This window comes from Candidatus Delongbacteria bacterium, from assembly GCA_041675285.1.
GTDB lineage: Bacteria > CAIWAD01 > CAIWAD01 > CAIWAD01 > CAIWAD01 > CAIWAD01.
Genome location: JBAYTZ010000008.1, coordinates 57,672 through 115,342, shown reverse-complemented (window position 1 = coordinate 115,342; position 57,671 = coordinate 57,672). Strand labels below are relative to the sequence as shown.

Annotated in this window: 43 protein-coding genes (2 of these 43 cut by a window edge); 8 read left to right on the top strand and 35 right to left on the bottom strand. The window is 69.2% G+C overall.

What is annotated here, in order from left to right; genetic code table 11:
* On the top strand, positions 1 to 1,150 hold the final stretch of the coding sequence (locus WC326_09870) for a T9SS type A sorting domain-containing protein (GenBank protein ID MFA7331365.1). The gene continues 5,129 nt to the left of window position 1, outside the view; the window shows 1,150 of its 6,279 coding nt (coding positions 5,130-6,279); the start codon falls outside the window, past its left edge; the stop codon is at positions 1,148 to 1,150.
* A gap of 113 nt (positions 1,151 to 1,263) precedes the next feature.
* Here WC326_09870 and WC326_09865 read toward each other — a convergent pair whose 3' ends face one another.
* The 12 genes from WC326_09865 to WC326_09810 all read right to left on the bottom strand — a co-directional run bounded on the left by WC326_09865 (position 1,264) and on the right by WC326_09810 (position 16,732).
* Entirely contained in the window at positions 1,264 to 1,677 is a 414-nt protein-coding gene (locus WC326_09865) for a GxxExxY protein (GenBank protein ID MFA7331364.1), read from the bottom strand.
* Positions 1,674 to 3,224, bottom strand: a complete 1,551-nt coding sequence (locus WC326_09860; protein ID MFA7331363.1) for a YifB family Mg chelatase-like AAA ATPase — start codon at positions 3,222 to 3,224, stop codon at positions 1,674 to 1,676. Before WC326_09860 ends, WC326_09865 begins: the two co-directional genes overlap by 4 nt.
* Before the next feature lie 199 nt (positions 3,225 to 3,423).
* The gene (locus WC326_09855) at positions 3,424 to 4,455 is read right to left on the bottom strand and encodes a potassium channel protein (protein MFA7331362.1); all 1,032 of its coding nucleotides are present in this window, start codon (positions 4,453 to 4,455) and stop codon (positions 3,424 to 3,426) included.
* 62 nt (positions 4,456 to 4,517) lie between these two features.
* On the bottom strand, positions 4,518 to 6,062 hold the full coding sequence (locus WC326_09850; protein ID MFA7331361.1) for an acyl-CoA carboxylase subunit beta: 1,545 nt from the start codon (positions 6,060 to 6,062) through the stop codon (positions 4,518 to 4,520).
* A 392-nt stretch (positions 6,063 to 6,454) separates the two neighbouring features.
* The gene (locus tag WC326_09845; protein ID MFA7331360.1) at positions 6,455 to 7,420 is read right to left on the bottom strand and encodes a hypothetical protein; all 966 of its coding nucleotides are present in this window, start codon (positions 7,418 to 7,420) and stop codon (positions 6,455 to 6,457) included.
* Positions 7,417 to 8,469: a DHH family phosphoesterase gene (locus WC326_09840; GenBank protein ID MFA7331359.1), complete on the bottom strand. Its 1,053-nt coding sequence runs from the start codon at positions 8,467 to 8,469 to the stop codon at positions 7,417 to 7,419. Before WC326_09840 ends, WC326_09845 begins: the two co-directional genes overlap by 4 nt.
* Positions 8,470 to 8,577: 108 nt before the next feature.
* On the bottom strand, positions 8,578 to 9,588 hold the full coding sequence (locus WC326_09835) for a hypothetical protein (GenBank protein ID MFA7331358.1): 1,011 nt from the start codon (positions 9,586 to 9,588) through the stop codon (positions 8,578 to 8,580).
* Between the two features lie 126 nt (positions 9,589 to 9,714).
* Positions 9,715 to 11,346: an N-acetylmuramoyl-L-alanine amidase gene (locus WC326_09830; GenBank protein MFA7331357.1), complete on the bottom strand. Its 1,632-nt coding sequence runs from the start codon at positions 11,344 to 11,346 to the stop codon at positions 9,715 to 9,717.
* A gap of 62 nt (positions 11,347 to 11,408) precedes the next feature.
* On the bottom strand, positions 11,409 to 12,335 hold the full coding sequence (locus tag WC326_09825) for a type III pantothenate kinase (protein MFA7331356.1): 927 nt from the start codon (positions 12,333 to 12,335) through the stop codon (positions 11,409 to 11,411).
* Positions 12,317 to 13,150 (bottom strand): biotin--[acetyl-CoA-carboxylase] ligase, encoded by an 834-nt coding sequence (locus WC326_09820; GenBank protein MFA7331355.1) that lies wholly within the window; start codon positions 13,148 to 13,150, stop codon positions 12,317 to 12,319. Before WC326_09820 ends, WC326_09825 begins: the two co-directional genes overlap by 19 nt.
* A complete protein-coding gene (locus WC326_09815; protein MFA7331354.1) occupies positions 13,147 to 15,843 on the bottom strand; it encodes a SpoIIE family protein phosphatase in 2,697 nt (898 codons plus the stop codon). The genes WC326_09820 and WC326_09815 overlap by 4 nt, the downstream gene beginning before the upstream one ends.
* A gap of 37 nt (positions 15,844 to 15,880) precedes the next feature.
* Positions 15,881 to 16,732 (bottom strand): phosphatidate cytidylyltransferase, encoded by an 852-nt coding sequence (locus tag WC326_09810; GenBank protein MFA7331353.1) that lies wholly within the window; start codon positions 16,730 to 16,732, stop codon positions 15,881 to 15,883.
* 129 nt (positions 16,733 to 16,861) lie between these two features.
* Between WC326_09810 and WC326_09805 the strand changes: the two genes are divergently transcribed.
* Positions 16,862 to 18,694, top strand: a complete 1,833-nt coding sequence (locus WC326_09805) for a peptidylprolyl isomerase (GenBank protein MFA7331352.1) — start codon at positions 16,862 to 16,864, stop codon at positions 18,692 to 18,694.
* A gap of 119 nt (positions 18,695 to 18,813) precedes the next feature.
* Here WC326_09805 and WC326_09800 read toward each other — a convergent pair whose 3' ends face one another.
* Genes WC326_09800 through WC326_09770 form a run of 7 tightly spaced genes read right to left on the bottom strand, consistent with a single transcriptional unit; the run spans position 18,814 to position 24,907 of the window.
* The gene (locus tag WC326_09800; GenBank protein MFA7331351.1) at positions 18,814 to 20,034 is read right to left on the bottom strand and encodes a M23 family metallopeptidase; all 1,221 of its coding nucleotides are present in this window, start codon (positions 20,032 to 20,034) and stop codon (positions 18,814 to 18,816) included.
* A complete protein-coding gene (locus WC326_09795; GenBank protein ID MFA7331350.1) occupies positions 20,031 to 21,197 on the bottom strand; it encodes a glycosyltransferase family 4 protein in 1,167 nt (388 codons plus the stop codon). The genes WC326_09800 and WC326_09795 overlap by 4 nt, the downstream gene beginning before the upstream one ends.
* Positions 21,194 to 22,525 (bottom strand): glycosyltransferase, encoded by a 1,332-nt coding sequence (locus WC326_09790; GenBank protein ID MFA7331349.1) that lies wholly within the window; start codon positions 22,523 to 22,525, stop codon positions 21,194 to 21,196. The genes WC326_09795 and WC326_09790 overlap by 4 nt, the downstream gene beginning before the upstream one ends.
* A 1-nt stretch (position 22,526) precedes the next feature.
* The gene (locus tag WC326_09785) at positions 22,527 to 22,946 is read right to left on the bottom strand and encodes a secondary thiamine-phosphate synthase enzyme YjbQ (GenBank protein MFA7331348.1); all 420 of its coding nucleotides are present in this window, start codon (positions 22,944 to 22,946) and stop codon (positions 22,527 to 22,529) included.
* Between the two features lie 10 nt (positions 22,947 to 22,956).
* Positions 22,957 to 23,652: a phosphoribosylanthranilate isomerase gene (locus WC326_09780; GenBank protein ID MFA7331347.1), complete on the bottom strand. Its 696-nt coding sequence runs from the start codon at positions 23,650 to 23,652 to the stop codon at positions 22,957 to 22,959.
* The gene (locus WC326_09775; protein ID MFA7331346.1) at positions 23,652 to 24,449 is read right to left on the bottom strand and encodes a M55 family metallopeptidase; all 798 of its coding nucleotides are present in this window, start codon (positions 24,447 to 24,449) and stop codon (positions 23,652 to 23,654) included. Before WC326_09775 ends, WC326_09780 begins: the two co-directional genes overlap by 1 nt.
* The gene (locus tag WC326_09770; GenBank protein MFA7331345.1) at positions 24,446 to 24,907 is read right to left on the bottom strand and encodes a SufE family protein; all 462 of its coding nucleotides are present in this window, start codon (positions 24,905 to 24,907) and stop codon (positions 24,446 to 24,448) included. The genes WC326_09775 and WC326_09770 overlap by 4 nt, the downstream gene beginning before the upstream one ends.
* 183 nt (positions 24,908 to 25,090) lie before the next feature.
* Between WC326_09770 and WC326_09765 the strand changes: the two genes are divergently transcribed.
* Genes WC326_09765 through WC326_09755 form a run of 3 tightly spaced genes read left to right on the top strand, consistent with a single transcriptional unit; the run spans position 25,091 to position 26,581 of the window.
* A complete protein-coding gene (locus WC326_09765) occupies positions 25,091 to 25,609 on the top strand; it encodes a hypothetical protein (protein MFA7331344.1) in 519 nt (172 codons plus the stop codon).
* Positions 25,606 to 26,172, top strand: coding sequence for a hypothetical protein (locus WC326_09760; protein ID MFA7331343.1), 567 nt, complete (start codon positions 25,606 to 25,608; stop codon positions 26,170 to 26,172). Before WC326_09765 ends, WC326_09760 begins: the two co-directional genes overlap by 4 nt.
* Positions 26,173 to 26,194: 22 nt before the next feature.
* Positions 26,195 to 26,581, top strand: coding sequence for a co-chaperone GroES family protein (locus WC326_09755; protein MFA7331342.1), 387 nt, complete (start codon positions 26,195 to 26,197; stop codon positions 26,579 to 26,581).
* A 217-nt stretch (positions 26,582 to 26,798) separates the two neighbouring features.
* On the opposite strand, the gene WC326_09750 is transcribed toward WC326_09755, so the two are convergent.
* The 6 genes from WC326_09750 to WC326_09725 all read right to left on the bottom strand — a co-directional run bounded on the left by WC326_09750 (position 26,799) and on the right by WC326_09725 (position 34,250).
* On the bottom strand, positions 26,799 to 27,800 hold the full coding sequence (locus tag WC326_09750; GenBank protein ID MFA7331341.1) for an isoaspartyl peptidase/L-asparaginase: 1,002 nt from the start codon (positions 27,798 to 27,800) through the stop codon (positions 26,799 to 26,801).
* Complete coding sequence (locus WC326_09745) at positions 27,797 to 28,888, bottom strand: tRNA pseudouridine(13) synthase TruD (GenBank protein ID MFA7331340.1); 1,092 nt, start codon at positions 28,886 to 28,888, stop codon at positions 27,797 to 27,799. The genes WC326_09750 and WC326_09745 overlap by 4 nt, the downstream gene beginning before the upstream one ends.
* The gene (locus WC326_09740) at positions 28,885 to 30,189 is read right to left on the bottom strand and encodes an ABC transporter permease (GenBank protein ID MFA7331339.1); all 1,305 of its coding nucleotides are present in this window, start codon (positions 30,187 to 30,189) and stop codon (positions 28,885 to 28,887) included. The genes WC326_09745 and WC326_09740 overlap by 4 nt, the downstream gene beginning before the upstream one ends.
* Before the next feature lies 1 nt (position 30,190).
* Entirely contained in the window at positions 30,191 to 31,039 is an 849-nt protein-coding gene (locus tag WC326_09735; GenBank protein ID MFA7331338.1) for an ABC transporter ATP-binding protein, read from the bottom strand.
* Positions 31,040 to 31,216: 177 nt separating this feature from the next.
* Entirely contained in the window at positions 31,217 to 32,596 is a 1,380-nt protein-coding gene (locus WC326_09730; GenBank protein ID MFA7331337.1) for an MmgE/PrpD family protein, read from the bottom strand.
* A gap of 217 nt (positions 32,597 to 32,813) precedes the next feature.
* Positions 32,814 to 34,250: an alpha/beta hydrolase-fold protein gene (locus WC326_09725; GenBank protein ID MFA7331336.1), complete on the bottom strand. Its 1,437-nt coding sequence runs from the start codon at positions 34,248 to 34,250 to the stop codon at positions 32,814 to 32,816.
* A gap of 126 nt (positions 34,251 to 34,376) precedes the next feature.
* Between WC326_09725 and WC326_09720 the strand changes: the two genes are divergently transcribed.
* Positions 34,377 to 36,680: a methyl-accepting chemotaxis protein gene (locus WC326_09720; GenBank protein MFA7331335.1), complete on the top strand. Its 2,304-nt coding sequence runs from the start codon at positions 34,377 to 34,379 to the stop codon at positions 36,678 to 36,680.
* Positions 36,681 to 36,698: 18 nt separating this feature from the next.
* Here the strand turns inward: WC326_09720 and WC326_09715 are convergent, their stop codons facing one another.
* Together WC326_09715 and WC326_09710 are read right to left on the bottom strand one after the other, a co-directional pair.
* Positions 36,699 to 37,913 (bottom strand): hypothetical protein, encoded by a 1,215-nt coding sequence (locus WC326_09715; protein MFA7331334.1) that lies wholly within the window; start codon positions 37,911 to 37,913, stop codon positions 36,699 to 36,701.
* A gap of 63 nt (positions 37,914 to 37,976) precedes the next feature.
* Complete coding sequence (locus WC326_09710) at positions 37,977 to 38,375, bottom strand: c-type cytochrome (protein MFA7331333.1); 399 nt, start codon at positions 38,373 to 38,375, stop codon at positions 37,977 to 37,979.
* A gap of 117 nt (positions 38,376 to 38,492) precedes the next feature.
* On the opposite strand from WC326_09710, the gene WC326_09705 reads away from it, so the two are divergent.
* On the top strand, positions 38,493 to 39,008 hold the full coding sequence (locus WC326_09705; GenBank protein ID MFA7331332.1) for a DinB family protein: 516 nt from the start codon (positions 38,493 to 38,495) through the stop codon (positions 39,006 to 39,008).
* On the opposite strand, the gene WC326_09700 is transcribed toward WC326_09705, so the two are convergent.
* From WC326_09700 to WC326_09675, 6 genes are all read right to left on the bottom strand, one after another.
* The gene (locus tag WC326_09700) at positions 39,001 to 41,523 is read right to left on the bottom strand and encodes a SpoIIE family protein phosphatase (GenBank protein ID MFA7331331.1); all 2,523 of its coding nucleotides are present in this window, start codon (positions 41,521 to 41,523) and stop codon (positions 39,001 to 39,003) included. The genes WC326_09705 and WC326_09700 overlap by 8 nt on opposite strands.
* A 244-nt stretch (positions 41,524 to 41,767) precedes the next feature.
* Positions 41,768 to 42,955 carry a putative metal-binding motif-containing protein gene (locus WC326_09695; GenBank protein ID MFA7331330.1) on the bottom strand — a complete coding sequence of 396 codons (1,188 nt, stop codon included), beginning with the start codon at positions 42,953 to 42,955 and terminating at the stop codon, positions 41,768 to 41,770.
* Positions 42,955 to 43,419: a hypothetical protein gene (locus tag WC326_09690; GenBank protein ID MFA7331329.1), complete on the bottom strand. Its 465-nt coding sequence runs from the start codon at positions 43,417 to 43,419 to the stop codon at positions 42,955 to 42,957. The genes WC326_09695 and WC326_09690 overlap by 1 nt, the downstream gene beginning before the upstream one ends.
* A 269-nt stretch (positions 43,420 to 43,688) precedes the next feature.
* A complete protein-coding gene (locus WC326_09685; protein MFA7331328.1) occupies positions 43,689 to 45,782 on the bottom strand; it encodes a hypothetical protein in 2,094 nt (697 codons plus the stop codon).
* Between the two features lie 117 nt (positions 45,783 to 45,899).
* A complete protein-coding gene (locus WC326_09680) occupies positions 45,900 to 48,686 on the bottom strand; it encodes a S8 family serine peptidase (protein MFA7331327.1) in 2,787 nt (928 codons plus the stop codon).
* 306 nt (positions 48,687 to 48,992) lie between these two features.
* Positions 48,993 to 50,591, bottom strand: a complete 1,599-nt coding sequence (locus WC326_09675) for a lamin tail domain-containing protein (protein MFA7331326.1) — start codon at positions 50,589 to 50,591, stop codon at positions 48,993 to 48,995.
* 672 nt (positions 50,592 to 51,263) lie between these two features.
* Between WC326_09675 and WC326_09670 the strand changes: the two genes are divergently transcribed.
* Positions 51,264 to 54,170 carry a carboxypeptidase-like regulatory domain-containing protein gene (locus WC326_09670; protein MFA7331325.1) on the top strand — a complete coding sequence of 969 codons (2,907 nt, stop codon included), beginning with the start codon at positions 51,264 to 51,266 and terminating at the stop codon, positions 54,168 to 54,170.
* 678 nt (positions 54,171 to 54,848) lie between these two features.
* Here the strand turns inward: WC326_09670 and WC326_09665 are convergent.
* Together WC326_09665 and WC326_09660 are read right to left on the bottom strand one after the other, a co-directional pair.
* Positions 54,849 to 56,279 carry a sigma-54 dependent transcriptional regulator gene (locus tag WC326_09665; protein MFA7331324.1) on the bottom strand — a complete coding sequence of 477 codons (1,431 nt, stop codon included), beginning with the start codon at positions 56,277 to 56,279 and terminating at the stop codon, positions 54,849 to 54,851.
* Positions 56,276 to 57,671, bottom strand: partial view of an ATP-binding protein gene (locus WC326_09660; protein MFA7331323.1) — the 3' portion only. 272 nt of this gene lie beyond the right edge of the window; the window shows 1,396 of its 1,668 coding nt (coding positions 273-1,668); the start codon falls outside the window, past its right edge; the stop codon is at positions 56,276 to 56,278. Before WC326_09660 ends, WC326_09665 begins: the two co-directional genes overlap by 4 nt.

The following is a 57,671-nucleotide window of genomic DNA, read 5'->3' as shown; positions in this document are numbered from 1 at the left end:
GACCTATTCCCTGGCGCTGACCTGCTCGGGCGACCCCTGCTCGGGCCACCTGCCGGTGGAGTGCGTCGGCACGCCGGAAGTGGAGCCCAACGACGGCTGGAACGCCACGCCGCCCAACAGCAACTACGGCCAGATCGCTCTGGGCCAGACCATCTGCGGCGCCGTCTGGGCCAATGCCGGCCAGCGCGACATGGACTGGTACCGCTTCCATCTGGACGTGGCCGACACGGTCACCTTCACGGCCCAGGTGGACGCCTTCGACGCGGCCCTGTTCATCACCGACTTCGATCCGGCCGGCTCCGTGCTGCTGGAGGTGAACGAGGCGCCGGCCTGCGCGCCCGAGACCATCACACTCCCCAACCTGCCCGCGGGTGACTACTTCCTGGCCATCGGCCACAGCACCTTCGAGGGCGTCTCCGAACCGCAGAACTACTCGCTGGTTTTCGGAACCCCCAGCCAGCCCGAGGATCCTTGCGACAACTACGTCGACGTGGGCAACTTCCACGACATCGTCCAGATGGCCCGGCCGGCCCCCATGATGGTCCATCATGACGGCACCGGCTGCCCGGGCGGCATCAGCAGCCCGGGTCGCGACGAAGTGACCCGCCTGGTGCTCAGCCAGACCACGGACCTGCAGGTCACCCTGCACGGGGACGGGGACGCCGACGAGGTGATCCTGCTGCTGGGCAACTGCGCGCAACCTCATTCCAGCTGCGGCGCGGCCGTCAACGTCAACGGCGCCGGACCCCAGGGCGAGACCCTGACCATGGCCAACGTGCCGGCCGGCGACTATTTCCTCGTGGCCGACTTCGCCGGTCCCGGCGAGACCCATCCTTACAGCATGTCGATCATCGACATGGAGTCCGGCCTGGGCGAGGGTCGGGAGTTCACCTTCGCGGTGGAGCCCAACTTCCCCAATCCCTTCAACCCCTCCACCACGATCAGCTGGACGCAGCCTTCGCTGGCGGCGGCCACGCTCACCGTGCACGACATGCGCGGCGCCCTGGTGGAAGAGTTGGAGCTGGGCGTGCGCGGCGCGGGTCGCCATCAGGTGACCTGGGACGCCACGCGCTTCGGCTCGGGCGTCTACTTCTGCACGCTCACGGCGGGTGGGCAGTCCCACACCCTGAAGGCCGTGCTGATCAAGTAGCCGATCTGGCAAGACTGATCCTGAAACGGGGCCCTGCGGGGCCCCGTTTTCGTGCCGGTCTCACGCAGCGGGCGCGGAGAGCGCAGAGGGTCTCCGCGTCCGCTGCGTGAGCTTCAACTCTCAGGCAGGCCGTTCACCATCCGCACCAGGCCGTCCATCAGCTGCGGCGCGTTGAAATTGATCAGATAGCCCAGCCGCAGCCCCGACAGCCGCAGATATGTGAGCAGTTGCTTGAAATGCACTTTCTGCAAGATTTCCACGCTCTTCAACTCCACCAGCACGCAGTCCTCCACCAGCAGATCGGCGAAGTAACCCGGCTCCAATTCGATGCCCCGGTAGCGCACGGGCATGGGCTGCTCGCGCAGCACGCGCAGCCCGCGCCACTCCAGTTCGACGGCCAGGGCCCGGTTGTAGACCTGCTCCAGCAGTCCGGGACCCAGCGTGCGATGGACGGCCAACGCGGCGCCCAGCACCTCGCCGCCCACCTGGTTCTCGCGCCGGCCCGTCGCCGGCCCGGGCCGGTTCACGCCTCGGCCCCCGCCGCGGCGCGGCTCCAGTCGCGACCCGTGCGCAGCAGCAGAGCCTCGGCCAGCTCCCCCGTGCCGATGCCCCCCTGGCCCGACAGGTCCGCGATGGTACGCGCCACCTTGAGCAGCCGGTCCACGCTGCGCCCGCTCAAGGATTCCCGCTGGATGGCCAGCCCCAGCAGGCGCGCCTCGGCCTCCCCCAGCGGGCACCAGGCCCGGATCTCCGCCCCCTCCAGCTCCGAGTTGGAGCTGCCCGGGTGCCGGCCCGCGTAGCGCCGCTGCTGGCGCGCCCGCGCCTCGGCCACCCGGGCGGCCACGTGGGCGCTGTCCTCGGCCGGCGCGCTGCGCAGCAGGTCCTCCGGCGGCAGCGCGGGCACCGCCACCTGCAGGTCGATGCGGTCCAGGACCGGCCCCGAGATGCGCGAGGCGTAGCGCAGGCGTTCGATCTCCGGGCAGCGACAACGCCGGCGCGGATCCCCCAGCATGCCGCAGGGGCAGGGATTCATGGCGGCCACCAGCGTGAAGCGCGCCGGCAGTTCCAGCCGCAGCGCGGCCCGGGAGATCAGCACGCGCCCGTCTTCCAGGGGCTGCCGCAGCTGCTCCAGCGTCTGGCGGCGGAACTGGGGCAGTTCGTCCAGGAAGAGCACGCCGCGGTGCGCCAGGCTGACCTCGCCCACGTGGGGCGCCCGGCCGGAGCCCACCAGCCCGGCGTCGGAGATGGTGGCGTGGGGCGCGCGGAAGGGCCGCTGGCGGAGCAGGCCCTGGCGCGGCGGCAGCAGGCCGGCCACGGAGTGGATGCGGCTGGCCTCCAGGCGCTCGGCGGGCGAGAGCGGCGGCAGGATCCCGGGCAGGCAGCGGGCCAGCAGGGTCTTGCCCGAGCCCGGCGAGCCCACCAGGAGCAAGTTGTGCCCGCCCGCGGCGGCGATCTCCAGCGCCCGGCGCGCCTGCTGCTGGCCGCGCACGTGCGCCAGATCCGGCCCGGGCGGTCCCGCCTCCGCGTCCAGCTCCGCGTGCTGGCCCTGTCCCCACTCCGCCGTGTCGCGCACCAGCCAGGTCAGGGCTTCGCGCAACGTGGAGGCCGCCGCCAAGGGCAGGCTGCAGCCCGCCCGCGCCTCGGCCAGGTTGTCCGCCGGCACCAGCACGCGCTCCACCTGCTCCTCCCGGGCGCAGACCAGCGAGAGCACGCCGCGCACGGGTTCGATCCGCCCGTCCAGGGCCAGTTCGCCCAGCACCAGGGTGCGCCCCAGGCTCTCGGCGGGACGCAGGCCCAGGGCGGCCAGGAGGCCCAGCGCGATGGGCAGATCGAAGGCCGAGCCGCTTTTGCGCAGGTCGCCGGGCACCAGGTTGATCACGATGCGCTGGGAAAGGGAGATGGGCAGGCCCGAGAGCCGCGCGGCGCTGAAGATGCGCGGCACGGCCTCCTGGATCGCCTTGTCGGGCAGACCGGTGAGGACCACCTTGGGCAGGCCGGGCGCCGCGTGGCACTCCACGCGCACGCTCTGCGCCTCCACGCCCGACAACGCCGCGGTCCAGATCTGGGTGTACATGCCGCCCCCGCCTTATGAAGGCCGGGTCAACCCCGACGGGCGGACCGACGTTCCGGCGGCGGGACGGGAACAGCAGGGGACGGCGCGGGACGTCCAGTTGCAGGGTCCGGGCGCCCGCGGCCGACGTGGAATGGCGGGAACAGGTTGGCAATTGGACAGGATCGCTGGAGCGGCGCTCGCCGCTGCGCTGTCCTGCCGGCTAGAATCCCGCGGCTTGCAGGCGCTCCAGCATCGCGCGGCTGCCCAGCAGGATCAGCGTTTCGCCCGCCTGGAAACGCTGCTCCACCGTCGGCAGCGGCAGCAGGCCCCCCTCCCGGGACAGCCCCAGCACCAGCGCCCCGCCGCTCACTTCGCGCAGCCGGGCCTCCAGCAGGGTGCGCCCTTCCAGCAGGGAACCGGGCTTGATCAGCAGCCGGCTCAGGCTGAAGCCCAATTCGTCCTGGCTCATGAAGATGTCGAGGAAGTCCACGATCTCCGGCTGCACCAGCACGGCGGCCATCCGCCGCCCCCCGATCACGTAGGGGCTGACCACGTGGTCGGCGCCGGCCCGCTTCAGGCGCGCCTCGGAGGAGGGTTCCAGACCCCGAGCCACGATGCGCACGGTGGGGTTGAGTTCCCGGGCGGTGAGCACGACGAACAAGTTGTCGCTGTCCTTGGGCAGGGCCGTCAGCAGGCCGTGGGCCTGGCGGATGCCCACGCGCTCCAGCACCTGGCCGTCGGTGGCATCGCCGCAGAGGGCCACCAGCCCCTCCTCCAGCGCTTGTTCCACCAGCCGCTCGTCCTGCTCCAGCACGCACAATTCCAACCCGGCCCGTGTGCACTCCCGGGCGATTTCGCGCCCGATCTTGCCCCAGCCGCAGAGGATCACGTGCCCCTTCATCCGGTTCAATCGGCGCTCCATGCGCTGCCCCCTCAGGATGCGGCGGACTTCCCCGGACACCAGCGTGGCCGTCACGCTGGAGACCACGTAGCCGATGGACACGGTGCCCACCAGGATCAGCAATAAGGTGAACAGGCGCCCCAGTCCATCCAGGGGCCGCACCTCGCCGAAGCCCACCGTGGTGATGGTGATGGCCGTCATGTAGAAGCATTCCAGGAGGGGCCAGCCTTCCAGGAAGTGGTAGCCCAGCGTGCCGCCCAACAGCGTGAAGGCGAACACGGCCAAGGCCGGACGCAGGCCCGCGCTGCGCTCCAGCAGCCGGGTCCACCAGTCCAAGCGGTGCGGTGCCACGGGCCGGCCCGGGCGGGTCAGATGATGCAGCGGTTCCGCCGACGGACGGGGCGGGCTCTCGCTCAAAGCGGGATGTTGCCGTGCTTGCGCGGCGGGTTGCGGTCGGCCTTGTTGCGCAGCAGCTCCAGCGCCCGGTGGACCCGGAGCCGGGTCTGCTCGGGCAGGATCACGGCGTCCACGTAGCCGTGCTCGGCGGCGATCCAGGGGCTGGCGAAGCGCTCCTGGTAATCCTGGCTGAGCCGCTCCTGGGTGGCCGCCGCGTCGGTTGCCGCCTGGATCTCGCGGTTGAAGATGATTTCCACGGCCCCCTTGGCGCCCATCACGGCGATCTCCGCCGAGGGCCAGGCGAAATTGGCGTCGCCGCGGATATGCTTGGAACTCATCACGTCGTAGGCGCCGCCGTAGGCCTTGCGCGTGATCACCGTGATCTTGGGCACCGTGGCCTCGCAGTAGGCGTAGAGCAGCTTGGCCCCGTGGGTGATGATCCCGTGCCACTCCTGGTCAGTCCCCGGCAGGAAGCCCGGCACATCCACGAAGGTCAGCAGCGGCAGGTTGAAGGCGTCGCAGAAGCGCACGAAGCGCGCGGCCTTGCGGCTGGCGTCGATGTCCAGCACGCCCGCCAGCACGGCCGGCTGGTTGGCCACCACGCCCAGCGCGCGCCCGCCCACCCGGGCCAGGCCCACCACGATGTTGGGCGCAAAGTCGGCGTGGATCTCCAGGAAGGAGCCCGCGTCCACCACCGGCAGGATCACCTCGCGGATGTCGTAGGGTTTGCTGGGATCGGTGGGAACCACCGTCCGCAGGCTGTCATCGGCGCGCTCGACGGGATCCTGGACCGGCAGGTCGCGCGGCGAGTCCAGCTGGTTCTGCGGCAGATAGGAGAGCAGGTCGCGGATCCGCTGCAGGGCCCGGCCCTCGTTGGCCTCGGCGAAGTGCGCCACGCCGCTGCGCCCGGAGTGGGTGCGCGCGCCGCCCAGGTCCTCGCTGCTGACCTCCTCGTGGGTCACGGTCTTCACCACCTTGGGCCCGGTGACGAACATGTAGCTGGACTTCTCGACCATGATGGTGAAGTCGGTGATCGCCGGGCTGTAGACGGCCCCGCCGGCGCAGGGGCCGAGGATGGCGCTGATCTGCGGCACCACGCCCGAGGCCAGGGTGTTGCGCAGGAAGATGTCCGCGTAGGCGCCCAGACTGGCCACGCCTTCCTGGACGCGCGCGCCGCCCGAGTCGTTGAGCCCGACGATGGGGATGCCCGCCTTGAGGGCCTGGTCCATGATCTTGCAGATCTTGGCGCCGTGGGCCTGGGACAGGCTGCCGCCGTGGGTGGTGAAGTCCTGGCTGAACACGGCCACGGGCCGCCCCAGGATGCGGCCGAAACCGGTGACCACGCCGTCGCCCAGCGGCCGGTTCTGGTCCAGGCCGAAGGCCGTGGACTGGTGGCGGACCAGCATGTCCGTCTCGTCGAAGGAGCCCGGATCCAGCAGCAGGTCCAGCCGTTCGCGGGCCGTCAGTTTGCCCGCCTCGTGCTGGCGCGCCACACGGGCCGCGCCGCCCAGCTCCTGGGCCTGGTCCTGCAGCTTGAGCAGTTCCTCGCGCCGGTCGGCCATGCGTCATCCTCCGCTGGTTTGGGGGGCTCTTTTTCCACCACACTGGACACGAAGATCACGAAGGCGATCGAAGGGCACGAAGACAATCTTTGGTTGAAGGAGGTCACGGGACGTAACGCTTGGACTCCATCCAATCTACGCTTCGTGCTCTACTCCGCCCTTCGTGTTCTTCGTGTCGAGCTGTTCCTCGTGTCGAAGCGGAACTCGGATATCACTGCTGGACACGAAGGGCACGAAGTCGATCGAAGGACACGAAGACGAATCCCGGTTGAAGGAGGTCACGGGAAGCCTTGCTTGGACTCAAACCAAGCAACGCTTCGTGTTCTTCTCTGCTCTTCGTGCTCTTCGTGTCGAGCTTGTGCTTCGTGTCGAGCTTTCTTCTTCGAGGCCGCTCAGGGCAGGCGGACACTCAGGGTCACCAGGTGCGAGGCCCCCAGCTCGGGATGCGGGCGCCAGGCGTAGTCCAGCGCCCAACGGCCCACGAACAGGCCCGCGCCGGCGGCGGGATCACCCTCGGCCACGCCGCCGCGCAGGGCCAGACGCTCCAGCAGCACCCACTCCAGCCCGCCGTGCAGCCAGGCCCGGCGCCAGGCGCCGTCGCGGTCGGGCACCGCGCCCTCCAACTCGCCGCGCAGGTCCAGCTCGGCGGCCAGGCGGCTGCGCAGCCGGGGCAGCGCCTGCTCCCAGGCGGCTCCCAGGGCCCACTCCGGCGCGATCCAGTCCTGTTGGCCGTCGTCCCAGAACACCAGGCTGCCCGTGGCGTCGCGCAGGGCCAGCCCCAGGCTGAGCGGCTCGCGCACCTGCCAGCGCAGGCCGGCGTCCAGGCCCACCCCGGAGCCTGTGCGCTCCACCAGATTGCGGTGCAGCACCTTCACGGTCAGACCGCCCGTCAGGCCGGGGCGCAGCTCGCGGGCCGTGGCCAGCCCCAGCACCCAGTCCGCCGCGTCCGCGCGGCTGGAGACCAGCGGCCGGCCGCCCTCCTCGAAACTGCCGCCCCCTTCCAGCAGCGTGCTGATGGGGATGTCCGGCACGGCCTGGCGCAGGACGAAGGCCGAGAGAGGCAGGCCCGCGGGTCCGCCCAGGTGGCCCGTCCACGAGAGAAAGTCAAGTTCCAGATCGCCGCCGAAGGCTTCCTGATGCTGAAAGGACAGCAGTTGGCCGGGCTCGTCCTCCAGCTGGGCCGGGTTCCACCAGGCCCGGGTGCCCGGATCCGCCAGGAGCAGGCCGGTCAACCCGCGGGCCACGGGCGCCGCGCCCAGTTCCACCCGCAGAAAGTCGCCGCCGTGACGCTCGCCGGCCTGGGCGCCGGCACAGAGCAGCAGACCTGCCACAAGCAGGGCCGCCATGTGGGTCTTCATCGTCCCTCCGCTTCCTGAGTCAGGAAAATGCCGTCCTGGGCGGATTCGCCCACGGCACGCAAAAAGGCGGGCACGATGGCCCGGCGGAAGAGCAATCGGGCTTGATCCAGTCCTCCTGCTGCGGCGGGCACCTGTCCGCCCGCCATGTGCCGGTGTCCGCCGGCGCTGCCACAGTCCTTGACCAGTTCCCGGGCCAGCCGGCCCACGTGGGGTTCGTGCAGGTTGTTGCGGATGGAAAAGACCACCCGGTCCGCGCGCCAGCCCCAAACCAGCACCCAATGGATTTCCTCCAGCCGGCGGAAACTGTCCGCCAGCTCGGCCACGAAATCCGGGTGGCGGGTGGGACCCAGGTCCACCACAACGGCGTGGCCGAAGCGCTGGGCGCGCTCGACGGCCTCCTTCATCATGATGAAGTAGTCCAGCGGCAGGCGGCTGTTGACGATCCGGTGCAGCAGGTCCCAGTCGATCTTGGGGTGCAGCTTGAGGTAGGCGGCCCGGTCGGCCTTGCTGGCCCCGCGCCCCATGTCGCTGGTCTCGGTGCGGATGGCGTAGTAGAGGGCCGTGGCCAGCGGCACGTCCACCTTGACGTTGCGCGCCTGGAGGTATTCGTAGGCCAGGGTGGCCGTGGCGCCGTAGTTCTCGCGCAGGTCCAGGAAGACTGGCGCGTGGGGCCAGGCCTCCCCCAGGATGTGGTGGTCCACGATGCCGTAGCGCGCATTCAGGGGCAGCTGGGCCGAGTTGTTGCCGCTGCCCGGCTGGGTGTCCACGAACAGGAAGAAGTCGAATTCGGCCAGGGTCAGCTCGTGCAGCGGCCGGATGCCCAGGGAGAGGATCTGCTGCAGCGTGCGGTTCTCGCTGCGCCCCAACTCGCCTCCCGAACCCACCACCGCCTCGCGGTCCATGTGTTCGAAGATCAGCTTGAAGGCCATAGCACTGGCCACGCAGTCGGGATCCGGATTGTCGTGGGTGAGAATCAGCACCCGACGCGCGGACCCGAGGGCGGCTTTGAGATCCTGCAATTTGCGGGAGCACTCGCGGACGGGGGTCATGTCCCTCCTGGAACTGGCCGGACGGGGTGATTCCGACGAAGCGGGGGCCAAAGTAGCACAGGTGGCGGGCTCCGCAAGCTCCCGCAAAGCTCCGCGGCCGGGGCGATCTTAGTTGCGCAGTACGCGCTCCAGCCGGACCAGCACCCAGCGCGACTCGCCGCCCTCCCCGGCGCGCGGCTCCAGTTCCACGCGCCAGACCAACCGGCCGGAGAGATCCTCGAAGCGGGTGAGCGAGGCGCGCCGCGGGGCGCTCAGTTGCACGCGCCGGGCCAGCAGCTCAGGCAGGCCGGCCTTCAGGCTCGCCTCGAGTTCGGGGCTCCAGCTGCCGTCGGGCAGCGCCAGCAGGCGGGTCAGGTCCACGCGCCGGGCCGCCTGCCGCCAGCGTCCGCGCCGCGCGGCGTCCAGGAATTCGGCCAGGGCCCGGTAAGGACTCTCCACGGGCCGCGCCGGGCCCAGCTCCCAGTCCTCCGGCCCGCTGAGCAGGGGGCGCTCCACTTCCAGATGCCAGCTGCCCACGCCTTCGCGGAAGGGCCGGGCCTCGCGCTCCTCGGCTAGCCGCAGGGCGGCGGGTTGCTCGCGCCAGTCCAGGCGATCGGCGGCCGCGCGGGCCAGACAGCGCCCGCCGCCCTGCAGGTCGCGCCGGACCAGTTGGCGCCAGGGTCGCGCCTCCGCCCGGCCGCGCTCCAGCAGCAGCAGGCGCGCCGCCTCCGGCGGACCGGCAGCCCCCAGCTGGGCTAGCAGGCGCAGGGAATCCGCCCGGGCCACCAGCCGGGACCGGCCGCGCTGGGCGCCGGCGCCCAGCCAGACCAGCAGGGCCTGGCTCTCCGGGCCGGGGGCGGGGGTCCAGTCCACCGTACGCCGCACCTGCAGCAGCCAGCCGCCGGCGCAGGGCAGCGGTTCGCCCTCGCGGCCTTCGATCAGCTCCAGCCGCGCCCGGTCCACGAAGGGCTCGCCGGTCAGCGCTTCCCCGGCCACCACCAGATCGGCCCCCAGGAAAGGATCCAGCCCGGCCAGGGCGGGGTCCTGGTCCAGCGGCAGGGGCTGCCGGGCACAACCAGCCAGTCCCAGCAGGACCGCGCTCAGCGCGCTCAGCAGCCATTGGAATCGTTTGCCTGTCATCCGAATCCTCGTGAGTTCGCGGGCCCGCCCGCTTGATGGGCCGGCTCTGGGCACCCTCTCAACAAGAAGCGTGCCAGCCCGGCGCTGCGCCGGTCGGAATGTGGTCAGCGGGCGCTTGATCTGCGGTCAGCGAGCGCCCGACCAGACGCTGCGCGGCGCGGGCGGCGTGCCCCCCGCCCGGAACCAGGCCTCCAGGCCGCGGCGGATGGCCTTGACCTGACGGTGGCGGAAGGCCGGGTCCAGCAGGCGGCTCTCCTCGTCGGGGTGGGCCAGGCTGCCCACTTCCAGCAGCAGGGCCGGACAGCCCTGGTGGCGACAGACGCCCAGGCTGCGCCAGTGCAGGCCCTTGTCGCGCAGCGGCAGACGCCGGCGCAGTTCCCCGTGCAGCAGGGCGGCGGCGTCGGCGGACCAGGGACTCCAGGAGAAGACCATGTAGCCGTCGGCCTTCCAGGGACTCTCGCCCTCCCCCACGCTGTTGTAGTGCAGCGAGAGCAGGAAGTCGGCGCGCAGCTCGCGCGTGCGGGCCACGCGGGCCCCCAGGCTGAGCGTGCTGTCGGAGTCGCGGGTCAGCTCCACGTGGGCGCCGGCCTTTTCCAGCTCGCGCCGCAGTTCCCGGGCCAGGAGCAGGGTCAGGTCCTTCTCCTGCGTGCCGCTGGCCCCGATGCAGCCGCTCTCGCGGCCGCCGTGGCCGGGGTCCAGCACGATACGCGCGCCCTTCAACCCGGCGGTGCGACGGTGGAAAACCAGCCGCAGGACCCCCGGCTCCCAGAAGAGCGAGTGGCCCTGGAAAGCGCCGGGGACCAGGCTGGCCCGCAGCAGCAGCTCGTCGCCGGGCAGCACCTCCCAATCCAGTTGGCGCAATGCGCCCGCCGGATCCAGTTCCACCCAGTCCAGCCGGCCACGGGTGCCGGAGAGGATCAGGCGCCAGTCCTCGCCCGCCGGTCCGCTCTCTTCGCGCCAGAGGGGCGGACCCCCCCCGCTGAGCGCCAGCCGCAGTTCCAGGTCGCCGTCGGGCAGCCGTCCGCCCGTCACGGCCGGACCCAGCAGGCGCGGCTCGGGCTGCGCGGGCGCCAGACCCAGCCGCCGGACGCGTTCCTCAGGCACCCAGGCCGCCAGGTTGGGGCGCAGGGGCAGCCGAAGCCAGCCGGCCTCGCGCCGGTCGGCCACCCACTCCGTGCCGGCCTGGGGAAAAATCCAGTAGCTGCCGCCAGGCGTCGTGGAGAGCGGGCTGCCGTCCAGTCGCACGCGGATGGGGGCCAGCCAGCCCGGGGAATCAGGTGTTTCGCCCTTTGGCGCGAGGGAATCCGCCCGGGCCGGCACGGCCGGCGGCGGCGGGCCAGCCGGGGGTGGCGCGGCGACGGGTGCGGCCAGCTCCAGACTCCAGTTCCAGGGGCCGCCCGGACCCTCCAGCGTGAACTCCAGCCGGCGCCCGGCCGGCCAGGGCACGCGGTCGGCGAAGCGGCGGTCGGCCGTCATGCGCAGCTCGCGACCCTGGCAGCGGATGCGCGTGGCCCGGCCCAGGTGGCCGTTGACGAAGACGTCACGACTCTCCGCCAGAACGGGCAGGGGCGCGTCGCCCTCGGGCCGCGGATGGGTCAGCAGGCCGCCGTCGGGCAGGGGCAGCGGCGCGGCTTCCGTCGTGGCCGGCCGGCCCGCGGCCAGCCCCAGCACCAGGACCAGCAGCCAGCGGCGCCACCAGAACGTCAGCCGGAACGCGGTGCCGCGGCGAAGCGCGACGGAGGCAGCAGGCAGGGTCATCGTTGGTTCCAATGCTTGCATAACGCGCAGGTGGGGCGCCAAGTCCGGTGCGGACGCGGCGCTCACTCCTCCACGCCGGCCTCCGGCGCGGGCAGCCGGTTGGCGCGGATCTCCTGGGGTTCCAGCTCCGGCCCGCCCGTGGAGCGGGCGTGGCAGAGGGCCAGGCCGCAGAGCACGAGGTAGGGCAGGTGCTCCTCAATCACGGGTGTGTGACGGGCCATGATCCGCCCGAAACCGCCCGTGGAGAACACGGACACGGGGCCCGGCACGCCGGACTCGGCCAGCTCGTGCCGGATGCGCTCCACCAGTCCCTCCACCTGGGCCACGGCGCCGTGCAGCAGGCCGCTCTGCATGGCCTGCTCCGTGGTCACGCCGATGACGCGGGGCGGAAAGGCCAGGGCCACCTTGGGCAGCAGGGCCGCGCTTTGGTGCAGGTTGCGCAGGGCCGTCTGGGGTCCGGGCAGGATCAGCCCGCCCAGGAAAGCGCCGTCGCTGTGGATCACGTCGAAGGTCGTGGCCGTGCCGAAGTCCACTACGATGGCCGCCCGGCGCACCAGGTGCCAGACGGCGGCCGCGTTGCAGAGCCGGTCGGCGCCAACGGTGGAGGGATCGGGCAGCCGAACTTCCGGCGTGCCCGGCGCGCCGGGCCGCATCACGAAGGGCTCCAGTTGCAGGTGGTACTCGGCCAGCTTGATCCAGACGAAGTTCAGGTCCGGCACCACGCTGGCGATGGCCACGCCGTCGAGCTCGCGCGCCTCCAGCCCCGCCGACTGGAAGAGCATGCTGAGCATGACCCAGCTCTCGTCGATGGTCCGGGCGTGGGCCGAGGCCAGGCGCCAGTGGGCACTCAGCCGGCCGTCCAGGAAGACGCCCAGCACGATGTGCGTGTTGCCGATGTCCACGGTCAGCAGGCGGCGCGCCCCGTGCGAGGTGGCGCGCGTCCCGGGCGCAGTGCGCACGCCGGGCGCGTTCAAGCTTCCAACCGGCACCACAGGCCCTCCCGAGTCAGCTGTTCCACGTTGAGACCGCCGCCGGCGAGCTGCTCGCGGCCGCCCTCCCACTCCAGCAGCAGCCGGCCGTCCACCAGCGGCGTGGTGCGCAGGCGGCGCGCGGAGTCCTCCAGCCGCAGCCAGACGGGCCGGGACTGGAACAGATCGTGGGTCGACAGTTCGGCGGGCAGGCGCTCCGTCAGTCCTGGCAGGCCGCGCCGTCCCAACTCCAGCAGCAGGTCCGCCAGCAGATCCTCGCGGGTCGTCGCCAGTCCCGCCTGCAGAAGGGAGCGCGCGGGTTGGCGCAGATCGGCGGGGAAGTCCCGCTGCCCCGTGTTCAGCCCGATCCCCAGCACCACCTGGGCCCGGCCGGCCTGGATGCGCGACTGCAACAGCAGGCCCGCCAGTTTGCCCGCGCCCTGCCCGTCCTCCAGCCACAGGTCGTTGGGCCACTTCCAGAACACCCGGGCGGACTGGCCGGCCTCCGCCAGCCGCTCGTCCAGCACGCGACAGAGGGCCGCCGCCGCCCAGTGGCCCAGCAGGCCCAGCGCGTGCCGCGCCAGGTCCAGGTCCAGCCGCAGGGAGACCAGCAGACCTTCCCCCGGCGCGCAGTGCCAGACGCGCTCCTGGCGGCCGCGCCCCGCGGTCTGGGTCTCGGCGCAGAGCACGCGCCAGGGCCGGTCGCGCTCCGAGCCGTCCCCCAGGGCCTCCAGCAGACGCCGGTTGGTGGAATCCGTCTCCTTAAGCCCCTCCAGACTCCAGCCGGGCTGTCCGCTGGCCAGGGCCAGCCGTTCGCGCACGAGCTCCAGCTTCATGCCGTCGGCCCCGCCGGGCCGAACCCGTCGACGGAGTCGGGCGCCGGGGCATCCTCCTCGCCCGGCTGACGCACGCGCAGCACCAGCAGAGTCTGGTCGTCGGCCCGGGGCGCGCCGTGCTCGAAGCGGCCCACCTCCTCCAGCAGATGCTCGAGGGTCTCGCGCGCGCAGCCGTGGCGGCCGGCCAGCAGGGTCTGCTCCAGGCGGCTCTGGCCGAACTCCTCCTCGTGGATGCTCAGGGCCTCGGTCAGTCCGTCGGTGTAGAAGACCAGCCAGTCCCCGGGCTTCAAGTCCAGATCCTCGGTCTGGTAGTCGGCCCCGCTGAACATGCCCAGGGCCAGGCCGCCGGAATCCAGGTGCCGGATCTTGCCTCCGCGCAGCAGCAACGGCGGGTTGTGCCCGGCGTTGGAGTAGCGAAAGCGCAGCCGGTCCTGATCGGGCTGGAACAGGCCCTGGACGAAGGTGACGTACATGTCGTCCGCCGTGTTCTCGGCCAGCTGCTCGTTGAGCCGGGCGTTGAGGCCGCCGGGCTCCAGTCCCTGGTCCAGCAGGCTGCGCCACGAGGCCTGCAGGTTGCTCATTACCAGGGCCGCGGCCACGCCCTTGCCCGAGACGTCCCCCAGGGCCAGGGCCAGCTCGCCGTGGCAGGTCTGGCGGAAGTCGTAGTAGTCGCCGCCCACTTCCTGGGCCATCCGGCACGTGCTGGCGATGTCCAGCCGCGCGTGCTTGGGCGGCGCGCTGGGCAAGAGGCCCTGCTGGATGGTGCGCGCGATGCTCAGCTCGCGATCCAGGCGCTCTTTGGCCGCCAGGTGCTGGATGTTCTCGCGGATGCGCAGGCTCATCTCGTTGAACGAAGTGGCCAGCCGGCCCAGCTCGTCGTCCGTGTGCTCGGGCAGCCGCACGCCCAAGTCGCCCCGGGAGAGGGCGTCGGTGCCCTCCTTGAGTTCGCCGATGGAGCGCGTGATCCGCCAGTTGAGCATCCAGGCGATCCAGATGCCGGTCAGGAGCAGGGGCAGCAGGGTGAGGAACTGCAGCAGCAGCAGGATCAGGTAGGGGAAGACCACCGTCCGGTCGTCGCTGAACACGGCGGGCAGGATGCGGCCGGGCAGGGACTCCACCAGCACCAGCAGTTCCTCGTCCGGCGTGTTGAGCGGGAAGCCCGCGTGGGTGAGCCGGGCCATCCCGACCTGGAAGAGCCGGTCCGCCCAGGAGTGGTCCTCGCCGGGATAGTCCGGGGTCTGGTCCAGCACGCTGGCCGCGCCGCCGGAGCCCAGTCCGATCTGGCTGAGGCCGAAGCGCACCAGGTTGTCGTCCCCCTGCACGGACACCAGCCGCAGGCCCGTGCCCAGGGTCTGGCCAATCTGCTCCAGGGTCTCCTGATCCAGCGGGAAGAAGCCGGCGGAGAGCAGGTTGTTCTGCTCGATCAGCGCCACCTGCCAGAGGTGGTCGCCCGCCCGGATCAGGCCCGTGGTGCGGCCCGTGCGCCAGTCCGGCGGCAGGCGCAGGTCCTCCAGCGGGAAGTCGCTGGGCATGCGCCAGGTGGCCACCAGCCGGCGCCAGTGCTCGGTGTTGCTGCTGTCGCCGAGCATGATGCTCCCGCCCGGGGTGTCCATCGACCAGTAGAGGCAGAAGAAGCCGCGACCGATGTGCGACTCCTCGCCCATGCTGCGCAGCTGCTGCTCGAAGCGGCGCTGGGCTTCGCGGTCCAGCGGATCCTCGAAGGCCTGGGCGAACCAGGCCGTCACCAACCGCCCGCTCTCCAACCGCTCGTCGAACTGGGCGCGCACCAGCCGGGCCCGGTAGCTGCCCATCACCACCACGGCCAGGGTGCCGAAGAGCAGGGTGAGCAGCACCAGCGGCAGCACGCTGGAGAACAGCGCGTTCATGGCCAGCTTGGTGCGGATGCGCGATTGGCGGATCAGACGCCCCACCAGCACCATGAAGGAGGCGGGCAGCTGCAGCGAGAACCAGGCCAGGCTGAGGGTGTGCAGGGGACCCAGCGCGTCCAGCAGGCGGCCGCTGCCCAGCGCGCCGCCGCCCAGCCGGATGTTCACGCCGTCCGAGTCCTGGTGCTGGAGGAAGTGCGCGAACTGCTGGCTCCAGGCCCAGAGCAGCAGCACCAGCAGGGCCAGCGTGTACCAGCGCAGGGCGGGCCGCAGGTTGTCCCGGCGCAGCCAGCGCAGCACGGGCCGGAACAACAGGGGCATCACCAGCAGAGGCACGTCCGCCAGCAGGCCCAGCAGTCCCAGCAGCAGCGCCGCGTACATGCCCAGCCGCTCGCGGCGGTGGCGCTGCCACGGGCGGTGCTCCCACAGCTCCTCCACCAGCCGGGACAGGGCCAGGCCCGCCACCCCGAAACTGAGCAGGGCCACCAGCCCCTCCCAGAGCAGCGCGGGCCGCATCAGATTGAGGGTCAGCCCCACGCGCAGGGCCAAGAGGAGGGGCAGGGCCAGCAGGGCGCCGCGTCCCGTGTCCAACTCCGGTCCGCGCAGCAGGCGCCAGGCCGCCATGCCCAGCCCCAGCTGGGCCGGCAGGAAGATCAGGTTCTGCAGTCCGGGGCTGGGCAGCCCCGGGCCGAGCAGCAGAGCGCCGACCAGCCAGGCCAGGGAGAGGCCCAGCAGCCAGGGCAGGGGCAGGGCCAGGCCCCGCTCCAGCCGGCGCCAGACCCGGCGGATCAGCTCCAGCAGGAACATCAGGACACCCGTCCATCCGGAGTGGGCCGCGCCGCGCTCACCGCAGCCATCCCAACCAGGCCACCAGGTAGAGCGCGGGCGCGGCGAAAATCCAGGTGTCGAAGCGGTCCAGGACCCCGCCGTGCCCGGGCAGCATGCGCGCGCTGTCCTTGACGCCGGCGTCGCGCTTGAGCCGCGACTCCAGCAGGTCGCCCGCCGGCCCCAGCAGGCCCACCAGCGCGCCGATGAGCAGGCCCTGGCCCAGCCGGCCCTGGGGACAAAGCAGGCCGCTGCCCGCGCCTACGGCCAACGAACCCGCCAGCCCGCAGAGGAAGCCCTCCACGGTCTTCTTGGGCGAGGCGCGCTCGAAGAGCTTGTGGCGGCCGAAGAGCCGGCCGCCGAAATAGGCAAATGTGTCGGTGGCCCAGGTGCAGAGCAGCAACCCGAGCATCACGGCGGAACGCGTCCCGGGCGAGAGTTGGCGGTCCAGGGCCACCAGCGGGACGAAGGGCAACGTGCTGAGCAGGCCGATCAGCACGGAGGCGCCGATGCTCGCCAGCACCTCCTCCCGGCGGGAGAACATCTCGCGCAGGAGGAGGATCAGCAGCCAGATGAAGGTCAGGCCACCCCAGAAGTGGAGGAAATCCACGCCGCCCCGGGTCAGATGCCGATCCACCGAGTGCGGCAGGCCGGCCGTCAGGGGGGCCAGCACCACATAGGCCAGCACCAGCCACCAGCTGTGCCCCACACCCTTGGCCTGGTAGAGGGAATTGAGTTCCCGGAAGGCCAGCAGGCAGATCACCAGCACGGCGCAGGAGAGCACGGGGCCGCCCAGCCAGAAGACGGCCAGCAACACGGGGATCCCCGCCAGCGCGGTGAGGACGCGGGTCTGCAGTTCGGAGAGTGCCATGGGCACAAGGTAATGGACAAATACTTGCGCCGCCCCGGCCCGGCAAGCGGCCTGAATCCGTTTCCCGCCTTGAATTCGGCCCGGGAAAGCCATAAGATGAGTGCTCACACTTTCGGGAGAACTGGCTTTATGATGCGGACACTCCGCGACAATACGCATGTCGTCTTGTGGATTCTGATCCTCGCCTTCGTGGGCACCATCGTGTTCAGTTGGGGCATGGGCGGTTTCGACACGCTCAGCGGCGAAGACAAGGATCTGATCGCCACCATCAACGACACCAACGTGGAGCTGCAGGAATACGAGCGGTTGGTGAACAACCGTCTGCAGGGCCAGGGGGACCAGGCCAGCACCCAGATGGTGCTCCAGGCCCGTCGGCAAAGCTGGAACGACCTGGTCAGCCTGACCTTGGAGCGCCAGTTGGCCACTACCCTGGGCTACGGCTTCTCGGACCGCGAAATCTCGGACCGCATCCTCTACATGCCGCCGGCCTTCGTCACCCAGGACACCACCTTCCTCAGCAACGGCGTGTTCGACACCACCAAGTGGCACGACATGCTGCGCAGCGAGAACCTCAAGGGTTGGCTGATGCAGATGGAGGACCAGATCCGCCAGTCCCTGCCCATCGAAAAGCTGCGCAGCCGGTTGATGGCCTGCGCACTGGTGAGCGACGCCGCCCTGATCAACGAGCACGTCTCGGGCAACCAGACCGCCCAGGGCCGGTACGTGATCCTGCCCTACGGCACCTTCCCGGTGGACTCCACCCAGATCAGCGAAGCCGAGCTGGAAGCCTGGTACAAGGACCACCTGAAGGACTACGAGGCCGAGGAGCGGCGCGAGATCGAATACGTGCAGCTGCCCGTGGTGCCCAGCGCCGAGGACAGCGCCGACGCCGTGGACCAGATGGATTACGTGCGCAAGCAGCTTGAGAAGGGCGACGCCTTCGAGGATCTGGCCCGCATCTACAGCATGGACGAGTCCAACGCCGACCGGGGCGGGGATTTGGGCTGGTTCGGACGCGGCCGGATGGTGCCCGAGTTCGAGGCCGCCGCTTTCGGTGCGCCCGTGGGCGCCGTGGTGGGTCCAGTGAAGACGGCCTTCGGCCTCCACCTGCTAAAGGTGAACGGCCGTGAGACGCGCGACAACGGCGCGGGCGTCAAGGAAGAGCAGGTGCAGGTCCAGCATATCCTGATCAAGGTGGAGCCCAGCTCTATGACCCACGGCGACCTGCGCGCCAAGGCCGAGGCCCTCTACGAGGACATGCAGAGCGGCAAGCACGACTTCGAGGTGCTGTGCGCCGAGCGCCAGCTGAAGATCCAGACGGGGCGTCCCTTCACCCAGAAGGGTATGGTCCCCGGTGTGGGCCGCAGCCAGCGGGCGGCGGACCTGGTCTTCCAGGCCCAGCAGGGCGAAGTGATCCAGCCGGTCTACTCCGAGAACGGCGGCTGGTTCGTGGTCCGCGTCAAGAGCATCATGCCCAAGGGACACGAGACGCTCAAGGAGCGCCGGGTGGAGATCCAGAACGCCGTGCGCAAGGAGAAGCAAAAGGTCCTGGCCCTCAAGGCCGTCCAGGACTGGCTGGCCTCCGCCAAACCCACTTCGCTGGACAGCACCATGGCCCTGCCGGCGGGCGCCCAGTTCACCAACCTGGCCACGCCGCTGCGCGCCACGCAGTTCGTGCCGGGCATGGTGGGCCGGGATCTGGCCTTCACCAGCACGCTCTTCCGCACCCCCGTGGGCAGCCTGTCGGCGCCCCTGGCCGGGGAGCGCGGCGTCTACGTGATCCAACCCACCGCCCGCGACGACGCCCAGCAGTTGCTGGCCCAGTTGCAGGCCGAACTGCCCGCCAAGCGCGCCGAGGCCCTGCAGCAGCAGAAGAGCGCACTCTACGGGCAGTGGTCGGGGTGGGCCAAGGAGCAGGCGGTCATCCAGGACCAGCGCGCCAAGTTCGGCTTCGACTACTGATCCGCTCGCTCAGCCAAAACGCCAGGGCCCCGGTGGAATGCCGGGGCCCTTTTCTTTGCTGCGATGGCCTGACTGCCGGCAGACCGGAGGTCTGATTCCGGCTGCGGCCCCGCTGGCTCTCAGGGGAACCACTTCCGGAAAGCCGCCAGATACTCGTCCAGACAGCCCGACGGCACGGGTTTCCCCGGCTCGCTGATCGCCCGTCCGGGATCCAGGCTGCGGCCGTTCTCCAGGTACTCGTAGTGCAGATGGGGCCCCGTGGCCAGACCCGTGGCGCCCACCCGGCCGATGAGCTGGTTCTGGTCCACGCGCGCGCCCTTGCGCACGCCTTCGGCGAAGCTGGACAGGTGGCCGTAGACCGTGCTGCGCTTCCGGTCGTGGCGGACGCGCACCACCTTGCCGTAGCCGCGTTCCCAGCCCGCCGCGGTGACCACGCCCGCCGCCGCGGCCACCACGGGCGTGCCGTGGGGCGCGCTGTAGTCGATGCCCGTGTGCATGCGCACGCGGCGCAGGACGGGGTGGCTGCGCATCCCGAACTGGCTGCTGATCCGCCGGTAGTTGAGCGGGCTCTTGAGGAACTGCTTCTGGAAGCTTCGGCCCTGGCTGTCGTAGTAGCCGGGCTGGCCGCAGCCCCCGTGCCAGAGAGCCTGGATCAACCGGCCCGACGGGCCCGCGGTCTGGAAACTGGCCGCCAGGATCCGCCCCTCCACCGTCACGCTGTCCCCGAGATAGGGACGCGCCAGCCGGCGCTCCTCCACCACCAGCCAGAAGCTTTCGTCGCCGTGGATGTCCGTCAGGAAGTCCACGTCCCACTGGAAGATGTCGGTGAAAGAGAGCGCCAGCTGGGGACTCCCGCCCGCGCCCACCATGGCGTCGTAGAGCGTGGCGTCCACCCGTCCGCGGCGCTCCACCCGACGCGTGCTGGCCTGCAGGCGCTCCACCCGGGCCACGCACTCCCCGGCCAGTTCGTGCAGGGAATCCCCGCGCTGGGCCAGCGGCAGGGTCAACACCAGGCACTGCTCGGGGTTGGAATAGTGCACCAGGCGCAGGGTGTCGCCCACGCTGCGCCGCACCAGCAGGACAGGATCGCCGGGGCGGATCTGGCGCAGGTCCACCACGCCCCGGCAGGCCTCGGCCATCCGCGGCACCAACTCGGCGGGCAGGCTGAAGCGCCGGACCAGGCTCTCCAGCGTGTCGCCCGGACGCACGTCCTCCCGGGCCACGGGCAGCCAGTCGGGGATGGGCGGGGGCGGTTCATGGGCCGTGTGCGGCCAGAGGGCCGTCAGCCCGGTCAGGGCGGCGAGCACGGCGACGCGGAAGGGCCGGAGCAGCAGCTTCACCGCGGGCCGCCGGCCCGCTGGCGGGCCTCGTGGAACAAGGCCTCGAACTGGTCCAGCCGACTCTCCCAGCCGTGGAGACGACGGGCCTCCTCGCCGGCCGTGCGGCCCAGGCGCGCGCGCAGCTCCGGGTCGCGGGCCAGGCGCAGGATGCCCGCGTGCAGTCCGTCCAGCCCGTGGTAGAGCAGGCAGTTCTCGCCGTCGCGCATCACTTCGCGCACGGCGGGTGTGTCCTCCACCAGGATGGCGCGCTCCAGGGCCATGTACTCGAAGACCTTCATGGGGAAGCCGATGTCCGACCAGTCGTCGCTGTAGGTGATGTCGCTTTGGCGCAGCCAGGCGGGCAGCTGGGCGTGGGGGACGAAGTCGGCGAAGTGGACCCGGTCCGCCAGGCTGAGCCTGGCGGTCCAGTCCACGTAGCGCTTGAAAAACGGTCCGTTCCCCAGCACCACGAAGCGCAGGCGCGGCTCCTCGGCCAGCAGTCCGGGCAGAATCTGGTAGAGATCGTCCAAGCGGCGATTGGAGATCTTGCCCACGAAGGTCAGCCAGATCTCCTCCGGCGCCTTGGCCGGCAGCCGCACCGGCTCCGAGCCCTCGAATTCCGCGGCGTCGCGCACCACGCGCACGGGACGGCGCGTCCAACCCTCCAGCAGCTCGCGGTGGGCGTCGTTGACCGTGCTGACCAGCGTGCTGGCCCAGAGCGTGAGATGCTCGAGCAGCCCGTAGGTCCAGGCCAGCGGCAGGTGGCGCCAGGGGCTCTTGTTGTGCTTGCGCACCTGGTGGTAGTGGACGCCCATCACGTCGTAGAGCACGGCCTCGCGCGGGTGCCGCAGGCGCAGGGCCAGCAGGCCGAAGGCCACGAACAACTCGTCCACGAACCAGGCGTCGGGCCGCTCGCAGCGCCGCACGCGCAGGATGGTCGGCACCAGCAGCAGGGCGAAGGCCAGCATGTCCAGCGACTTGAGGCCGGTCCCCGGCCCGGGCACCAGGTACTGGGTGGCTCCGCGGAAAACCCGCGTCTCGAAGCGCCAGCGCGTGTTGGGGCCAATGCTCAGCACCTCGTGGCCGCGCCGGCGCAGGCGGTCGTGGAGGATCACCCAGCGCAGGATGGCGGCCGGGATGCGCTGCTCGTCGACGGGGTGCTGCTGGATCAGGCAGAGTTTCACTCCGGCACCCCGCGACCCGCGGCCGGCGTCTGCGGCGCTGTTCGTCCATCCGGCCGCCCGCCGTCCGGGCGGGGCTCCGCCAGGGCCAGCCGGAAGACCTCTTCGTAGCGGGCGGCCACCGCCGGCCAGTTGAGCTCGAGTTCCACCCGCCGGCGACCGGCCTCGCCCCAGGCGCTAAGGCGCACGGGATCCGCCAGCGCCTCGCGCAGGGCCTGACGCAGCGCGCGGGGGTCCTTGGGCGCGGCCAACAGGCCGGTCTCGCCGTGGCGCACGGCCAGGGGAATGCCCGCCACGTCGCTGGCCACCACCGCCCGCCGGGCGGCCATGGCCTCGAGGATCACGTTGGGCAGCCCGTCCACATTGCCCGCCTGGTCGTGCACGCTGGGCATCACGAACAGGTCGCCCGCCTCCATGAAGGGCGCGATCTCCTCCCGGCCCAGCCGGCCGGGGAAGCAGACCAGCGACTGCAGACCGCGCTCCCGGGCCTGGGCCTTGAGCTCGCCCTCCAGGTCGCCCTCGCCGGCGATGGCCACGCGTAGGCCGGGGAATTCGGCCTTCAGCGGCGGCAGCGCGTCCAGCAGCACGTGGAAGCCCTTCTTCCAGACCAGCCGCCCCAGCGCGATCACCAGCGGCCCTTCCGCGCCGTCCAGCAGACGCGCGCGCAGGGCGGCCACGGCGGCGGGGTCCGCCTGGCGCTCCAGCAGGCCCGGGTCGGCCGCGTAGGGAATCACGTGGCTGCGCTCCCGGGCCAGGCCCAGGGCGCAGATCCGGTCCCGCAACTCGGGCGAGCACGAGGTCAGTCGCGAGGTGGCGCGCACGGCCCGGGCACTCATCCACGAGAAGGGAAAGCCCTTCTCGGCCACGAACACGTCGCTGCCGTGCAGGGTGGAGACCAGTGGCAGTCCCAGTCGCCGGGCGGCGCGGGCGGCGATGAAGGCGTTGGGCAGGAACCAGTGGGCGTGCAGGAGATCCGGCCGGAAGTCCCGGGCCTCGCGCTCCAGCGCCCGCGCGCCGGCAGCCAGCAGCAGCGGGCTCAGGGCCAGCATGCGCGCCTTGAGCTTCACGTCCGCGCGGATGGTCCGCGAGTAGCCCAGCACGTGCCAGGACTCCAGCGGCGCGTAGCGGTAGGTCCGCAGCCGCGCCCGGGGCCGGCCGGCCGCGTCGGTGTCCGTCTCCAGCTCGGCGGGGTCGAAGTCCGGGTCCCAGGCCGTGAGCACGCGCACCGTGTGCCCGCGCGCCGCCAGCTCGTCCAGCAGGAAGCGCACGAAAGGGCCGTTGGTGTCCCCGGCGAAGCGCGGATAGGTGTGCGTCAGGGCCAGGATGCGCACGTCACTCCCCGATGATCTTGATGAGGACCCGCTTGGGCCGGCGGCCGTCGAACTCGCCGTAGAAGATCTGCTCCCAGGGGCCGAAGTCCAAGCGTCCGCCCGTCACGGCCACCACCACCTCGCGGCCCATGACCTGGCGCTTGAGGTGCGCGTCGCCGTTGTCCTCGCCCGTCCGGTTGTGCGCGTAACGCCCGACCGGTTCGTGCGGGGCCAGCTGCTCCAGCCAGCGCTCGTAGTCCTGGTGCAGGCCGGGCTCGTCGTCGTTGATGAACACGCTGGCCGTGATGTGCATGGCGTTGACCAGCAACAGGCCCTCGCGGATCCCGCTGGCGGCCAGCGCCTGCAGTACCTGGGGCGTGATGTTGAGAAAGGCCCGGCGACTGGGCGTGGTGAAGCTCAGTTCCTGGCGGTGGCTCTTCACGCGGCTCTCCTCAGTTCGCCGATCCCGATGGTTCGTCCTGCTTGCGGAAGGCCCGGCGGGCCGCGGCGACAAAGGCGGCCAGTCGCGCCGGATCCTTGGCACCGCTCGCGTCCTCCAACCCCGTGTGGGCGTCCACGGCCGCCGGCCCCACCGCCCGAATGGCCGCGGCCACGTTGGCGGGGCGCAGGCCGCCCGCCAGGATCAGGGGTCGAGTGGTGGCCGCGCGCAGCTGGCGGCTCACGCTCCAGTCGTGCACGCGGCCCGTGGCGCCGTCCGCGCCGCTCAGCGGATCGTGGCTGTCCGTGAGGAAGGCGTTCACCCAGGGCTCGCAGGCCTGCAGGGTCGCCAGCGGCCCGGCGGCGTCGCCGCCGCGGATCACCAGGCTGCGGATCAGCCGCAGCTGCGGGCGCCGGGCGCGCAGGGCGCGCAACTCCGCTGGGGAAATGGCCCCGTGCAGCTGGACCCAGCCGGTGCCGAGGAAATCCGCCAGTTCGGCGATGGCCTCCGCGCGCTCCAGGTAGGTGATCAGCACGGCGCGCGAACCCAGCCCCAGCTCGGCGATCAGGCCGGCCGCCGCGGCCTCGCTCAGGTCCTCGCGGTGCACGGGCAGGCGAAAGGGGAAGCCCAGCAGGTCCGCCCCCGCCTCCCGGCAGAGGCGCGCCTCCGCCGCGTCGCGGATCCCGGCCACTTGGATCCAGCCTTTCATCAACCCACGAAGCCCAGGGCGCGGCCCACCTCGCGCAGCGTGGGGCAGGCCAGCCGCAGGCTCAGCGGGCCGGTCTGCTCCATGCCCGGGTAGTAGGAGTTGCGCCGGGCGTCGGAGATTGAGCGATAGTCCAGCTCCAACACGTAGGACGGCGACAACTCAGGCAATCGGGCGTGGTCCAGGTCTTCCAGCGCGGCCGCGGTCTGCAGGGCCAGCTGCTCCAGCACCCGCTCCGCGTCCTGGCAGAGCACCGAGTCGCCGCGCCCCTCCTGGGTGGGCACCGTGCGCAGGCCGGGCAGCCAGGCTCGGGCCTCCTCGCAGAGCGCCAGATCGCCGGAGGCCAGCGCCAGCGGCACGCCCAGCTCGGCCGCCGCCAGCGTGGCCAGGGTCAGTTCCGAGGCCGGGCGGCCGTTGAGCCTGAGGCCCGTGAAACGCGTCGACATGCTGTGGCAGAGCGGCGCGCCTCCGGAGCCCGCGGCACTGTGCCATCCCACCACAAGCAGGGCGGCGAAGGAGGGATCCAGCTCCTGCACCATGCCGCGCGGATCCCCGCTCCAGCCGCGGATCAGCCGGCAGCCGCGGGGGAACTCCTCCGGACGCAAGTTGCGGCCGGTGTCGTGGGCGTCCTGCACGAAGACTTCGCGCGCGCCCGCCGCCAGGGCCGCCCGGGCCACCGTGACGGCCTCCTGGGCCATCCGGTCGCGCAGGCGCGCGTAGCCCTCCTTGCCCAGTTCCGTCTCGTCCCAGTGCTGGGCGCCGGTCACGCCCTCGATGTCCACGCTGAGGTAGACTCTCATGCTCCGGCCCCCTGGCTGAATTGCAGCGCCGTGGCGTAGAGGCGGATCTGCTTGAGCATGGCCGCCAGGCCGTTGGAGCGGGTGGGCGAAAGGTGCTCGCGCATGCCCAGCGCCGCCACGAAGTCCGGCGGCGTGGCCAGGATCTCCGCCGGCGTGCGGTCGTCGTAGACCCGCAGCAGCAGCGCCACCAGGCCCTTGACAATCAGCGCGTCGCTGTCCGCCGCCAGCCGCACGCGCCCCTCCTCCAGCCGGGCGTGCAGCCAGACCTGGGACTGGCAGCCCCGGACCTTGAAGGCCTCCGTGCGCTGCTCGGCGGGCAGGGCGGGCAGGGCGCCGCCCAGCCGGATGAGCCGTTCGTAGCGCTCCTCCCAGCTCGCCAGGCCCTGAAATTCTTCGACGATGAGTCGCTGCCGCTCGTCCATGGCGCTCCCCTGCTTGACGCGGCCAAGATAAGGCATGGCCCCTGCCCACGCCGCTTCCCAAGCCAGTTGTCGGACCGGTGATCCGTCGGGCCTGGTTCGTCGAGAGGATTCGTGCCTCTGACGGCGGCCAGCCCGGCGGAGCTATATTCGAAGCGATTCAGGCCCCTGCCGCCCTGGGGGGACGGGGCCTGTCCGCCCAGCCAAATCGTGGAGTCCTCGATGCATCGACTGCTGGCCTGTCCCCTGCTCGTCCTGGCCCTGCTGGCCAGTCCCCGTCCCGCCTCACCAGCGGATCCGCCGGCCCCGGGCGATGTCCTGCGCCTGCTGGACCAGCTCCGCCTGGGCCTGTCCCGTCCGGAGCTGGAGGAATCCATCCGGCAGAACATCGAGTCCTCGCTGAACGACGCCGATCCCGGCCTGCGCTTCTGGGTGCAGACCATGGTCAACCTGGACTCGCTGGTGGGCGAAGCCTTCCGCCTCCACGAGCCCGAGTGGACGGAATTCCAGGGGCAGCGGGCCCGCGTGCTGGCCGAGCACTTCAGCGGCGCGGAGATCCGCCAACTGAGCGAGTTGTTCACGCGCGAACCCGTCCAACGGCTTTTCCAGGTGCTGGAATTGCCGGACAGCCTGGTGCAGTCGGCGGGCGACCTCTTCTACACCGGCCTCCAGGGCGACGTGGAGCGCCTGATGGGCGATGCCCTGGCACCCTATCTGGAAGCCGCGGGAGAAGAAGAATGAGCCCGCGGACGGCACCGGCCCTGGCCGGTCTGCTGCTGCTCTTGTGGGTCGGCGCCGCCGCGGCCGCCCGGACGCCCGCCCCCGTCTTGTCCGACAGCCTGCGGCTGGCCGAGATCCAGATCCTGCTGGACGAGGTGGGGATGGGCTACTCGCGGACGGAGATGGAGCGCACCATGCTCGAGCGCGTGCGCGGCGGGCTGCGCGCCCAGGACAGCAGCCTGGCCCGCTCGGCCGAGCCGCACCTGGAGGCCGTGGTCAAGGCCGCCTTCGACCAGCACCAGACCGAGGTGCGCCAGCTGCAGGAGCTGGTCTCCGCCCCGCTGGCCGCCGCCTTCACGACCCAGGAGATCCGCGAGCTGACCCGCACCTTCCGCGCGGAGCCCGTCCGGCGCCTGCTGACCCAGCTGCAGTCCAGCAACACACTGATCCAGGACCGCGGCGCCGCGGTGTTCAGCGCCGTGGGCCGCGACGTGCAGGTCTTCCTGCGGGCCAAGCTGGCCGTGGAGAGCCAGCGCCGGGAGGCCCAGATTCCGCCGTTGCTGCGCGCGCCGCCCAAGAACTGAAGTCCCGCGCCGGGAGGAGCCCATGTCTCAGCTGGAACACCTGCGGATCATCGGCGATCGCGTCCTGATCCTGCCCGACGCCGGCCAGCAACGCTCGGGGGCCGGGCTCTACTTGCCACCCAGCGTCAGCGAGAAGGACAGCGTGCAGGGCGGCACGGTGGTGGCCGTGGGGCCGGGCACACCCATGCCCGACCCGGAGAGCGCCGACGAACCCTGGCGGGCCGAAATCCGCCGGCCGCGCCATCTGCCGCTGGAGGTGGAGGTGGGGGACTACGCGCTCTACCTGAAGAAGGCGGCCATCGAACTCAGCTACCGCAACCGGCGCTATCTGATCGTGCCCCTGGCGGGCATCCTGCTGGTGGAGCGCGACGAGAACCGCATCCCGCTGGACGAGCTGCTCGGGGAGTGAGTTTTAGGAAGTGACACGAAGTCCACGAAGACAGGAGAAGGGCACGAAGAATGAGCTGGATTTGAAGGGAGAGATACCCCGCTCAATGCCCGACTGCACGCGCTGGCAGCAGGACAGGTGACTACCACATCCATCTTCCAGCTTCCGTCTTCAAACTTCCCTTGCTTCGTGCTCCTTCGTGTCCTTCGTGTCCAACGCGTCTGCCCCTTGCGAGAGATCAGACAAGCAGGTCAGCCAGCGGCCCGCCCTGCAGTTCGTCCTCCCCGAAGATCGCCAGCCCCCAGCGCCCCGCGGCGGGATCCACCCAGGCCCGGTACATGCCCTGGCTGTTGAAGGCCAGCGCCGCTCCGTCCCGCCCCACGCTCACGCAGCCGCCCTCGCCGCCCACTTCCGCCACGCGCTCCAGGGCCGCGCTCACAGCCTCCTCCAGCGACTGGCCGCCCAGGCGCACCCGGGCCTCCAGTTCGTGGGCGAAGACCGTGCGGATGAAGGCCTCCCCCACGCCCGTGGCCGAGACCGCCAGGGAGCGATTGTCCGCGTAGGTGCCGGCGCCGATCACCGGGCTGTCGCCGATCCGGCCGGCGGGCTTGTTGGTCATCCCGCCCGTGGAGGTGGCCGCCGCCAGGTCGCCGGCGGCGTCGCGGGCCGCCGCGCCCACGGTGCCGGCATCGTCGTCCCGCGCCGGGGCCGCCGCGCCGGCGTGATCCAGCAGGACATGGCCGCCCGCTTGAGCCGCTGCCAGTTGCGCCGCCCGCTCCTCCGTCCGGAACCAGTCCGGATCCTGCAGCACCAGGCCGCGCGCCGCCAGCCAGTCCTCCACGGCCCGGGCCTCGCTGAAGACGCGCCCCTCCTCCAGCAGCCGGCGGGCCGCCCGGATGGGGTTGCGCAGCCGGCGCGCGCCGCAGAGCGCCCCGGCGCGCAGGTCCCGGCCGTCCATCAGCGCGGCGTCCATCTCCACCACGCCCTGTGAGCTCAGGACACTGCCCCGGCCGGCGTTGTAGAGCGGATGGTCCTCCAGCGCCTCCACGGCTGCCTGCACGGCGTCCAGCGCCGATCCGCCGGCGGCCAGCACGCGCCAGCCCGCCGCCAACGCTTGGCGCAGTCCGTCCTGGCGGCCCGTCAGGGACTCCGGCCGGCTGAGATCCGCCCGCAAGGGACCGGCCCCGCCGTGCACCACCAGCAGCGGTCCGGCGGCCGCTGTCACGGCCTGCAGCTTCATGTTTCCTCCTGTGCGTGCGGGCGGGACTCCGCCTCGCGCCAGTCCACCAGTTCGCTGAGCAGGCGGGTGGCGAAGGCGCCGGATTCCAGCGTGAACTCCAGCCCGAGGCTCGGCCCGTCCACGCCCAGCTCCAGACCCTCCGGCAGAGTGCGCAACGCCCGTCGGGTCCCCGGCGCGCGCTTGCCCAGCGAGACCCAGAGCTCGCGCGGCGTTCCAAAGGCCGCCAGGGCCTCGTCCTCCAGCGCGGCGGCCGGACTGCTCGGCGGCGGGGTCAGCCGATCGGCGCCGAAGATGGGTCCGGTAAGCCGCAGCTCGCCGGCCGCCAGCCGCGCCTGGTCCGCCGCCGGGTCGTCGCTGTAGAACAGGCCGCCCGTCGCGGTCTTCTGCAGGATGTCCCCCGCCAGCACCGTATCCAGCAGCCCGCGCTCGTGGCGCAGCAGCCAGTAGAGATTGAACAGCGCGCTCTGCAGCGCGGAGAGCGCGAAGTCGCCCGGCCGGATGCGGCGCGGCTGGGCCAGCAGGCGCAGGCCGATCTCCACGTTGCGCCCCTGCCAGCCGAAGCGTTGGGGACCGAAGAGGTGACCCATCCCACCCTGGGCCAGCAGCGCGGCGGACGAGGCCCGCACGGCGTTCAGGGCCGACTCCGGCGGGGCGTCCAGCTCGCGCACGACGATGCGAAAGCGATTGGCCTTCAAGTGACCGCGCCGCAGCTTGTGGCTGTGGGGGTGGGGCGGGCCCAGTTGCAGGTCGGCGTGGGCGAAGCGCTCCAGCCGCGGGCCCGCGGCAGCCGGCAGGCTGATCCACTGCCGGGTGAGGGCGTGCCGGTCCTTCTGCCCCGCCACGCCGATCTCGCCCCGCGGCAGGCCCAGCTGCCGGGCCACCTCCTGCAGGGCCGTGTCCGTGTTCCAGCCCCGCTTGGTCAGTTCCAGGAAGAGGTGGCCCTCGCCACCGTCGGGTGGGTAGGCGGGAATCTCCGTCACCTGGAAGTCCTCCGGCAGGCTGCGGATCACACCCGCCGGGCGCGGCAGCTCCAACAGCGGGGCCGGGTTCAGGATCTCCTCGCGCCGCTCCAGCCAGGCATCGTTCATGTGTCACTCCAGCGGAAGGCCTTGAGACCGACGAGCGCGCAGCCCGCGCCGAAGGCCAGCAGAATGCCGCAGACCGGCAGCAGTTCGGTCCAGCCGAAGCCACGCCACAGGGCGCCCTCCAGGGCCAGGATCGACCACTTCACCGGGCTGACCGTGCCCAGGGTGCGCATCCACTCCGGCATGAAGAAGAGCGGCACCATCCCGCCGCCCAGCATGGCCAGCACGGTCAGCAGCGACCAGCCCAGTCCGCTCACCGCGCGCTCGCTGCGCCCCAGCACGGAGATCAGCAGCATCAGCCCGGTGAAGGCGAAGGCCGTGGCCAGTCCGGCCGCCACCAGCAGCAGCGGGCGCTCCGCCGCCACGCCGAAGGGCCGGCCGATGAGCATGAGCAGCAGCACCAGTGCCAGGATGGTCAGGAAACAGGCCAGCGCCTTGCCGGCCAGGATCTGGCGGCGCTTGAGGGGTGCGGCACGCAGCCGCCGCAGCGTGCCTTCCTTGCGCTCCACCACCAGCGAGATGCCAAACGAGGCCGCCACGCTGATGATGCCCCACAAAAGGCCCTGGGGAAAGGAGATCTCGAAGGAGGACTGCGGACCCGAGCGCTCGGCCACCAGCTCGCGCGCCGTCACCCGCAAGGGCTCCCAGCCCTGCAGGAAGCCGCCGCCCTGGTCCGCCGTGCCCGCCTGGACCGCAGCCAGGGATTCAGCCACGGCACGGCTCTCCAGGAAGCGGCCCAGTTCGCCCGTCCAGCGTCGCAGGTAGTCCAGCTCGGGCCGCGCGGCCGGCGGCCGGGCCAGGCTGTCGCTCCAGGCCCGCACCTGGGGCAGGAAGGAGCGCGGGGTGGAAAAGCGCTGCTCCAGGCCCTTGAAGGCCTGTTCCATCAACACGCCCTGCAATAGGGCGACTTCGGCCTGGCGGGCTGGATCGTGCAACAGCTCCACGGCCGGCGGCTCCCCGCCGAACAGCCGCTCGCCGCGGGCTCCGAAGCCGGGTTGCACGATCAGGGCGGCCGTGGCCCGACCCCGGCGCACGGCGGCTTCCGCGCCCGCCAGGCTGTCCCGTACGGCGTTCAGACCGGGCCGGGCCGCCACGCTGTCCAGGAAGGCCGCCGAGGCGGCGCTGGAGTCCAGGTCCACCAGCCGCAGGGGGATCCGTCGCTCACTCTCGTCTCCACCACCCGAGAAGACGAAGCCGAAGAACAGCGCGTAGAGCAGGGGAAAGGCGAAGGTGAAGAACAGCCCGGCGCGATCGCGGAGCAGCAGGCGGAGATCCTTGAGGCAAATCGCGAGGATGGTGCCCATCTCAATCCCTCAAATGACGACCGGTGAGCCGCAGAAAGACCTGCTCCAGGTCGGGTTGCCGCAGGGTGAAGGAGTCCAGCGGACCGGCGGCCTGCAGGCGCGCCAGATCCGCCAGCGGATCCCGGGTTTCCACGTGGAGGGTCTCGGAACCCCGCACGGCCTCCAGCTGCGAGGAGCCGTGGGCGGCCAGCAGGGCGGGCACCGTGTCCAAGGCCAGCAGTCGGCCCTGATCCACAATGGCCACCCGGTCGCAGAGGCGCTGGGCTTCCTCCATGTAGTGCGTGGCGTAGAGCACGCCGCGCCCGGCCGCGCGCTGGTTCTCCACCAATTCGAAGAGCGCCAGGCGCGATTGGGGATCCACGCCCGCCGTGGCCTCGTCCAGCAGCAGCAGCGCGGGCTCGTGCAACAAGGCCACGGCCAGGTTGAGTCGGCGCTTCATGCCGCCGGAGAAGGTCCCCACCCGGTCCCTGGCCCGGCCCGCCAGACCCGTCTCCTCCAGCACGGCCGCGCAGCGCCCGCTCAGGCGCGTGCCCCGCAGTCCCTGGATGCGCCCGAAGAAGTCCAGGTTCTCCCGGGCACTCAGCTCGTCATAGAGGGCCAGTTCCTGAGGGGCCAGGCCCAGCCGGGCCCGGATGCGCGGGTCGCAGGGATCGCCACCCAGCACGCGGACGCGCCCGGCGGCGGGAAGCAGCAGGCCGCAGAGCAGGGCCATCAGCGTGCTCTTGCCGGCGCCGTTGGGCCCCAGCAGGCCCAGGATCTCGCCCGGCCGCAGCTCCAGGGACAACCCGTCCACGGCCCGGCGCTCGCCATAGGAGAAGTGGAGCCCTTCCACCATCAGCAGCTCGTCCACACTCCTCCTCTGCCTGTTGCCGTGTCCGGTCCGGACTCACCACGAAGCCCACGAAGAAAAACGAAGATCGGGAAGGAGAAAACGGAGTCAACTCGTCCCACCTGGAACAGTGGATCCAATCAAACTCTTCGTGTGCTTCTGCCCGCCTCCCGCTCTTCGTGGTGAAATTGGTTTGCTTTAGAAGCGCAGAGCGTCCAGGAACTCGCGGGCGCTCAGCGTGTCACAGCCGTAGATCGCCTGCTTGACCCGGGCGCGGCCCGCCTCGTCCAGCTTGGCCGCCGCCAGGCCGTCGAACTTGGCGTCCAGGTCCTCCTGGGTCATGGGCTCGCGCGGATCGCCCTTGGGGTACTCCAGGTACTCCTCCACCTCCACGCCGCTCTTGCTGCGGATCCGCACGCGGCTGGGCTGCTTGGCCGGGAACATCTGCTCAAACTCCAGCGAAGCCTCGCCCTGGATCCGGTCGATGACCTCGCGGATGGCCGGGTCGTGGATCTTCTCGTCGCTGAAACTGGCCGTGCTGATCTTGCCGTCCACGATGGCCGCGGCGACGCAGTAGGGCAGGCTGTGATCCGCCGTCTCACGGCTCTCCGGCCGGTATTTGTGCGGGTCGAACAGGATGTCGCAGGCCCGGGCGATGGTGGTCACCGTGACCTTCTCCACGTCCTGCCAGGCAAAGCCGCCCTTCTTCATGGCCTTGAGCGTGGCCGAGAGGTGGGTGTGGGTGAGCGCCTCCGTCGGGAAGGCCTTCATGCCGCACTCGAGGATCTTCCAGGGCCGGCCGCCCGGTGTCCCCGGCAGCGAGCCCAGCAGGGCGTCCTCGTCCCAACCCGGCCCGAAGCAGTGCTGGAAGCCCTCCTTGCCTTCGAAGACCGCCTCGGTGCCCGTGTAGCCGCGCTGGGCCAACAGGGCCGCCTGCACGCCGGCCTGCACGGCCAGCGGATCCACCGTGTTCTTCATCATGGTCAGCTTGCCCGCCGTGGGGCAGCCGATGGTGTGGCTGTGGCAGCCGGCGATGCCGATGGCGTGCACCAGCTGGTCTTCGTTCAGCCCCAGCAGCAGGCCGGCCACCAGCGGGCTGACGAACTGGGTCAGCGTGGCGTGATGCCAGCCGCGCTCGCGCACGCCGGGCGTGGCGAAGAGGCAAAGGCGCATCTCGAACTCGTAGGCCACCAGGATGGCCAGCAGCACGTCCTTCATGCTGCGGCCCGCCAGCTCCCCCGCCGCCAGGGCCGCCGGAATGAGGTCGGAGGGATGGCTGGGGTCCTCCTTCCAGTAGATATCGTTGAAGTCCAGCGCGCGGATCATCAGGCTGTTCACCAGGCTGGCGCTGATGGCCGGCAGGCGCTCGCCGAACCCGATCAGCGTGGCCTCGGGCTTGCCGCCCAGCTCCGTGTAGAGGCCCCGCAGGGCGCTCACGTCTCGCGTGTGCACGCTGCCGTAGGCGCAACCGATGGAGTCGTAGAGGAAGTGGCGGGCCTTCAGCAGAACGTCGGCGGGAATCTCCTCATAGCGGAGGCCGAGCACGAATTGCGCCATCTGGCGGGAAAAGCTGGTCATGGGGCTCCTCGAAACTTGGGTTCGCACGGGTCGGGAATCCGGCGCTCAAGGTAGCAAGGACGAGGCGCCCTCATTCGTCGAGCAGGGTTTGGCTAGTCAGTGTAATCCAACCACGGAGGCACGGAGGCACGGAGACTCAGCAGGACAAGGCTGTGATTTGAGCTGGGCCCGCGTTCCACGTCTGACTCTGTGTCTCTGAGACTCGGTGGTGAGTCTCTCAGCGCAGCAGCGTCACCGAAGTCAGGGCCCGCCGGCCCGCCCGCACGCCTTCCACCCAATAGCGCCCGCTGGGCAGAGCGTCGGCCTCCCAGATGAAGCGGCCGCCGCCCGCGTCGTGCTCCTCGCACAGGCGGCCGGCCGAGTCGAAGATGCGCAGGCGCGTGCGGCCCGGGCCGGGCGGCAGCTCGAGCTGGACCTGGGAATTGAAAGGATTGGGCCAGGCGCGCAGCTCCAGGCGCTCCGGACCCGCGCCCCGCTCCGCCGGCGGCAGGGCCGGCGGCACGGCCGTGTCCGCCTCCAGGATGTAGAGCAGGCCCTCGTCCAGGGTGGCGCGCCAGAGGCCCCAGCTGTGACCCTCGTGATACAGGCGCGCCAGGTGCGGCACGCCGCGCTCCTCCAGCAGGGCCACGCAGGGCTCGGAGGTCTGGATGATGTCCTCGATGTCGTAGCTGCCCCAGTTCAGATAGACGCGCAGGCTGTCGGGGCTCAACTGGGCCAGGGCCTGACGGTTGGCGGCTGGGATGTAGGGGCTCATCAGCACGCCCCGGCCGAAGGCGGCGGGAAAGTGGCCCAGCAGATAAGTGGAGATGTTGCCGCCGTCGGAGGCGCCCAGGCTGATCCAGCGCGCCGGATCGTCGTAGGTGGCCCACTGGGCGCGCACCGCCGGCAGCACCGTGTCCACGATGAAGTGCGCGAACAGGTCCTGCTGGGTGGTGTGGTACTCGGCCGTGCGGTTGACGGGCGGCACGCAGACGAAGATCGGCAGCTCCAGGTTGGGGTGCTGGTCCGCCAGCCAGGCCACCACATTGCGCAGGGAGCCCAGCGTGAGGTACTCCGAGCCGTCGTGGACCACGCAGACGGGCCGCGCCTGGCCTTCCTGGTAGCCGGGCGGCAGCAGGATCTGGATCGTGCGCGTGTTGTTCAGCTGCGGGCTGTAGAAGGCCGGCCAGCTGACCAGCGTGCCATTGGGCAGGCCCAGGTTCTGGATCTCTTGCGGCTGCACGTACTCGGGCATGGCCAGCTCGCTGTTGGGGCCGAAACCGCCCGAGCAGGTGTGCGGGTTCAGCGGATCCAGGATCCACTCCGAGCCGTTGCGCACCAGCTTGTAGTCCAGCCGTGCATCGGCCTCGCAGAGGAAATGCCGCTCCCACAAGTTGGTGCCCGCGATCAGAGTCAGGCTCAGGTTGGGCGACCAGCCCGTCATGTCTCCCGCCACGGCCAGGCTGGAGGCCGTGCCCCGCCAGATGAACCAGGCCCCGTCGGCCTCGCGGATCGGTGTCTCGCCGCCAGGCAGGTGGGCGAACAGGCTGTCCACCACAGCCTGGCGCTCGCCCACGGGACGCCCCAGCAGATCCGTCAGGAACTCGGCGAAGCCCTGGGCGCGCAGGGGGGCCCAGAACAGCAGGCAGAGCAGGAGTAAGGTGAGGTGCTTCATGGCAAGTCCTTGATTGGTGCTGGATTCAAGGAGCCAATTCCCCGGGCGGGCCTCAAGTCGAGAGTTTATTCTGACGATGATTCAATTTGAAACCCTATCACCCTTCCTTCCCCCCCAGGAGGTGTCATGGCTCGCAGCATCCATCAACGAATCATCCGCCTGGCCGTGCTCTGCGCCCTGGTGCCCGTCCTGATGATTCTCGTCACCATCTGGTGGCGCGAGCAGAGCGTGGGCCGGGCCATCGGCTCCGACTTGCGTGCCCAGCTGGAAACCGAACTGAACCACATCGACTACGGCATCCTGCAGACCTGCCGGACGTCGGACGAATTGATCCGGCGCCAGGTGGAGGCCAACCTGCTGGTGGCCCGCCAGACCCTGAGCGCCCGCGGCTTCGGCCCGGCGGGCGGCAGCGTGAGCTGGCCGGCGGAAAACCAGCTCAGCAAGGAAAAGGGCAGCGCCAATCTGCCCGCGCTGCGCATCGGCGGCCAGGTCCTGGCGCCCAATTCCTCCTTTGAGCAGCCGACGCCGCTGGTGGACGAGGTCACCCAGGCCGTGGGCGGGACGGTGACCCTGTTCCAGCGCATGAACGAGCAGGGCGACATGCTGCGCGTGGCCACCACCGTCAAGAGGAAGGACGGCAACCGGGCCATCGGCACCTACATCCCGGCCATCCAGCCGGACGGCCAGCCCAACCCCGTGCTGGAGCGGATCCTTAACGGCGAGGAGTATCGCGGCCGGGCCTTCGTGGTGGACGCCTGGTACATCACGGCCTACTCGCCGCTCAAGGACGCCGCGGGCCGCGTGACAGGCATGCTCTACGTGGGCATCCTGCAGGAGGCTCTGCCCGCCCTGCGCCAGGGGATCCTGGACATCGTGGTGGGCCGCACGGGCTACGTCTTCGTGCTGGGCGGCTCGGGCGAGCAGGAAGGCGTCTACATCATCTCGCAGAAGGGCAAGCGCGACGGCGAGTCGATCCTCAAGGCCAAGGACGCCGAAGGCAAGGAAGTCATCCGCGACATGGTCAGCCGGGCCAAGGCCGCCAAGGGCGAATTCGTCCAGGTGCGCTACCTGTGGACGGACACGGTGAGCGGACGGACGGCGCCCAAGGTGGCCAGCGTGGTCTACTTCGAGCCCTGGGACTGGGTCATCGGCGCCAGTTGCTGGGAGGATGACTTCATGAGTCCCCTCCAGCGCCTGAAATCCCAACTGCTGATCACCCTGCTCTGGGTGGCGGCCATCGGCGGCCTGACCTTCGGCTTGGCGGCCTGGCAGGCCCGCAGCCAGGGCCGGCGTCTCACGGCGCCCCTGCACCGTCTGACCGAGATCACCCAGAGCGCCATGGCCGGGGACCTGAATCAGGACGAAGCGCTGGAGGCCCGCGAGATGCGCGAGTACTCGGAGCTGGCCCTGCTCTCGGAGGGCTTCCTGGGCATGATCCGCGCCATCCGCGACAACCTGGGCCTGTTGGAGGACCAGCGCGCCTATCTGGGGCGCAACGTGGAGCATCTGTTGGAGGCCACCAACCGCTTCGCCGCCGGCGACCTGACGGTCCACGTGGTTCAGGAGCGGGACGACGAGTTGGGCCGCCTGATCGAAGGCTTCAACCGGGCGCTGGGCTCGCTGCGGCAGCTGATGGGCGGCCTGGCCAGCAACTCGGCCGAGCTGGGCCAGTCGGCGGAGGGCCTGGAGCGGATCGCCGGACAGCTGCGGCAGGTCTCGGGCGACACGCGCCACCAGGCCCAGGGCGCCACGGCCAACCTGGCCCAGGTGGACGGCGGCATGCAGACCATGGCGGCCGCCACCGAGGAGATGTCCGCCACCATCGAGGAGATCGCCCAGTCCTCGCGGCAGGCCGCCCACGTGGCCGGCGAAGCCGTGCAGTCCGCCGATCAGGCCGGGCAGGCCATCCAGACCCTGGACGAATCCAGCCAGAAGATCGGGGCCGTGATCCAGGTGATCGACAGCATCGCCAAGCAGACCAATCTGCTGGCCCTGAACGCCACCATCGAGGCGGCGCGGGCCGGGGAGGCGGGCAAGGGTTTCGCCGTGGTGGCGGGGGAAGTGAAGGAGTTGGCGGCCGGGACCTCGCGGGCCACGGAGGACATCCGGCGGATGATCGACGCCATCCAGCACGACACCACGCGCACCGTGGACGAGATCGGCCACATCCTGGAGGTGGTGACCCGGATCCGCGACCTGCAGGGCAGCATCGCCGGCGCCATCGAGGAGCAGTCGGCCACCACGCGCGAACTCAGCCGGCAGATCGGCCACGTGGCCGGCGACACGTCCCAGGCCGCGCGGGCCATCGAGAGCGTGATGAACGGGACGGCGGCCACGGGCAAGGGCGCCGACGACACCTTCGACTCCGCCGCCCAGCTGGCCAAGCTGGCCCAGGCCCTGACGGGCCAGGTGGCGCAGTTCAAGTACTGAGCGTGGTGCGGTCCGGCGTCAGGCCTTGAGCGCCAGCCGCAGGCGCAGCTGCTCTGGACGCAGGGTGTTCGACGGACGACCGCCCTGCTCCGCCAGCAGCGCCAGCCCGGGGGCCAGCGTTTCCACGGTGGCGTGCCGGCCCTGGGCCTCGCCCAGCGGCAGGCCGTCGGCGGGAATGCGCCGGGCCTGCCCGTCCTGTTCCAGCCACAACCGGCCCTCGCCCGCGCAGACCAGGTCCGCGTGACCGCGGCCGCCCTGGGGGTCCGGATGCACCAGGGCCAGCCCGAGGGAGCGCACCACAGCGGGCTGGGGCAGTGCGCCCTCGCGCCTAGCCTCGCGCAGCCGCAACTCAACGGCCTCGAGCACGCGGGCCGGATGCCGGGCGGCGGCGGCCTGTTGCAGCAGCCAGCCGCGCAGGGTGAGCAGCAGGCGCAGGGCGGCCTCCGACTCTCCCTCGCACTCCAGGGCGCAGAGCAGCACGCGGTCCTGACCCACGCGCCAGAGGTTGATCAGCCGGGCGCCCTCGTCCCGGGGCGGATGCCACTCCAGCGCCACCCGCCCGGGCAGGGGATTCTCCTCCACGTCCAGCAACTGGCGCAGCCGCTGCAGGCCGGGCGCGGAGCGCTCCAGCGGCAGCGGCCACTCTCCCAGCGCGGGCAGCAGCGGCTCGAGCATGTCCAGCAGGCGCAGCTGCAACTCCACCTCGGGCACCAGACTCTCCAGGTAGGCGAAGAGCCGGTCGTCGAAGAAGCGCGGCGTGTCCGCCGAGAACCAGAGGATGCCGCGGCGGTCCAGGCTGAACCAGGGCAGGCGCACGTTGGAGCGCACGCCCTCGCGCAGCGCCACCTGGGTGGACAGGGAGACGCCCCGCTGTTCCAAGTGGGCCGCCAGGTCGTCGATGCGATCCCCGCGCCGCCGCTCCAGCAGGGGTCCCAGACTGGTGGCGCGCAGGGGCATCACGTGGAACTGGTCGATGAACAGCGAACCCGGCCGGGCGCGCTGGAAGGGCACGGGCACCACCAGGCCGTCCTCGCTGACGAAGGCCAGGCCGATGCGGAACACCCGGCCCCGGGGTGGATCCCCCATGGGACGCAGGGCGACGGCGACCTCGTTGACGTGGATCAACAGGGCCTGCGAATACTCGTCCAGGCTGCGCACCTGGGTCTGCCGCTCGCGAAAGCGGCGCCGCGAGGCGTCCAGGCGCTCCTGGCTGTCCGGGGAGAAAATGTTCATGGGTGGAATCAGGGCGCGACCCGCCGGACATCCGCCGGACATCCGCGGGTCGCGCCCGCGATCTCAATACTTGGGCTGCACGCCGGCTTGGCTCAGCATGTAGTGGATGGCGTCGTAGAGGTCCTTTTCCTGGCAGTCCATGCACGTGCCCTTGGCGGGCAGGGTCCCGAAGGTGCCGGTGAAGCCCTCGGTGACGTGCTTGATCAGGGTGGGCATGCCCTTGGCGGCCTGGGTCTCCCAGCGGACCTTGTCCGTCAGGGGCGCGGCGCCGGAGACGCCGGTCATGTGGCAGGCGAAGCAGGCCTTGTCGTAGACCAGCTTGCCGTTGGCCAGGTCCACCGGATAGGCGGGACCGGCGGGAGCCACCGCGGGGGCCGTGGTCTCGGCGGGCTTGTCGCCGCCGCCGCAGCCCAGCATGAACAGGACGCCCAGGCAGGCTCCCAGGGACAGCATGTTCTTCATCAGGATCCTCACGTTGTTGAACAATAGACTGCGCGCAAGGTAGAAATAACGGCCTGTCCGCCGTCCCGACCCCGGACCGCCGAATGCCATCTTTCGCGGCAAACCGGGGAGGACCGCATGAACGCCGAGACCCTCATCAGCCAACTGGAAGGCCAGGCCCGCTTGATCCGCGACCTGCTGCTGGACACCCCGCCGGAGGCCGCGCGCTGGCGGCCCGGGGCGGAGAGCTGGTCCCTGCTGGAAGTGACCGCCCATCTGCTGGATGAGGAGCGCGAGGACTTCCGCCTGCGCCTGGACCTGACCCTGCATCAGCCCGACCGGGAGTGGCCGCCCATCGATCCCCAGGGTTGGGTGCACGCCCGCGCCTACCAGGAGCGCGAGCTGGACGCGGTGCTGGAGGCCTTCCTGCGCGAACGCGAGGATTCCCTGGCCTGGTTGCATGGGCTGCGGGAGCCGGACTGGGGGCGCGCCCACGCGCATCCCGCTGGGTTTTCCCTGCGCGCCGGCGATCTGCTGGCGGCCTGGGTGGCCCACGACCTGCTGCACGTGCGGCAGATCGCGCGCCTGCAGCTGCAGCGGCTGGCCCGGGACTGCGCGCCCTATTCCCCGGACTACGCCGGCCCGCTCAGCTGACCCGTTCGCCCACCCGGCCCACCAGCAGCGTGAAGTCGTCGGCGAAGCCCTCGCGCCCCTGGAAGCGGACCACCTCGCGCTCGATCAGGCCTACCAGCTCGCCCGGCGTGCATTCGTCGTGGCGCCGCGCCAGCTCCGCCAGCCGCGCCTCGCCGAACTCCTCCTCGCCCATGTCCAGGGCCTCGCTCACGCCGTCGGTGTAGAGCAGCAGCAGGTCGCCCGTCCGCAGCTCCAGCTCGCCGCGCCCGTACTCGGCCTCCGGCAGCACGCCCAGCAGCAGGCCGGTGGAGTCCAGCCGCTCCAGGCCGCCCGCCCGGCGGATCACCAGGGGCGGGTTGTGGCCCGCGTTGACATAGAAGAAGCGGCCGGAGCGCGGGTCGAAGACGCCGACGAAAAAGGTGATGAACTGCTCGTCCTCGGTGTTGGCACAGATCAGCTGGTTGATGCCCTCGACGATCTCCTCCAACCGGCCGCCGCCCCGGATGGACGTGCGCAGCGAGGCCTGCAGGTTGGCCATCAGCATGGCCGCCCCGGCGCCCTTGCCCGAGACGTCGCCCACGGCCAGCACGGTGCGCCCGTCCGGCAGGGGCACCACGTCGTAGTAGTCGCCGGCCACCTCCAGGCAGAACAGGCTGCGCGCCATCACCTCCAGCCCGGGCGTGGCGGGCAGGTCCGAAGGCAGGAAGCGCTGCTGGATGCGCCGCGCCATGGCCAGTTGCTCGTCCAGCCGGCGCTTCTCCAGGTTCTCCTCCAGCAGGCGCAGATTCTCCGCGGCCAGGGCCACCTGGCTGCTGAGCGTGGACAGGGCCCGCAGCTCCTCCCCGCTGAAGTCCTCCCCGTCGCGCTTGGCGCCCACGGCCAGGAAGCCCGCCGTCTCGCGCGAGACCCGCAGAGGCAGCAGCAGGGCCGTCTGCCGCGCGCGCAGCCACTCCACCTCCGCCGGGGCGAGTTCCAGCCGCCGGCTGGCCAGCAGTTCGTCCAGCGGCAACGGGGCCTCCAGGTCGGCCAACAGGGTGAAGAGCGGCGACTGGGCGGCAAAGGGCGTGGCCTCGCCGCAGGAGGGGCAGACGGTTCCCGCGCCCTCGCGCAGCACGGGGACGACGGAGCCCGTCTCCAGCTCCTCCAGCAGGCGCTCCTCCAGGTGCCGCCAAAGGCTGGCGCGGTCGGGCATGGCGATGATCCGCTGGTGGAAGCCCTGCACCATGTCGCGCAGGCGCTGGCGCTCGGGGAAGACCCGGCCCTCCAGGGCCGTCATCAGCCGGCGTTGCAGAGGCACGGCGGCCAGGGCCAGCAGCAGGGCCGTCAGCAGGACCGCGCCGCGCGCGCTGATCTGCAGCCAGCCCAGCACCAGCTGGGCGGCGCAGAACAGCCCGGCCACCAGGACGGCCAGCAGCAGCGCGGCCCAGAGGGCGTAGCGCGTGCCGCGCCGCAGGCGACCCTCCACCTCCAGCAGGCGGTAGCGCCCGAAGGCCCAGGCCGTGGACACGGGGGAGAGCAGCACGGTCAGCAGGACCAGGCTGATGGTCCAGAGGATCACGGCCTGGGGCCAGCGCGCGGTCCAGGCGGGAAGCAGGTTGAAGAGCAGGATCAGCGCGGCCAGCAGGGCCAGCCCCGGGCCCGAGCCCATCAGCACCAGCGCGCCCTGGCGCCGCTCCAGCGGGCTGCGCGCGTGCCGCACGCACCAGAGCAGGCGCAGCAGGCCGCCCAGCACTTGCAAGGCCAGCACGGCGAAGATCCAGGGCCCCAACCAGACCGGTTGGCCGGGCAGGACCTGCGCCGTGCCCTGCAGCAGCATGGGCAGGTAGCAGACCAGGTAGACGGGCCAGCGCCGGCCGCGGAACCACGAGAGGGGCCGGGGGAAGAGCAGCAGCAGGTGCAGCCAGAAAGCGCTGAAGCCCATCGCCAGCACGCCCAGGCCGGCCTGCAGCCAGCGCTGGCCTGGGATCTCGAAGGCCGCGTAGGAGCCGTTGAGCATCACCACGGCCACGGTCATGAAGGAGGCCATGGACAGGCTAAACAGCAGCAGGGCGCGCACGCCGGGGGAATCCGGCCGCCGCCGGAGGGCCCAGAGCCCCACCAGGGCGAAGGCGAAGGCCGTCAACGTGCGCAGGACCAGCAGCACGACGAAGGAGACCAGCTCCCCCGCGGGCACCGGCCGCGTGCGCAGCCGGCCCTGCTGGATCCCGTCCGCCCCGCGCCAACTCAGGCGCAGCTCGCGCCCGGGCGCCGCGGGCTGGTGGATCCGGGCCAGGATGGCGGGCAGGTCGCGCAGGCTGTCCTCGAGGGCCAGCAGGGTGTCCCCGGAGCGCGGGACGGGGGGCGCGGGGAAGTCCACGGTGGTGACCCGCTCGAAGATGGCCAGGCTGTCCGTCCGCTGCTGGAGGCTGCTCTGCACCGTGCCCGAGGCCGCCCAGGCCGCGACCTTGCTGGCCTCGCGGGTGAAGAAGACGGCCATGTAGGCCAGCAGCAGGCCGGTCAACGCGAACAGGAGCCCGTGGAACAGGCGCTTGGACATCGGCGGTCTCCGGAACCAGGATTGAGAGTTGGTCACGCTGTGGCCCGCGCAGCGGGTTCGGGTGCGGGAAAATACACAAGCGGAAGCGGACCTCGCCCGGGAGATCGCCTGTGGGAGATCGCCTGTGGGAGATCGCCTGCGGGAGATCGCCTGCGGGATTCCGCCCGCGGCAGGATAAGGAACAGGCGGCCCGGGGCCGCCTGTGGGTGGTGTCTCACATGATCATCGGATAAGGCGGCGCGGCTCAGGGGCAGGACTCGTCCACCTGACCGTCGCAGTTGTTGTCCACGCCGTCGCCGCAGATCTCCGCGGAGCCGGGCCAGACGCTGCTGTTGGAATCGTCGCAGTCGCCGGACGTGGACGTGTAGGACCCCCAGGGCATCTCGCAGGCCCAGATGCCGGATCCGTCGGCGCCCCAGCCGTCGCCGTCGTTGTCCGGGTACCACATCTGGCCGAGGCCCTCGTCGGTCTGGCCGTCGCAGTTGTTGTCCTGATTGTCGCAGATCTCCGGCGCCCCGGGATAGATGGCGGCATCCGAGTTGTTGCAGTCGCCGGCGGCCTGCGCCCAGTAGCTGAACGGCGGCACGCAGAAGCGCTGCCCGGCGCCGGCGCCGTACCCGTCCTGGTCCTCGTCGTAGTAGTAGGTGAGCCCCGTGCTCGGGTTGTCGTCCACCTGGCCGTCGCAGTCGTTGTCCAGCCCATCGCAGACTTCCACGGCTCCCGGATGGCGGGAGGCGTCGCTGTCGTCGCAGTCGCCGTCCACCATCACCCAGCCCGCCGGGGGTTCGCAGGTGAGGCGGCCCGCCGGCCCGCGACCGAAGCCGTCGCCGTCCGCGTCCGGGTACCACCAATAGGCTTCGAAATCGTCGTCGGGGGTGCCGTTGCAGTCGTTGTCCTGGCCGTCGCAGACTTCCGTCGCGCCGGGATGCACCGCGGCGTCCCGGTCGTCGCAGTCGTCCCCGCCGAACTTCAGCGCCGTGTATCCGTCGCCGTCGGCGTCGGGCAGGCTGTTCAACAGGGCCAGCAGCTGGGCGACGTTGTCCGCGTCCAGCTCGTCCACGCGCTGGGCCCGGAAGGCGTGGGGCACGCTTCCCAGGTGCATGCGCGGACTCAGCTCCGCCTCCCCGTTCACGCGCACGCCCAGCCACAGGTCGTCGGCAAAGGTCCCGGGATCCAGGCTGCTCTCCCCGCCCAGCAACACGTGGAACAGTCCGTCCTGCAGCGGCACGCCGCCGTGGCTCTCCAGCCAGACGGGCGTGGGATCGGTGGCGCTGGCGTACAGGGCGAAGTGCAGGGTGACGCTGCCCGTCATGGGCGCGCCGCTGTCGTCCAGCAGACGGCCCTGGTGGTGGATCACGGAGGGCGCGGCGGCCCCGCCGCCGGCCAGCAGCAGGGCCAGCAGTCCGGTGGTCAAAAGGGTGGCAAGGCGCATCAGCGGGTCTCCTCCAGCGGGGTGTTCAGTGCGGTGACGCGGTACCAGCGGCGGGCGTCCGCCGCGGCGGCGCCGGCATCCAGCCACTGGGTGTCCGGGGTTTCGAGCAGCAACACGGGCGTGCCGGGCCAGCTGGAGCCGGACCACACCCGGTAGCGCGTGGCGCCGGGCACGGAGCTCCACGCCAGGGCGAGGTCGCCGCCCAGGGGCTGGATGTCCAGCCACGGGGCGCCCAGAGCGGCGGGAACGAATCCCCAGGCCAGCCCGCCCAGCTGCAGGCGGGTGGATCCAGCCGCGGCCGTGCCCGGCGGCAGGGCCTGGCCCAGGGCCGCCTCCAGGCGGGCGGGGCCGCTCCACGAGCCGCCCGCAGCCACGAACTCCGCCCCCACCAGGCGGGTGGCGGAAGCGGGACCGGCCAAGCCGGTCACGAAGAGGCAGGCGCTTCCCAAGACAATCCAGCGCATGATGGTGGCTCCTGTTGGGGTTGGGGCGGAACGAAGGCATACGACGCCCAGAGCATCCACTCTGAAGCCGTGAATGATTTGACGAGTGGTGGGCGTCGCGGGCCGTCGTCCGCCAGGGGGTCAGGACGAGGCGCTGATTTGGGCAGCTGACGCCGCCCGCGCTGCGTGTCAGGATCGCATCCAATCCCCAGCGAAGCCAGTGGACCTGGTGGGGGGGATCCGGGAAACAAGACCCCGTCGCGCCGAAGCTCCGCCGGACCGGCTGACGGTCACGGGAGAACGGTCACGCGAAGTCCCGGATCGCGGGGCCGACCCGCGGTCATCAACCAGTATGAGCCCGCCGGCAATCCAGCCAGGTCCAGGCGCACCTGGCGTGCGGTCAACCCGGTGCCCGCCCGGCCCTCTTCCCACACCAGGCGTCCTGCCACATCGTAAAGGCGTAGACAGCCGGAGCGCGGGTCCGCCGGCACATGCACGGTGAGGGAACCGTTGCAGGGATTGGGCCAGGCCCGGAGCGGCTCCAACGCGACCGGACCTTTCGGCCGAGCCGACCACACGGCGTCCACCTCGCGCCAGCCGATCTCCGGACCCGCTCCATGGTAGTCCGTCGCGTCTACCAGCAGCGTGTCCGCCCAAACGCTCCAACCCGCGCTGTACTGGCGGATACCCGCATCCACAAGGAGCGACTCCAATGCAGGCGTGTAGGGGGCCGGCGCGCCTTCCCACCACAGCGGCGGGAGGTCCAGGTTGCCCTCTTCCCAGACCAGGTGCGCGTCGTCGACGTCCAGGGCCTCGCGTCCGCCTTCCGCCAGGCAGTGCGACACGCCCACGGCGGTCCAGTCCATGTTGTCGCCCGCCAGGACCACCAAGGGTCCAGCGTCATTCGCCAGCACGCTGTTGACCAGCACGGCCTGGGCGCTTCGAATGGAGAGGCCGGCGCCGGCTTGGTGGTTGTCGGCCACGGTGCAGTTCACCAGTGCGACCGCCATCTCCAGTTGGCCAGCGAAGACCGGACCCACGTCCAGCACAGGACCGCCGGCCAGGGTGTTGTCCGCCATCAGCGTGCCCCGCAGCATGAAGCGGCTGGGATTCCCTCCTCGCCCCAACCGCGCCAGGCTCCGACCCTCCTGATGCACCGTGTTGCTCAGCACCACGCACGAGTCCATGGTCAATGCGGCCGTGCTGCTGGCGATGTTGGCGCTGACGAACAGCAGGTCCGCCTGCACCTCGTTGCGCAGCAGCGTGGTGCCGTGGAGACCCGCCCGCACGACGCTGCTGCCCGTGCCGCTTTCGGCGGCCAGCAGACCTCCCTGGGCCTCGTTGCCTTCGATCCAGCAATGGTCGGCCGTCAGGGTGGCCAGCGCGGATCCGGTGCCACTCGACAAGGAGAACACGTCACCCTGGACGATGTTGTCCTCGATGCGGCACTCGAGGGCCACCAGGTCGGCCACGGCGTACCCGGTCCCTGCGTGGGCGCGGAACAGGCTGCCCAGGGACTGGTTGCCCGAGAACAGGCAATCGTCGGCCCGGAAGGCCGTGCGCACATCGCCCGTGCCCGCCTCGAGCTGCGCGATGCCCGCTTCCACCTGGTTGTCCACCAGCTTGCACCCGTCGAGCCGCACCTCCACCAGTTGGTCGCCGGTGCCCCCCTCCACCCGGAACAGGCTGCCGGATCCCCCTGGCGCGTCCTCCAATGAATGGTTCCGCTCCAGCCAGCAGTCGGTCAGGCTGAACCGGATGCGCTCCTGGTTGCCGTGCACCCTCGCCACGTATCCGATGGTGGCGGAGTTGGCGCGGAACAGGCAATTCTCGGCCAGGACGAGTAGGGAATCATCCCAGAGGTAGGACGCGAAGCCCAGGGCTCCCCCAGACGTGGCGGAATTGCCCAGGAACTCCACCCCCTCCAACCGCAGGCGCAAGGACGGGCGCGAGCGCACCAGGATGCCCCCTCCGGTTGCGGCATGGTTGTCCTCCAAGCGGCAACTCCGCACCAGTACTTCAGGTGCATTCACTTCCAGGCCGGACACCCCGCGTCTCACCGTGAGGCCGCGCAGCTCGGTGGCGTTTGGGCCTGCGGAAACGATGCGCACCACGCACCCGAGGGAATCCCCGTCCACAACGGTGCGCGACACCAGGGTGGTGTCGTCCTCCAGCAGCAGGTGAGAGGTGAGCAGGATGGCGCGGTCCTGGATCAGCAGGCGCTCGTGATACACCCCCGGAGCCACGAGCACGGTGTCACCTTCCGCGCAGGCGGCGATGGCGGCCTGGATGGTGGCGTACGACGCGGGCACGGCGTGTTGGCGGGCGGGTGCGGGACTCACCGCAAGCAAAAGGGCCAGCAGGCCCAGGGCAACGGGCGCCATGAGAGTCTCCCATGCAGAAAGGTTGAGACACTCTAGCACTGCTTCGCATGGGTCGAAACAGAAATCGGCGAATCCAGCTGGATCCGCCGATTCTTCAAGGCACCGGTGGCACGAGTCTCAGTTCACGGCCACCACGCGATAGAGGCGCAGGGCATCCGCGGGCGCGCCGCTGCTCCAGGCCGGGCTGACCGTCACGGCCTCGCTCGCCCACGGTCCGCCCAGGACCGTTGCGCTCTCCACGCGGTAGCTGCTGGCCGCCGCCACGGGCGACCAACTCAGCTGCACAAGTCCTCCCTCCACGGCGATGACCAGATCCGTCACCGGTCCGGGCACGGGCGTGACCGGCAAGAGGCCGGTGGTGAACAGCACGGCCAGGCCCGCCGCGGGCGCCGGGTTGCTGGCGGGCAGCGTTCCGCCCGGGGTGTTCAGCCCGTTGCCGCGGCCGTAGAAGTACTGCAGACCGGCGCTGCCGGCGGGGTTCTCGATGCCCACGGTGGCGTTGTCGCTCTCGCCCACTTCCTGCCACTGCATCAGGATGGCCCCGTCGCCCGTCACGGTGGGATGGACGGCGGGATCCAGCAGGATCACCTGGAAGGTCTCGAAGGCCGTGGCCGGCGTGTACTGGCGAATGGTGTGGAACTCCACCACGAAGCGCCCGCCCGCCGCGTCATGCCAGGTGCTGATGGCCCCGCTGGCCGCCTGCTGCGGGGAGAGGTCCTCCCAGAGCGCCGCCAGCACGGCGTTGGGCGCCGCGGCGGTGGGGATGGCCTGCCCGCGCCACTCCACGCTGCTGGTGCTGCCCAGCGCCAGCCAGCCGTTGCCGCAAATCGACAGGCTGCTGAACTCCTGCCCGTAGTAACGGAAGGGGAAGGGCAGGGGCAGCGCCAGAGTCTGGTCGTCGCCCGTGAACTCCAGGGCCGTGCCCGCGCCGCCCTGCTCCGGGTCGATGGGACTCCACTGGAACTGCACGCGAGTCTGGCCCTGCAGCACGCGCTGCTCGCCGTCGGCGTCCAGCGTCACCTGGCTCGAACTCCAGTCGGAATCGCCGGGATCGTAGGCGCGGTAGCCGTAGGAGTCCGCGGCCTGGGGATCGTGCAGCTCGCCGGCGGCCCCGCGGGAGACCAGCGTGTAGGTCGCCCCCACGGGCAGCAGGAAATCGAAGGCGCCGTCCAGCCCGGTGAGCTGGGCGGGCAGGTCCACGGCCTGGATCAGGACCTCGGCGCCGGCCAGCGGCTGACCCTGGCCGTCCAGCACCACGCCGGACAGGTGGGCGCGGGGCACGGGCAGCAGCGTGAAGTCCTGGCTCAGGCCCCCTTCCTCCGGCATCACGAGTTCGGCCACCCCGGCCTGGTAGCCGTAGGCCGTGACCGTGAGCGTGTAGCCGCCGGGCTGCAGAGCCAGCGAATAGGCGCCCAGGGCGTCCGTCAGCGTGCTGCGCCCGCCGGGCTGGGCCGTCACAGCGGCTCCCGCCAGCGGCAGGCCCGTGTCCTGGCCCAGCACCACGCCGCTCAGCAGGCCGCCGCCGTAGGTGGAGATGGCCTGGGCCGCGGCGAAGAGGTTCAGGCGCCCGCCGGAGACCGTGATCCCCTGCAGGCCGGGCTTGGGATCCACCGTGCCGAGCAGGATCTCCTTCAGCAGCAGCGCGGCGCCGGCGGGATCGGCGTTGTAGAGCGCCGTGAAGCCCGGGCTCGCCACGGAGTGCAGGAAGGCGATGGCCCCCGCCACGTGGGGCGTGGCCATGGACGTGCCGGTCAGCGTGGCCGTGCTGTTGCCCGTGTAGGTGGAGAGCACGGCGGTGCCCGGGGCCCCCAGGTCGATGGTGGTGGCGCCATAGCCCGCGCTGCTGTACTTGACGTCGGTGTTGGTCGTGTTGGTGACGGAGACCAGCCAGTCGCTCGAGCAGCTGGTGGGCACATCGCCCTGGGTGTCCACGTTGTAGTTGGCGTTGGCCGTGGCCCCGGCGGAGAGGACGCCCACCTGGCCCAGGGCGTCGTAGAGGTCGTTCCAGATGGGATAGCTGCCGCTGTTGCAAAAGGCCAGGTCCACGCCGAAGCTGGAGTTGGTGGCCACCACGTTGGCGCCCTGGCTCCCGCCCGACTGGAGCCAGCGGGTCTTCTCCACCAGCACGTAGTTGTAGCCCGCGCTGACAATGGACGTGGTGCTGGATGAGGCGGCCACGGGCATCAGCTTGACGTTCCAATTGACGCCCGTCACCTGGCTGCCGTCGTTGCCGCGCGCGCCCACCGTGCCGGCCACGTGCGTGCCGTGGGCGTGGGTCGGAATGCCGCCGTCGTTGCCGTAGGCGTCCCAGCCGTTCAGGTCGTCCACGTAGCCGTTGCCGTCGTCGTCCACGCCCGTGCTGCCCCCCAGCTCCCCGGCGTTCACCCACAGGTTGGGCGCCAGGTTGGAGTGCGTCAGCTCCATGCCGCCGTCCACCACGGCCACCACGATGGGGTCACCATTGCCGTCCGTGCCGCCCGTGCCCAGGTCCCAGGCCTCCGGCGCGTCGATGTCCGCGTCCGCCGTGCCCGACTGTCCCGTGTTGTGCAGGTCCCACTGGCTGCCCCAACTGGGATCGTTGGGGAAGGTCGTCCGCAGCTCGAGCTTGTGGTCCGCCTGGGCCCAGCGCAGGGCTTTGTTCCCCTCGAGTTCGGCCAGGGCCCGCTCCACGCCCAGGCCCTCCTTCAGCTCCACCAGCCAGATGCCCAGGCTGGGCACCAGCTCGCGGCGGGCCTGCAGGCGGGAGTCGCCCAGCAGCAGGTCCGCCTCCGGGGCGGAGCGGACGGGCTGGTCGAAGCGGACCAACAGTTGGCCCTCGACCACGGGCGTGCCGCCGGTGGTCCAGGCCAGGGCGGAACCGGTCAGTAGGGCCTGCACGGCCAACAGGGCGACAACGCGACGCATCTTCACCACTCCTCCTTCCGGCTCTCGCCGGGGGCGCTACAACGGTTCTCCCGGCCGCAACGGGCGAGGGGCGAACACTGGCTGCTTGGGTATGATCGGGCAGACCGAAGCTACTGTTTAGCGCCGGGTCAGGGAAGAAAAATTCCGCCGCCGACAAGATGCGGCCGCGCTGCGCGCCCGTCCCTGCTTTTTCGTTGTGACACGGCCCCGGCCCAGGCCGCGCGAGCCGGCCGGGCAGGAAAAGCCCTCCGGCCGCGCGGGCAGCCGGAGGGCAGGTCGTTCTGTGGGCGGGCTTCCGCCCGTGGATTACTTGACCAGGACCAAGCGCTGGCACTCCAGCCGGCCCTCGCCCTGCAGGCGGGCGAGGTAGAGGCCGCTGGCCAGACCTTCCGCCTGGAAGACCACCTGGTGCGTGCCGGCGGAGCGCAATCCCTGCGCCAGCACGGCCACGCGCCGGCCGGCCAGATCGAAGACGGCCAGTTCGACGACCTGCGCCTGCTCCAGCGTGAAGGCCAACGTGGTGGACGGGTTGAAGGGGTTGGGCCAGGCCGGCGCCAGGGCGAAGCCGCGCGGCGCGTCGATGGCTTCCACCACCGGCGCCGTGCTGTTGGGCCCACGGGGCGTGCCGCCGTCCACAAACGAGGCCTGCCAGTTGGCGGCCAGGCTGTTGTCCAGCGCCGGGGCGATCAATTCCAGGCTGGGACCGCTGCCGTCGGGCGTGGTGGGCCAGGGGCTGGCATCGTCGTACACCACCCGGTCCATTTCCTGGGCGGAGGCGTTGCTCAGCACGATGGCCTCGCCGTCGTTGGAGAGGGCGCCGGAGGTCCACTGGAAGTCGGGCAGGAAGCCGTAGCGGGCCGCGAACGCCTCGGAATTGACCGCCAGCACGCGATACTCGCCGGGGGCGATGAAGCTGCCGGCGGGGAAGGTGAAGGTGACGCCGGAGAGGCTCCAGCCGCCCAGGTCCACGGTGGCCGTGCCGTGGTTGAAGAGTTCGATGAACTCATCCACATCCGTGCCTGCGGCCAGTCCGTTGTAATGCAGTTCGTTGATCAGGATCTCCACCGTGCCCGCAGCCACCGTGTACCCCTGCCAGTCACCCAGCGTGGTCTCGGCATTGTCGTCCTGGGCCAGCACGCGGTAGGCCACGACGGCGCCCGCCGCCTGGGCCGGGATCAGCACCGTGAACAGGTCGCCTCCCTGGTTGGACATGGCCAACAACTGGCTGGGGTTGCCGTCCACCGCCACCTCCAGTTGCACCAGCGCCAGGCCCGTGTCGTCGGTGACCGTGGCCGACACCGTGACCGCGTCCAAGAAGGAGGGCGCCACCGGGCTGTGGGCCACGCCGCTGATCACAGGAGCGCTACCGCCGCCGGCGAAGACGCTGTTCTGCGCGCCGGGAGTGCCGTAGTCCACGCCCGTGCTGGCCGCCCAACTCGTGCACAGGCTGTTGTCCTGCGCCGGATCCAGCAATTCCAGACTGGGCCCCTGGCCGTCCGGGTCCAGCGGCCAACAACCGCCGTCGTCATAGGGCACGGTGTCCACCACCCCGGCGGAGGCGTCGCTCAGAGTCAGGGTCTCGCCGCCGTTGTTCAGGTCGCCCGAGGTCCACTGCACCACGTTGGTGAGGTGGTAGGGCGCACCCGTGTACGTGCTCGCCAATTTGGCCACCACGAGGTAGCCGCCCGCCGGGATGCTGGTGCCGGCGGCGAAGCTGTGCACCACGCCGGAGGTCACGGCCCAGCCGCCGAGGTCGGCGTCCACGGCGCCCGTGTTGTGCAGTTCGAAGAACTCGTAACTGGTGTCGGCGCCGGGATCGGGGTTGTAGTGGATCTCGTTGATCACCACTGCGGCAAACAGGGGTCCGGCGGTGATCAAGGCCGCCAGGGTCAGTCCGGTCTTCATGCTCCGTCTCCTTCCACTCATGGATTCGTCACATCAGGTTTTGGGCAGGGGCGGCGGGGAGCCGTCCCGATCAGCGCCCGCAAGCAGGCGCTTGTGCATTCAGACCGGATGAGCCTCAGATTTCCGCTCCAGGTCTCCTGACAGGGATTCCCGGTGCGGAGTCCGGACTGCCCAACCCGAGACGCAACACTGGGGCCACGTGCTGAACCCTGGGTCAATTTGGATTGATCTCTCTGCCGGATGAACGCTTTTGCAAATCCGGATGGTTCAGAATTTGCGGGGTAGGCCCTCTCAATCTCAAAGCGACTCAGTTCTTTCATAACAGATTTGTGACATGTCACATTCCTACGAGCTGGAAAGGCCCCGGCAGGGCTCGTAACGTGTTGCACAACATCACGATCACTGGGTTATCCATGGTTGGTGGTGGTTGGCACAGATGTTGTCCTATCCTTGCCAGGGCCAGGGGCTCCAGGCAGCCTGCCCGATGACGATCACCCTCAGGGCGTGGTACAATCATGCGACTTCCGATGACGAAAGGGTTGGGTCCCGGACAATGGCATTGCGTTCTAGCTAATCCCGCAATTGACCATTTCTATCCTTCAATCGAGATTGATAGCGCAGTTCAACGTATCAAACAATAACGACAGAATTTGCTCATAAAAGGAGAAGATCATGAAATGGAATGCGCTGCTTTTGCTTGGTCTGTTACTGGCGCCATCCCATCTGCGGGCGTATCCAGTTGGAGAAATGGTTCCATTCGACTTGGAGGGAGCGAATGTTGCCGGCGTGACTTCTGACGGCTTGAAGGTTGCGGCTTACTACTACCCGTGGAGTGGAGTCGTGTACTGGACGGAAGCCGAAGGCCTCGTCACGGTGGATTCAAACGCCGAAGCCGGTGCCATCAGTGATGACGGACGGATTTTCGGTTCCAAGATTGATTCGAATCTGGGCCACGAATTGCCCTGCTACTGGGATGCGAACAATACCTATCACGAGTTGCCCCATCTTCCCTATGGGCAAAGCAGTGACATGTTCTTCTGCAATGTTTGGAGTTGTAATTCTACAGGGACATTCCTGGGTGGCATGCAGTGGATTTCTGCTACCCATACGACGCCTGTCATGTGGTATCAAGACGAATTGGGTGAGTGGCAGATCCTGGATCTGACTCCCGAAGAAAATACCCGAGATGGAAGAGTCAACGCGGTCAGTGAAGACGGGACACAGTTCGCCGGTTGGATGGCGGGTGTTGATGGAAACTGGATCCCCACGTTATGGACTGTTGACGCAAATTTAAACATAACTCAAGAAACGGTCGCATCTCCTCCGGACTGGGTCAATGGGGAAATTTCGGCCTTCAGCCAAAATGGTCTCTATATGGCCGGTTATATGAATAGCTTCGGCTCCTTGTGGACGGATGGCGGAGCAAGCTATGAGGTCGTGCAGCCGGAAAACCCCAGCTTCTGGATGAGTGTGGTAAGCACCGACGTGAGCAATTCCGGCTTAATTGTGGGTGTCACGCGGGATTTTAATTCCGGTGAGCAATACGCTCATGTTTACAAGCCGGGAATGGGCTTCATGCGGGCTGACAATTATTTAAACATGTTCGGCGTGGATCATCCTGCAGACTATCAATTCGCCACCATGATTAATTGGATCTCCAATGACGAACGCATGATGTTGGGATCCTATTATGATACCAATTGGCTTACCAAGTTGTTTATCTTGGAGCTTCCCGAACTAAGCCATATTGAAGGATCCGTAAGTCTGAACGGCAGCATTGGCTCCGTGGAGGATGTCCTCGTTTCCGTTGGCACCAATGGCACGTATCCGGATACCAGCGGATTCTATTCCCTGGCGCTGGGGGCCGGCACCTACGACGTGACGGCCAGTCTGGCGGGCTACATCAGTGAGACCTTGACGAATGTGGTTGTCCAGGAAGGTGAAACCGTCACGGGCCATGATTTCAGCCTCAATCAGATCCCGAATGCCGGCTTCATTGCCGGACAATTGACTCAGATCTACAACTGGGACCCGTTCACCCTGGCGACCATTACGGCTGATGATGGAAGCACCCAGTACATGACGCACGGCACGGGATCCGGCACCTACCAACTGATCCTGCCGGCGGGCACCTATGACATCCTCGCCACCCAGGTCAACTGCTATGATGTTGTAATCGAAAATGTTGTGGTTGTGGCCGAGGAAACCACCGCGCTGGATATCGAATTCATGAGTGTCAGCACGCCCTCGTACGTTCATTTCGATTTCGTCGTGGATGATCCTGCGGGTTTCGATTGGAACACCCTGAAGATCAAGTTGGGGAACAACACGGGGAGCACCCAGATTGACGCGTGGGCCAGCAGCTATGACGGTGAAGTCTGGACCCCTGGGACCTATACCGTCAGTGTGTGGGCTTTGGGACACGAGATTTGGTTGCAGGACAGCGTGGAGTTCCGGCAAAATGAACTCACCGCGCTGACGGTCGCCTTGGAACAGAACAAGTACCCCGTTCGGGATCTTGCCGTAGCCAGTGATGGAACGGCCAGCTGGGAGCATCCGCTGCCGGTGGAGGCCTATTCCCAGGACCACGAGCCGTTCCAGGTGGGCCTGGATGTCACCGCCAACCTCAGGTACTGGTATACCCCTTTGTGGCCGAGCAGCCACGCGGTCACCACGGACGAATGGGCTTATGAAGGGTCCAAATCCCTCAAGATCAGCACGGTGGAAGGAACGCCAGGCGACATCTACAGCGATCTGGGTTGGCCCTATCCCACCACGGGCACGTACACGTTCGAAGCCATGCTCTATGTGCCTGCCGGCAACTGCGCCCACCAGGGAATCATCCGGGAAGGCGTGTGGGGAGCCTTGTTCGCCATCGAAGTCTTCTACCGCGCCAATGGAACGGTCGATATCCTGCTGGGCGGCAATGAGTTGAATCTCGCGTATCCCCAGGATCAGTGGTTCCGCTTCACCTTTGTCGCCGACCTGGACAACGATGAGATCAAGTACTACCAGAACGGCGTGTTGCTGGCCAGTGGGCCTTACAGTTTGGATGCCCACACGGGTGAACCCGCCGTCATTTCCTTGGGGACCTACGACCTCTCGGCGGAATCCAGGCCCGGAGTTGCGGAACCCGGTCTGCTGTACGTGGACAATTATCTCAGCTACCGGGATAGTGGAACGAACGAAGCGACCTATGCCGTCAGCCTGGATGGAGACCTACAGGTGGCGGCCCAAAGCGAGACGGTGTATCCGTTCCAGAACCTGAGCGCCGGTCCGGTCTACATCGCCGGGGTCAGGGCTGATTACCCCTGGGGCCCGGCAGTGGACGTAACCGCCAGCTTCACTTACATGCCTCCCTTTGGGGCTCCCGCGCTGTTGAACATCACCGTAGCGGGAGGCAGAACGGTGCTGTCCTGGGATCCCGTGACCGATGCCGCGTCCTACAAGGTCTACTCCTCAAACAATCCGTATCACGGGTTCACGGAAGACCTGACGGGGACCTTTGCCGGGGAAAGCTGGAACGCTCCCCTGCCAAGCGCGAAGAAGTTCTACAAGGTGACGGCTCTGCACGAATAAGATCGCCTACCCCCGTTTTGATCCGAGCAGATCAAGAATCCGGAAGTTGCCTGCAGAAATGCAGGCAACTTCTTTTTTTCCTGATCAACGAAATTAGATGCTCAAAGGAATATGAAAATGAGCTCGGATCATATTATTGAATTTATCATAAATGCTATTTAAATCTCACTTTTTTTTGTTGTCTATCAATTTCGTCTCTACAATATAATCATCATAAATAACTGAAAAATGACCTTCAATGGCTGTACTGTTTGTCACTTCGATGGCATAAAGAGTCGTTTTACAATTTTTTCACTATCTTCTTAGAATTTATTCGTGTCTTCCCGTGAGATATCTGTTCTAGAGAGACTAACGTAATTGAATCACGCCATATTCACCTTGACACGAAATGCCGTTCTTGGCATCACCAGCTGGAAAGCCCGTTCGTTGGCAGAACTTCTCGATATACCGCAAAAGGCTGATAATCTTCCGAGCAATAAATGCCGAGTTAACGACTGGTAAATAGGAAACAAGAGGCAATTAAACCGCAAACAACACAAGGAACACAGATAAAAAATTACGCGCAATTCAAAGCTCATTTCTGCTGGTGAAGATATGATGGTTGCTTAAGATCGCTTTGTGCCTTTCGTGTGTTTTGTGGACATACCCTTTGTGGAGGCGGGTCCGGCGCTCCCGCCGTCAACTCCAGTGCTTCGTCTTGCCGGCCATCCGGTTCAGGGTCGCCCAGGCGATGTCCAGGTACTTGGCGGCTTGGGTGATGTTGCCACCCATCCGCTTAAGAACCGTCCGGGCGATGATTTCCTGCATGTCCGCCAATGGGTAGCCTTCATCCGGCAACTCCAGCAGGATCCGGTTGCCCTGGCTTAGATCCCCTTCGCGGCCCGCACTCAGACTCTCCAGGTGGCCAACTTCCAGGTACCGGCCTTCGTACATCAAGACGCTGCGGTCGATCTGGCTTTTCAGTTCCCTGATGTTCCCCGGCCAGGGGTACTCCTCCAAACGCTGCACAGCCTCGCGAGTGATCGAAGTGAAGTTCTTTCCACACTTGGCATTGGCCTGGCCCAGGAACAGCCTGGCCAGCGGAAAGATGTCGCGCAGACGATCCCGGAGCGGCGGGACCTGGATGTAGCCCGTGTTCAGTCGGTAATAGAGGTCGCTGCGGAAAGCGCCCTCCTTCGACAAGGCGAGCAGGGATCTGTTTGTGGCGCAGATGATCCGGAGGTCAAGGCGCATGATCCTGTCGCTCCCCACCCGCCTCAGCTCCCGCTCCTGGATCACGCGCAACAGCTTGGGCTGCATGTCGAGGGGCATCTCGCCAATCTCGTCCAGAAACAGCGTGCCACCCTGGGCCTGCTCGATTCGACCGATCGCCCCGCTGCGTTTGGCCCCGGTGAACGCGCCTTCCGCATAGCCGAAGAGCTCGCTTTCGAACAGGGAGGGCGCAATGGCCGAGCAGTTGACCGAGATGAAGGGCCGGCTTTCCTGATTGCCGCCGTGAACCAACCGGGCGACCACTTCCTTGCCCGTTCCCGTCTCACCCTCGATCAGCACCGGGACATCCCGCTGTTCGTGGAGTTTGCTGCAGACGTGCTGGATGGTGCGCATGGGTGCGGAATAGAAGCCGACGAGTTGGCCGGGCAGGATGTCGCTGAACACGCTGCCGCCGTCTTCGCTCTTCTCGCCGGTGGAACCGCTCTCCTCCGGGCCGTTGAGACGCGAGCGGTCCGCGGCGTGGCGGATCTGCCTGCGCCGGGCCATCCGCTTGAGCACTTCGTCCAGTTCCTTGACGGAAATCGGTTTGAGCAGGAAGTCGCTGGCCTCCCCGCGCAAGGCCGCGATGCACAGGTTCAGGTCACCAAAGCCGGTCATCAGGACGACGTCGGTGTCGCGGCCCTTGTCACTGGCCTTGATCCGGTCGAGCATCTCCAGACCGGTCATGCCTTCCATGCGGATGTCGCTGAGCACGATGGAGATGTCGTTCGCCTCGAACAGGGCCAGGCCTTCCTCGCAGTTCGCGGCCGTGAGCACCTGATAGCCGAACGGATCGCGCAGATAGCGTTCCAGGGCCTGCAGGCTGCTGGGATCGTCATCGATCAGCAGAACCTTCATCGATCCTTCCCCCAGCCCTCGATGGGCAGCGTGATGCTGAACATGGCACCGCCCTGCGGCTGATTGGCGCATTCGATGCAGCCGTCCATCTCTTCGATGAAGCTCTTGACGATGGCCAGACCCAGTCCCATGCCCTCACCGGCGGGCTTGGTCGAATAGAAGGGATCAAACAGCCGGTCCTTGACGCCCTCGGGCAGACCTTCTCCGGTGTCGCAGACCGTGAGTCGGGCCAGTCCGTTGTCCCGCGAAGTCGTCAGCGTGATCCGCCGCTCGCCGGACGTCAGCTTGTCCAGGCTGTGCATCGCGTTGACCACGAGGTTGATCACAATCTGTTCCAGGTGAATGCTGATTCCGAGCACGGGAATCTGGCCTTTGCACAGGCTGGTCTCGAGCGCGATGCCGTGACTGGCCACCTGTCGGCGAATCAGTCCCAGGGCGTTCTTAATGCCTTCGTTGAGGTCGAAGGAGACGTGTTTCAGGTAGTCGGGCCGGGACCAGAAACTGCGCATGTGCTTGACGATCTCGTCGATGCGCGTGGCGGCCTGGTGGATTTGCTCGACGGACTCGCGGTACTCCTTCGGGAGGACCTTTTCCCGATCATCCTTGAATAGCATGCCGTCCGCATTGATCGTAATGGCGTTGAGCGGCTGATTGATCTCGTGGGTGATTCCTGCGCCCATCACACCGATGGACGCCAGCCGGGCCTGCTGCTCAAGCAGGCGCTTTGTTTCCAGTTCCTTGCGCTCCAGCTTGTAGGTGGCTTCCAGCTCAGCGATTCGCTGCGTGATGCTCCCGGAATACATCTGTTCGTGCAACTGCAGGCTTTGGGTCAAGACGTTGGCCAGTTCCTTGTCATCGCCGATGGCCCGGCAACCATCGGCCAGGGACAACAGCCCGAACCACCTGAGTTCGTTGCTGTTCAGTTGTTCAGCCAATGCCAGGGCTTCCCGGGCCAGGTCGCGCGCCTCGACAGCTGATTCCCGGCTGAGGGCGACCTTGCTCAAGCCGATCAGGGCAAAGGCACAAGTGACGTTGTCCTGCAGGCGGCGCCCCACTTCCAGCGCCTTCGTGAAGTGGATTTCGGCGGTGTCGATGTCTCCCGCAGCCAGGTTCACATCACCAAGGTTCTTGTACAAATGGGCAGACTGCAATTCGTCGCCCAACCGGTCCGCCAGTTCAAGCGCCTGCCTGAAGCGCTTGACAGCTTCCGGTACCCGATCCATCACCAGCAAGCGCTGGCCGGCGTTGCTGATGGCTTTGCCGTTTTCGGGATCCAGTCCGCTGGCCTGCTCAAAGTACTCCAGGCCCCGCTCCGGAATTCCCAGGGCGGTGTAATACACGCCGATGTTGTTCAGCAGGCTCGACAGCAGGACGGCTTCGTCGCGTCCCTGC

Bases quoted from the DNA above. Each gene is read 5' to 3' on its own strand.
- WC326_09860 (MFA7331363.1), bottom strand. From the start codon at position 3,224: ATGTACACCCAGATCTGGACCGCGGCGTTGTCGGGCGTGGAGGCGCAG.
- WC326_09850 (MFA7331361.1), bottom strand. From the start codon at position 6,062: ATGGCCGACCGGCGCGAGGAACTGCTCAAGCTGCAGGACCAGGCCCAG.
- WC326_09845 (MFA7331360.1), bottom strand. From the start codon at position 7,420: ATGAAGACCCACATGGCGGCCCTGCTTGTGGCAGGTCTGCTGCTCTGT.
- WC326_09840 (MFA7331359.1), bottom strand. From the start codon at position 8,469: ATGACCCCCGTCCGCGAGTGCTCCCGCAAATTGCAGGATCTCAAAGCC.
- WC326_09835 (MFA7331358.1), bottom strand. From the start codon at position 9,588: ATGACAGGCAAACGATTCCAATGGCTGCTGAGCGCGCTGAGCGCGGTC.
- WC326_09830 (MFA7331357.1), bottom strand. From the start codon at position 11,346: ATGACCCTGCCTGCTGCCTCCGTCGCGCTTCGCCGCGGCACCGCGTTC.
- WC326_09820 (MFA7331355.1), bottom strand. From the start codon at position 13,150: ATGAAGCTGGAGCTCGTGCGCGAACGGCTGGCCCTGGCCAGCGGACAG.
- WC326_09815 (MFA7331354.1), bottom strand. From the start codon at position 15,843: ATGTTCCTGCTGGAGCTGATCCGCCGGGTCTGGCGCCGGCTGGAGCGG.
- WC326_09810 (MFA7331353.1), bottom strand. From the start codon at position 16,732: ATGGCACTCTCCGAACTGCAGACCCGCGTCCTCACCGCGCTGGCGGGG.
- WC326_09805 (MFA7331352.1), top strand. From the start codon at position 16,862: ATGATGCGGACACTCCGCGACAATACGCATGTCGTCTTGTGGATTCTG.
- WC326_09780 (MFA7331347.1), bottom strand. From the start codon at position 23,652: ATGAAAGGCTGGATCCAAGTGGCCGGGATCCGCGACGCGGCGGAGGCG.
- WC326_09775 (MFA7331346.1), bottom strand. From the start codon at position 24,449: ATGAGAGTCTACCTCAGCGTGGACATCGAGGGCGTGACCGGCGCCCAG.
- WC326_09770 (MFA7331345.1), bottom strand. From the start codon at position 24,907: ATGCCTTATCTTGGCCGCGTCAAGCAGGGGAGCGCCATGGACGAGCGG.
- WC326_09765 (MFA7331344.1), top strand. From the start codon at position 25,091: ATGCATCGACTGCTGGCCTGTCCCCTGCTCGTCCTGGCCCTGCTGGCC.
- WC326_09760 (MFA7331343.1), top strand. From the start codon at position 25,606: ATGAGCCCGCGGACGGCACCGGCCCTGGCCGGTCTGCTGCTGCTCTTG.
- WC326_09755 (MFA7331342.1), top strand. From the start codon at position 26,195: ATGTCTCAGCTGGAACACCTGCGGATCATCGGCGATCGCGTCCTGATC.
- WC326_09750 (MFA7331341.1), bottom strand. From the start codon at position 27,800: ATGAAGCTGCAGGCCGTGACAGCGGCCGCCGGACCGCTGCTGGTGGTG.
- WC326_09745 (MFA7331340.1), bottom strand. From the start codon at position 28,888: ATGAACGATGCCTGGCTGGAGCGGCGCGAGGAGATCCTGAACCCGGCC.
- WC326_09740 (MFA7331339.1), bottom strand. From the start codon at position 30,189: ATGGGCACCATCCTCGCGATTTGCCTCAAGGATCTCCGCCTGCTGCTC.
- WC326_09730 (MFA7331337.1), bottom strand. From the start codon at position 32,596: ATGACCAGCTTTTCCCGCCAGATGGCGCAATTCGTGCTCGGCCTCCGC.
- WC326_09725 (MFA7331336.1), bottom strand. From the start codon at position 34,250: ATGAAGCACCTCACCTTACTCCTGCTCTGCCTGCTGTTCTGGGCCCCC.
- WC326_09720 (MFA7331335.1), top strand. From the start codon at position 34,377: ATGGCTCGCAGCATCCATCAACGAATCATCCGCCTGGCCGTGCTCTGC.
- WC326_09715 (MFA7331334.1), bottom strand. From the start codon at position 37,913: ATGAACATTTTCTCCCCGGACAGCCAGGAGCGCCTGGACGCCTCGCGG.
- WC326_09710 (MFA7331333.1), bottom strand. From the start codon at position 38,375: ATGAAGAACATGCTGTCCCTGGGAGCCTGCCTGGGCGTCCTGTTCATG.
- WC326_09705 (MFA7331332.1), top strand. From the start codon at position 38,493: ATGAACGCCGAGACCCTCATCAGCCAACTGGAAGGCCAGGCCCGCTTG.
- WC326_09700 (MFA7331331.1), bottom strand. From the start codon at position 41,523: ATGTCCAAGCGCCTGTTCCACGGGCTCCTGTTCGCGTTGACCGGCCTG.
- WC326_09695 (MFA7331330.1), bottom strand. From the start codon at position 42,955: ATGCGCCTTGCCACCCTTTTGACCACCGGACTGCTGGCCCTGCTGCTG.
- WC326_09690 (MFA7331329.1), bottom strand. From the start codon at position 43,419: ATGCGCTGGATTGTCTTGGGAAGCGCCTGCCTCTTCGTGACCGGCTTG.
- WC326_09685 (MFA7331328.1), bottom strand. From the start codon at position 45,782: ATGGCGCCCGTTGCCCTGGGCCTGCTGGCCCTTTTGCTTGCGGTGAGT.
- WC326_09680 (MFA7331327.1), bottom strand. From the start codon at position 48,686: ATGCGTCGCGTTGTCGCCCTGTTGGCCGTGCAGGCCCTACTGACCGGT.
- WC326_09675 (MFA7331326.1), bottom strand. From the start codon at position 50,591: ATGAAGACCGGACTGACCCTGGCGGCCTTGATCACCGCCGGACCCCTG.
- WC326_09670 (MFA7331325.1), top strand. From the start codon at position 51,264: ATGAAATGGAATGCGCTGCTTTTGCTTGGTCTGTTACTGGCGCCATCC.
- WC326_09665 (MFA7331324.1), bottom strand. From the start codon at position 56,279: ATGAAGGTTCTGCTGATCGATGACGATCCCAGCAGCCTGCAGGCCCTG.